At 67.5% G+C, this 57,671-nt stretch carries 42 protein-coding genes, 1 pseudogene and 2 CRISPR repeat arrays; of the genes and pseudogenes, 13 read left to right on the top strand and 30 right to left on the bottom strand.

Annotated elements, in window-relative coordinates:
• The coding region (locus tag NBW77_RS06510) for a carboxylate--amine ligase/circularly permuted type 2 ATP-grasp protein (protein ID WP_250279422.1) at positions 1-2,526 on the bottom strand (2,526 nt) is incomplete at its 3' end.
• Between the two features lie 584 nt (positions 2,527-3,110).
• Here NBW77_RS06510 and NBW77_RS06515 point away from each other — a divergent pair.
• Positions 3,111-4,112 carry a cation diffusion facilitator family transporter gene (locus NBW77_RS06515; RefSeq protein WP_131747284.1) on the top strand — a complete coding sequence of 334 codons (1,002 nt, stop codon included), beginning with the start codon at positions 3,111-3,113 and terminating at the stop codon, positions 4,110-4,112.
• 20 nt (positions 4,113-4,132) lie between these two features.
• Here NBW77_RS06515 and NBW77_RS06520 read toward each other — a convergent pair whose 3' ends face one another.
• A complete protein-coding gene (locus NBW77_RS06520; protein ID WP_250279424.1) occupies positions 4,133-5,062 on the bottom strand; it encodes a hydrogen peroxide-inducible genes activator in 930 nt (309 codons plus the stop codon).
• Between the two features lie 104 nt (positions 5,063-5,166).
• On the opposite strand from NBW77_RS06520, the gene NBW77_RS06525 reads away from it, so the two are divergent.
• From NBW77_RS06525 to NBW77_RS06555, 7 genes are all read left to right on the top strand, one after another.
• Positions 5,167-5,730, top strand: coding sequence for a peroxiredoxin (locus tag NBW77_RS06525; protein WP_131747285.1), 564 nt, complete (start codon positions 5,167-5,169; stop codon positions 5,728-5,730).
• Positions 5,731-5,831: 101 nt separating this feature from the next.
• Entirely contained in the window at positions 5,832-6,365 is a 534-nt protein-coding gene (gene ahpD, locus NBW77_RS06530) for an alkylhydroperoxidase, AhpD family (protein ID WP_131747286.1), read from the top strand.
• 252 nt (positions 6,366-6,617) lie between these two features.
• Positions 6,618-7,484, top strand: a complete 867-nt coding sequence (locus NBW77_RS06535; protein ID WP_131747287.1) for a FadR/GntR family transcriptional regulator — start codon at positions 6,618-6,620, stop codon at positions 7,482-7,484.
• Positions 7,485-7,494: 10 nt separating this feature from the next.
• Complete coding sequence (locus tag NBW77_RS06540; protein ID WP_250279425.1) at positions 7,495-8,367, top strand: acyl-CoA thioesterase; 873 nt, start codon at positions 7,495-7,497, stop codon at positions 8,365-8,367.
• A gap of 485 nt (positions 8,368-8,852) precedes the next feature.
• The gene (locus NBW77_RS06545) at positions 8,853-10,952 is read left to right on the top strand and encodes a hypothetical protein (RefSeq protein WP_250279427.1); all 2,100 of its coding nucleotides are present in this window, start codon (positions 8,853-8,855) and stop codon (positions 10,950-10,952) included.
• Between the two features lie 169 nt (positions 10,953-11,121).
• Complete coding sequence (locus NBW77_RS06550) at positions 11,122-12,072, top strand: S1C family serine protease (protein WP_131747290.1); 951 nt, start codon at positions 11,122-11,124, stop codon at positions 12,070-12,072.
• Between the two features lie 400 nt (positions 12,073-12,472).
• Positions 12,473-13,657 (top strand): ABC transporter substrate-binding protein, encoded by a 1,185-nt coding sequence (locus NBW77_RS06555; protein WP_131747291.1) that lies wholly within the window; start codon positions 12,473-12,475, stop codon positions 13,655-13,657.
• Between the two features lie 139 nt (positions 13,658-13,796).
• Here the strand turns inward: NBW77_RS06555 and NBW77_RS06560 are convergent, their stop codons facing one another.
• Entirely contained in the window at positions 13,797-14,540 is a 744-nt protein-coding gene (locus tag NBW77_RS06560; protein ID WP_131747292.1) for a 3-oxoacyl-ACP reductase family protein, read from the bottom strand.
• 84 nt (positions 14,541-14,624) lie between these two features.
• Here NBW77_RS06560 and NBW77_RS06565 point away from each other — a divergent pair, with 84 nt between their 5' ends.
• Together NBW77_RS06565 and NBW77_RS06570 are read left to right on the top strand one after the other, a co-directional pair.
• Positions 14,625-16,316: an N-acyl-D-amino-acid deacylase family protein gene (locus NBW77_RS06565; RefSeq protein WP_131747293.1), complete on the top strand. Its 1,692-nt coding sequence runs from the start codon at positions 14,625-14,627 to the stop codon at positions 16,314-16,316.
• Between the two features lie 341 nt (positions 16,317-16,657).
• Complete coding sequence (locus NBW77_RS06570; protein WP_250279429.1) at positions 16,658-17,500, top strand: oxidoreductase; 843 nt, start codon at positions 16,658-16,660, stop codon at positions 17,498-17,500.
• Between the two features lie 116 nt (positions 17,501-17,616).
• On the opposite strand, the gene NBW77_RS22035 is transcribed toward NBW77_RS06570, so the two are convergent.
• The 5 genes and pseudogenes from NBW77_RS22035 to NBW77_RS06590 all read right to left on the bottom strand — a co-directional run bounded on the left by NBW77_RS22035 (position 17,617) and on the right by NBW77_RS06590 (position 21,770).
• Positions 17,617-17,820 carry an SDR family oxidoreductase gene (locus tag NBW77_RS22035; RefSeq protein WP_284346893.1) on the bottom strand — a complete coding sequence of 68 codons (204 nt, stop codon included), beginning with the start codon at positions 17,818-17,820 and terminating at the stop codon, positions 17,617-17,619.
• A gap of 11 nt (positions 17,821-17,831) precedes the next feature.
• A pseudogene (locus NBW77_RS22300) lies at positions 17,832-18,233 on the bottom strand (SDR family NAD(P)-dependent oxidoreductase); the annotation flags it as partial.
• Between the two features lie 63 nt (positions 18,234-18,296).
• Positions 18,297-19,430 carry an amidohydrolase family protein gene (locus NBW77_RS06580; protein WP_131747295.1) on the bottom strand — a complete coding sequence of 378 codons (1,134 nt, stop codon included), beginning with the start codon at positions 19,428-19,430 and terminating at the stop codon, positions 18,297-18,299.
• 343 nt (positions 19,431-19,773) lie between these two features.
• Positions 19,774-20,472, bottom strand: a complete 699-nt coding sequence (locus tag NBW77_RS06585) for a hypothetical protein (protein ID WP_131747296.1) — start codon at positions 20,470-20,472, stop codon at positions 19,774-19,776.
• Positions 20,469-21,770, bottom strand: a complete 1,302-nt coding sequence (locus NBW77_RS06590) for a phenylacetate--CoA ligase family protein (RefSeq protein ID WP_207387096.1) — start codon at positions 21,768-21,770, stop codon at positions 20,469-20,471. Before NBW77_RS06590 ends, NBW77_RS06585 begins: the two co-directional genes overlap by 4 nt.
• A 284-nt stretch (positions 21,771-22,054) precedes the next feature.
• Here NBW77_RS06590 and NBW77_RS06595 point away from each other — a divergent pair, with 284 nt between their 5' ends.
• Positions 22,055-23,629, top strand: coding sequence for an AMP-binding protein (locus tag NBW77_RS06595; protein ID WP_131747298.1), 1,575 nt, complete (start codon positions 22,055-22,057; stop codon positions 23,627-23,629).
• 141 nt (positions 23,630-23,770) lie between these two features.
• Here NBW77_RS06595 and nagA read toward each other — a convergent pair whose 3' ends face one another.
• The 10 genes from nagA to NBW77_RS06645 form a co-directional block, all read right to left on the bottom strand.
• Positions 23,771-24,919, bottom strand: coding sequence for an N-acetylglucosamine-6-phosphate deacetylase (gene nagA / locus NBW77_RS06600; RefSeq protein ID WP_131747299.1), 1,149 nt, complete (start codon positions 24,917-24,919; stop codon positions 23,771-23,773).
• Between the two features lie 96 nt (positions 24,920-25,015).
• A complete protein-coding gene (locus NBW77_RS06605; protein WP_242605908.1) occupies positions 25,016-25,975 on the bottom strand; it encodes a DEDDh family exonuclease in 960 nt (319 codons plus the stop codon).
• A gap of 355 nt (positions 25,976-26,330) precedes the next feature.
• Positions 26,331-29,858: a CRISPR direct-repeat array (repeat unit 30 nt; unit sequence GTTGCAATCCCTCGTAGGGGCGATGAGGAC).
• Between the two features lie 100 nt (positions 29,859-29,958).
• Positions 29,959-31,049: a CRISPR direct-repeat array (repeat unit 30 nt; unit sequence GTTGCAATCCCTCGTAGGGGCGATGAGGAC).
• 112 nt (positions 31,050-31,161) lie between these two features.
• On the bottom strand, positions 31,162-31,425 hold the full coding sequence (cas2, locus tag NBW77_RS06610; RefSeq protein ID WP_131744847.1) for a CRISPR-associated endonuclease Cas2: 264 nt from the start codon (positions 31,423-31,425) through the stop codon (positions 31,162-31,164).
• A gap of 3 nt (positions 31,426-31,428) precedes the next feature.
• The gene (cas1b, locus tag NBW77_RS06615; RefSeq protein ID WP_131744846.1) at positions 31,429-32,409 is read right to left on the bottom strand and encodes a type I-B CRISPR-associated endonuclease Cas1b; all 981 of its coding nucleotides are present in this window, start codon (positions 32,407-32,409) and stop codon (positions 31,429-31,431) included.
• 5 nt (positions 32,410-32,414) lie between these two features.
• A complete protein-coding gene (locus NBW77_RS06620; protein WP_131744845.1) occupies positions 32,415-32,909 on the bottom strand; it encodes a CRISPR-associated protein Cas4 in 495 nt (164 codons plus the stop codon).
• On the bottom strand, positions 32,909-35,440 hold the full coding sequence (gene cas3, locus NBW77_RS06625; protein WP_250279432.1) for a CRISPR-associated helicase Cas3': 2,532 nt from the start codon (positions 35,438-35,440) through the stop codon (positions 32,909-32,911). Before cas3 ends, NBW77_RS06620 begins: the two co-directional genes overlap by 1 nt.
• On the bottom strand, positions 35,437-36,159 hold the full coding sequence (gene cas5, locus NBW77_RS06630; RefSeq protein WP_250279434.1) for a CRISPR-associated protein Cas5: 723 nt from the start codon (positions 36,157-36,159) through the stop codon (positions 35,437-35,439). Before cas5 ends, cas3 begins: the two co-directional genes overlap by 4 nt.
• On the bottom strand, positions 36,156-37,187 hold the full coding sequence (gene cas7i / locus NBW77_RS06635) for a type I-B CRISPR-associated protein Cas7/Cst2/DevR (protein ID WP_250279435.1): 1,032 nt from the start codon (positions 37,185-37,187) through the stop codon (positions 36,156-36,158). The genes cas5 and cas7i overlap by 4 nt, the downstream gene beginning before the upstream one ends.
• Positions 37,187-38,620 (bottom strand): hypothetical protein, encoded by a 1,434-nt coding sequence (locus tag NBW77_RS06640; protein WP_250279439.1) that lies wholly within the window; start codon positions 38,618-38,620, stop codon positions 37,187-37,189. Before NBW77_RS06640 ends, cas7i begins: the two co-directional genes overlap by 1 nt.
• Positions 38,617-39,222: a CRISPR-associated endoribonuclease Cas6 gene (locus tag NBW77_RS06645; RefSeq protein ID WP_242605498.1), complete on the bottom strand. Its 606-nt coding sequence runs from the start codon at positions 39,220-39,222 to the stop codon at positions 38,617-38,619. The genes NBW77_RS06640 and NBW77_RS06645 overlap by 4 nt, the downstream gene beginning before the upstream one ends.
• Positions 39,223-39,734: 512 nt before the next feature.
• Between NBW77_RS06645 and NBW77_RS06650 the strand changes: the two genes are divergently transcribed.
• Positions 39,735-40,943 (top strand): NAD(P)/FAD-dependent oxidoreductase, encoded by a 1,209-nt coding sequence (locus NBW77_RS06650; protein WP_131744841.1) that lies wholly within the window; start codon positions 39,735-39,737, stop codon positions 40,941-40,943.
• On the opposite strand, the gene NBW77_RS06655 is transcribed toward NBW77_RS06650, so the two are convergent.
• The 4 genes from NBW77_RS06655 to NBW77_RS06670 all read right to left on the bottom strand — a co-directional run bounded on the left by NBW77_RS06655 (position 40,899) and on the right by NBW77_RS06670 (position 43,429).
• Positions 40,899-41,183 carry a BlaI/MecI/CopY family transcriptional regulator gene (locus NBW77_RS06655; RefSeq protein ID WP_165485762.1) on the bottom strand — a complete coding sequence of 95 codons (285 nt, stop codon included), beginning with the start codon at positions 41,181-41,183 and terminating at the stop codon, positions 40,899-40,901. The genes NBW77_RS06650 and NBW77_RS06655 overlap by 45 nt on opposite strands.
• Positions 41,184-41,352: 169 nt before the next feature.
• Positions 41,353-42,774, bottom strand: coding sequence for a glutamate decarboxylase (gad, locus tag NBW77_RS06660; protein WP_131744839.1), 1,422 nt, complete (start codon positions 42,772-42,774; stop codon positions 41,353-41,355).
• 185 nt (positions 42,775-42,959) lie between these two features.
• Entirely contained in the window at positions 42,960-43,211 is a 252-nt protein-coding gene (locus tag NBW77_RS06665) for a hypothetical protein (protein WP_131744838.1), read from the bottom strand.
• Positions 43,208-43,429 carry a type I restriction-modification system subunit M N-terminal domain-containing protein gene (locus tag NBW77_RS06670; RefSeq protein WP_207386768.1) on the bottom strand — a complete coding sequence of 74 codons (222 nt, stop codon included), beginning with the start codon at positions 43,427-43,429 and terminating at the stop codon, positions 43,208-43,210. Before NBW77_RS06670 ends, NBW77_RS06665 begins: the two co-directional genes overlap by 4 nt.
• Positions 43,430-43,689: 260 nt before the next feature.
• Here NBW77_RS06670 and NBW77_RS06675 point away from each other — a divergent pair, with 260 nt between their 5' ends.
• On the top strand, positions 43,690-43,899 hold the full coding sequence (locus NBW77_RS06675; protein WP_131744837.1) for a BldC family transcriptional regulator: 210 nt from the start codon (positions 43,690-43,692) through the stop codon (positions 43,897-43,899).
• A 182-nt stretch (positions 43,900-44,081) separates the two neighbouring features.
• Here the strand turns inward: NBW77_RS06675 and NBW77_RS06680 are convergent, their stop codons facing one another.
• The 8 genes from NBW77_RS06680 to NBW77_RS06715 all read right to left on the bottom strand — a co-directional run bounded on the left by NBW77_RS06680 (position 44,082) and on the right by NBW77_RS06715 (position 57,369).
• The gene (locus NBW77_RS06680) at positions 44,082-45,479 is read right to left on the bottom strand and encodes a CoA transferase (RefSeq protein ID WP_131744836.1); all 1,398 of its coding nucleotides are present in this window, start codon (positions 45,477-45,479) and stop codon (positions 44,082-44,084) included.
• Between the two features lie 62 nt (positions 45,480-45,541).
• Complete coding sequence (locus NBW77_RS06685) at positions 45,542-47,014, bottom strand: aldehyde dehydrogenase family protein (RefSeq protein WP_131744835.1); 1,473 nt, start codon at positions 47,012-47,014, stop codon at positions 45,542-45,544.
• A gap of 173 nt (positions 47,015-47,187) precedes the next feature.
• On the bottom strand, positions 47,188-48,282 hold the full coding sequence (locus tag NBW77_RS06690; protein ID WP_131744834.1) for a phosphotransferase: 1,095 nt from the start codon (positions 48,280-48,282) through the stop codon (positions 47,188-47,190).
• Positions 48,283-48,345: 63 nt separating this feature from the next.
• Positions 48,346-49,188, bottom strand: coding sequence for an ABC transporter ATP-binding protein (locus NBW77_RS06695; protein ID WP_250279442.1), 843 nt, complete (start codon positions 49,186-49,188; stop codon positions 48,346-48,348).
• Positions 49,185-52,049: a branched-chain amino acid ABC transporter permease/ATP-binding protein gene (locus tag NBW77_RS06700; protein WP_131744832.1), complete on the bottom strand. Its 2,865-nt coding sequence runs from the start codon at positions 52,047-52,049 to the stop codon at positions 49,185-49,187. Before NBW77_RS06700 ends, NBW77_RS06695 begins: the two co-directional genes overlap by 4 nt.
• Before the next feature lie 147 nt (positions 52,050-52,196).
• On the bottom strand, positions 52,197-53,417 hold the full coding sequence (locus NBW77_RS06705; protein WP_165485761.1) for an ABC transporter substrate-binding protein: 1,221 nt from the start codon (positions 53,415-53,417) through the stop codon (positions 52,197-52,199).
• 167 nt (positions 53,418-53,584) lie between these two features.
• The gene (locus NBW77_RS06710; protein WP_131744830.1) at positions 53,585-54,760 is read right to left on the bottom strand and encodes an epoxide hydrolase family protein; all 1,176 of its coding nucleotides are present in this window, start codon (positions 54,758-54,760) and stop codon (positions 53,585-53,587) included.
• A gap of 164 nt (positions 54,761-54,924) precedes the next feature.
• On the bottom strand, positions 54,925-57,369 hold the full coding sequence (locus tag NBW77_RS06715; RefSeq protein WP_131744829.1) for a CaiB/BaiF CoA transferase family protein: 2,445 nt from the start codon (positions 57,367-57,369) through the stop codon (positions 54,925-54,927).
• Positions 57,370-57,671: the final 302 nt, after the last annotated feature.

A 57,671-nucleotide genomic window follows, 5' to 3' on the forward strand; every position in this document is an offset into this window, starting at 1 on the left:
CGAATTGACGATCAGGCTGCCCACGGGTGCGACCCGGGTCAGCGCCGCGGGCGCGACCACGGCCTGCTCGCCGAGGTAGACGAAGGCACGCAGGTCGACCGAGCACGGCTGGAGACGACCGTCATGCCAGGTCGGATGGGTCGACAGCCGTACCAGTTCCTGGCCGATCCAGCGCCGCGGATCGGCCAGGATGCGCGTTCGGGCCGCGGCGAGCTCGGTGGGGTCCGCCCGCGGGCCGATCAGCACGCCGTCCCCGCCGTAGCCGTCCGCCGGTTTGACCACCAGCTCGTCGAGGTGGTCGAGCACGTACGCGCACTGCTCCGGATCGCCGCAGACGTAGGTACGGACGTCGTCGAGCAGCGGCTGCTCGCCCAGGTAGTAGCTGATCAGCTGTGGGACGTAGGCGTAGAGGACCTTGTCGTCGGCGACACCGTTACCGGGCGCGTTGGCGAGGCTCAGGGTCCCCGCCCGCACCGCACCGATGAGCGCGGCTCCCAGGGGCTGACCGTCAGCACCCACGGCGGTCTCAAGATCCTCCTCGTCGAAGCGCCGGTACAGCACGTCGAGGCGACGCCGCCGGCCACGGTCGAGGTGGTGGACGATGCCGTCCTCGACGAGCAGGTCCGACGGCTCGACCAGCGCCACACCCATCTCCTCAGCCAACAGGGCGTGCTCGAAATGAGCGGAGTTGTCCGACCCGTCGGTGAGCACCGCAACCGTTGGCTCCCCGGTCATCCGTGCGGGCGCCGCCGCGACCAACGCCTCGTGCAGCAGGGCGGGCACGCCGTCCATCCCCATGATCTCGCCGGGTGGGGTCAGTTCGGGCAGCACCGAGCAGGTCAGGCGCCGACCTTCCAGTGCGTAGGCGACCCCGGAGGGCACCCGCAGGTTGTCCTCGAGGACGAACCAGCTCCCGTCGGCGTCGCGGACCAGGTCGATGCCGGTGACCGTGGCCCGCACCGCGTCCGCGGACACCGCGTAGCCCGCGGCCCGCATCCCCGGGGCGTCTCGCACCGCCCACGCCGGGACCACGCCGTCGGCGACGGCGGCCTGCTCGCCGTAGGCGTCGTGCAGGAACGCCTCGAGCGCCCGGACCCGCTGCGCGAGACCGGTCTGCAACCGTGCCCAGTCGGTGGCGGAGACGATCCGCGGCACCAGGTCGAACGGGAAGGGACGGGCCGCGTCCTCACCGGACACCCGGAACACCACGCCCCGCAGGACCTGTTCGGCGCCTCGGGCGTCGGCGCGTTCGGCCAGCGCCGCCGGCCCGAGACGGTCCAGGGTCCGCATCAGAGCCCGGTAGGGAGCGCGAACCACCCCGTGGGAGTCCACCACCTCGTCGAAGCCGTCCGGCCGGTAGTCGTCGAGCAGGGTCGGATGACCCGGGCGGACCGGCGGGCGGGTACCGCCGGCCAGGCCTGAGGATGTCGAGGCGTCGCGCGTCTCGGCGAGGATCAGATCAGCGACGTCAGCGAGCCGCTCACGCCGCGCGAAGGCCCGCCGCTGCCGGGCCGCGGCGCTGCCGCGCCCGATCGCCTGCTGAGCGAGAGCGGTCACCAGCTCCCAGTCGCCGGCGTGCTCAAGTTCGGCGCGGACCTCACCCAACAGCCGCCGCAGCAGTTCCTCGGCGGGTACCGGGCCCGCGCCGGCCAGGTCGACGAGATCGCCTTCGATCCCGGAGCGGGCCGCTCGCCAGGTCGCCGCCCGCAACAGTTCGGTACGCGGTGGTGGCGCGGGAACGCCGATCTCGATCGCCAGGGTCGCCCGGCGGACCAGCGCGCGGAACAGGCCGGCGATGAGAATGACGTTGTCGACGTCCGGGCACGCGTCGCAGATGCGCAGCTCGACGGTGGGCAGATGCGCGGACGGGCGGACGTCGAAATAGACCATGCCAGGGTCGCTGATCACCCCGGACTTGATCAGATCCGCGACGAGCTGGTCGTACTCGGCGGCGGTCCTGAACGAACCGGCCACGCCCGCGGTCGGCCACCGCTGCCAGACCAGCGTGCGCATGCTGGCATACCCGCTGTCAACGCCCTTCCAGTAAGGGGAGCTTGCCGACAGGGCGAGCAGCATCGGCAGCCACGGCGCAACCCATGCAACCACCGCCATCGCAAGGTCACGGTCCGCGACGTCCACATGCACCTGGGCGCCACAGATCAGCTGTTCCCGGGCGAGGAGTTGATACTCCTCCAGCATCTGCTCGTAACGGGGATCGCGGCTGATTCCCAGCACGTCCGGGTCGACCAGCGGGACGGTTCCCGCGGACGCGGGGCCGAGACCGAGCAGCTCGGCCGCGGCAGCAAGCTCGCGGCGCAGGTCCAGCAGGTCGACCCGCAGATCCTCCAGGTCGGTACATGGCCGACTGTTGGTTTCCACCACCGACTTCAACAGCTCGGCGGCGAAACGATCCTCGGGAAGACGCTCCAGGACAGCGCCGGCCCGAGGTACGAGCTGTCGCGAGGTGGTGTCGAGGATGTGAAACTCCTCCTCGACACCGACAGTCGCGATTCGCGTATCGTTCATGGACGAAGACGGTACGGCCATTCGGCTACAGAAGCACGACACGGCTTGTCCGATCGTTGATACCCGGCAAAAGCAGGGACGTAGCTTCGCAGGTCAGCGGTTGATCGATTCCGACAATCCCGCCGGATATCGTGTTCGGCCGTGACCGGCGAGACCGGGTAACGCGGTTGGTACCGCGTGGCTGTTTCGCGGGATCACAGTCCCGGGGGCCGGCATCCGCCGGCCCGGTCATCATACAGGCGATATTTCGGGATGTTTCGGATATACCCTGTGGTCCGGGCGTGGACGACGCCCGGCTCGAAGGTCCCATCTGCCGATCCCTCTCCCTCGCGGCGGCACGGGTGTGCCCTCGTCCCGGGTGACGGCAGCCTGCCGGTCGTCACCCCCGTGAGTTATTCCCCACACACCGCCCGTCTACCATCCCGGTCGACTCCGCGCCAGTGCCCACGCCGAGGATCACAAATACCGTGACCGACGTGAGAAAGAATGTAAGAACGCCGATGCGGTTCGATCGGCAGCCACATGTCGGTCACGCGTTCTACGATCGGGTCGTGAGCAGTAATTCCGGCCGAGCTGAATCGGAAATGAATGTCACCGCCACAACGGTGACAGCCACCCCTTCGAAAACCCACCACCATCACCGTCACCATCCGTCGACATCGACCGACGCCCGGTACCTACGTGGCGCGCTCGGCCTGATCCTCGGCTTCATGGTCGCGGAAATCGCGGCCGGGATCGCCGCGTCGTCATTGGTACTGCTGTCCGACGCCGCGCACATGCTGACCGACGCCGGCGCGATAGGCCTGGCCCTGGTGGCGGCACGGCTTGCCGCCCGCCCGGCGTCCGGCCGCCTCACCTACGGCTGGAAGCGGGCGGAGATCCTCTCGGCGCAGGCCAACGGCCTGACCCTGCTCGTTCTCGCCACGCTGTTCGTGGCCGAAGGCATCGGACGACTCGTGCATCCCACCGCCGTCTCCGGCGGTCCGGTCCTGGTCACGGCCATCGCCGGGGTGGTTGTCAACCTGGCGGCGACCTGGCTCCTGGCCCGCGCGGACCGCCGTAGTCTGAACGTCGAAGGTGCCTTCCAGCACATCCTGAGCGACCTGTACGCATTCGGGGCGACCGCGGTCGCGGGGCTGGTGGTGTTCGTCACCGGGTTCGACCGCGCGGATGCGCTTGCCGCCCTGACCGTGGCCGCCCTGATGGGCCGCGCCGGGGTGGTCCTGGTGCGGGCGTCCGGTCGGGTCTTCCTGGAGGCGGCTCCCGCCGGGCTCGACCCGGACGAGATCGGACGCACCCTCGCCCGCTGGACGGATGTCGCGGAAGTGCATGACCTGCACGTCTGGGAGGTCACTTCCGGGATGCCCGCGTTGTCCGCGCACGTGCTGGTGGTCCCCCAGGGAGACTGCCACCAGGTCCAACACGACCTGCGTGACCTGCTGCACGACCGCTGGGAGATCGACCACGTCACGCTGCAGGTCGACCATGTCGGACCCGTGGTGCTGGCCGTCTCGAACCGAGCCGACGACGGACGACGACCCGGTCACTGCGTCGATCCGCACGGCCCCACGCACCACGGACACTGATCCGAGGTGCTCCGGCGCCGTCAGACGGGGGTGAGTGCGAGTCCGGTACCCGGCAGCGCGGCCCGGATCTCACCGGCGAGCAGCATCCAGTCCTCGACCCGGGCCGACGTGGACCGGTAGGCCAGCCCGATCCGCCGGTGCGGAGGCGGGCTGCGGAACGTCGCGACCGCGAGACCACGACCCTGGCCCACCTCGACGCCGACGGCGGCGACGGGCAGCAGTGTGAGCCCGAGGCCCCCGGCGACCATCTGCACGATCGTCGACAGGCTGGCGGCGCGCAACGCCGAACGCTCGCGGGCACCGGCCTCGCGGCAGACCTCCAGCGCCTGTGCCCGGAAGCAGTGCCCGTCCTCCAGCAGCAGGAGTTCCTGGCCGGCGAGGGCCACCACGGGTAGGGCGACTCCACCGGCAAGCGGATGGTCGGCCGGGGTGACCAGGACGAAGTCCTCATCGTAGAGGGGCAGTTCGGCAACGCCGGGCTCGTCGGCGGGAAGCGCGATCAGCGCGAGATCGAGCAGTCCGCCCCGTAGTTCGGCCAGGATGGACGTGGTCTGTGACTCCCGCAGGCTCAACCGTATCTGCGGATGGGTCCCGCGCAGGGACAGCAGCAGCCGCGGCAGCAGGTAGGGCGCGACGGTGGGGATCACGCCGAGCCGGATGTCACCCGACAGCGGTTCCCGCGCCCGGATGGCCGCCTCGCCGATGTCGTCGATGGCGCCGAGCACACCACGCGCCCGGCGCACCACGTCCTCACCGACCCCGGTGATCAGAACGCTGCGGGTTGTCCGCTCGACCAGCTGGACGCCGAGGGTGCGTTCGAGCGAGGCGACTGCGCTCGACAGCGTGGGCTGGCTCACGTGCAGCGCGGCCGCGGCCCGGCCGAAGTGGCCGCTGTCCGCCACCGCCACCAGGGCACGCAGCTGGGCGACTGTGGGGCTGGGTCGAGCCATAGCAAAACACTATCAGTCTTGCTGAATCTTCTGATTTCTCTTCTCAGTCGTGAGCGGCGAAAGTCGTACCAGAGAAAGCAAGCCCCAGAGAGGAGCAGGCAAGCGTGCTTACCATCGGCGACACCTTTCCCGAGTACGGCCTGGTCGGCGTGGTCTCCAGCGACCCGGACACGGCCTTCGTGCAGGAGACGTCCGCCAGCCGTCCGGGCCAGTGGCGGATCGTGTTCTTCTGGCCGAAGGACTTCACCTTCGTGTGTCCGACCGAGATCGCCGCGTTCGGGCGTCTGGCGGCCGAGTTCGCCGACCGGGACGCCCAGGTCCTCGGCGTCTCCGTGGACAGCGAATACGTCCACCTGGCATGGAAGCAGAACCACCCCGACCTGACCGACCTGCCGTTCCCGATGCTCGCCGACGTCAAGCGGGAACTCACCCGCGCGGTGGGGGCACTCAACGCCGACGGTGTCGCGGACCGCGTGACATTCATCATCGACCCGGACGGCGCCATCCAGTTCGCAATGGTCACCGCGGGCAGTGTGGGCCGCAACCCCGAGGAGGTCCTGCGGGTTCTCGACGCCCTGCAGACCGACGAGCTCTGCCCGTGTAACTGGACGAAGGGCGACGCTACCCTCAGTAACGGCGGGCCGACACCGGTCACGGTGGCGGCATGATGAGCGGCGTGCCGAACGTGGCAGGCGGTGTGGCAGGTGCGGCGAGTGCGGCGAGTGCGGCGAGTGCGGCGAGTGCGGCGAGTGCGGCGAGTGCGGCGGGTGTGGCCACGCTGCGGGCGGACCTGCCGGACTTCGCCAGGGACATCCGTCTCAACCTCGGCTCGGTGACCGGCCGGTCACACCTGTCCGAGCAGCAGCTGTGGGGAACGGTACTGGCATCGGCGATCGCCAGCCGCAACCGCACCGTCGTCGCGGAACTGACCGCGGAGGCGCGTACGCACCTCACGCCCGAGGCACACACGGCGGCGAGGACCGCGGCGGCACTGATGGCGATGAACAACGTGTACTACCGCACCCTTCACCTGCTGGCGGATGACGAGTACTCGCGGTTGCCGGCCGGGCTGCGCATGAACGCCATCACCAACCCCGGCGTCGACAAGGTCGACTTCGAACTGTGGTCGCTGGCCGTTTCGGCGATCAACGGCTGTGGACGCTGCCTGCAGGCACACGAACACGAGCTGCGCCGGCACGGGATGACCCGGGAGGCCATCCAGGACGCGATCCGGGTCGCCTCGGTCGTCCACGCCGTGGCGGTCACGCTCGAGAGCGAGGAGAAGTTCCCCGCCACCCTCTGACCGAGCGCCCTACCTCGGATGCCCTTAGTAATAATCGATGACAATTAGCCACCAGATTTCGCCGCTTCGCAGTCGTCATGCCACCCCTCACGCACACCATCGACTTGTGGTGTCACAATGCAACCTCGCCGGCACTTCTGGTGACATCGCCAGCGCCGACGGCATGATCGTCCGATCGAAGGGTGCTGACTTGCGACCACGGGATCACCCCTGGTCCGCCTGCAGCCGGATGTCTCTGGGGGGCCGACCGTCATGGCGTTACTGAACGCAGCCGACATCGCAACGAACGGTCCGGTCGGCGTCAGGGAGCCCGGCGGCGGGCCGAGCGGGCCGAGCGGGCCACTGATCGGCGAGGGCCGCATCGGCCGGCAGGTACGGGTTCCCAAAACCGCCGAGCTGGTCGCCGCGCACCTTCGGCGCCAGATCGTGCGCGGCGAACTCACCGAAGGCGACGCGCTTCCCCCGGAAGCCGTCCTGATGGAACAGTTCGGCGTCTCACGCCCGACCCTGCGCGAGGCGTTCCGCGTCCTGGAATCCGAAGCGTTGATCAGCGTCCGCCGAGGGGCCCACGGTGGTGCCCGCGTGCACACACCCAACGGTGACGTGGCCGCCCGTTACGCCGCGCTCGTCCTGGAACACCGCGGCACGACCCTCGCCGACATCCACCAGGCCCGAGCTCTGCTTGAGCCGCCCTGCGTCCGCCAGCTCGCGCAGAGCCGCACGGACGACGATCTCGCCAGTCTGGCGGCTGCGCTCGGTGCGGTCGAGGCCGCCGGCAACGATCCCAGTCGGCTACGAGCCGCGCAGGCGAACTTCCAGAGCCTCCTGGTCGAACTCGCCGGCAACAAAACCCTCATCGTGCTCGCGGGGATGCTGCGCCACATCATCAACCTGGCCCATGACAGCGGACTGGTCACCGACACCGGCCCGGCGGTCCCGGATGACGGCATCGAGCGGCACCACCCCCATCGGCGGGTCGTCGCGCTGATCGAGGCCGGCGCGGCGACGGAGGCCGAGGACCTGTGGCGGGCGCACCTGCTGGCGACGAACCGGGAAACCGGCTACGACCAGGCCACAGTCCTCGACCTCCTGGGGGGAGTGACGGCGCAGGGTAGGTAACGTCGATCAGGTGACACGTGCGGAGACCGACTCGCTGGCCGAGGTCCTCAACCTCGACCGCATTGAAACCAACATCTTCCGTGGCTGGTCGTGGCACACGGCGCCGACCAGGGTATTCGGTGGCCATGTGGCGGCGCAGGCACTGATCGCCGCCGGTCGGACCGTCGCTCCCGACCGTCCGGTGCACTCGCTGCACGCCTACTTCCTGCTACCGGGGGATCCCGCGGCGCCGATTGTCTACGAGGTCGACCCGATTCGTGACGGGCGGTCGTTCACGACCCGGCGGGTGGTCGCGATCCAGCACGGCAAAGCGATCTTCAACATGTCCGCGTCGTTCCACCGGGCCGCCGACGGCTTCGAGCACCAGTCACCGATGCCGCAGTCGCCCCCGCCCGATGACGCACCCGCACCGGCCGAGGAGATCTTCTCGGACGGTGGAGCGATCGAGCCGTTTTTCCGACGGTATCTAGATGTTCGACCGATAGCGACGCAGGGACCGGACGGATCCGTCCTGCCACCGGTCATGTCCCATCTCGGAGATCCGCACGCCCCGTACCAGCGACGGTGGTTCCGCGCGCGGGGGACGCTGCCCGACGACCCGCTCTACCACGCCTGCGCGGTGGCATACGCCTCCGACCTCCACCTGATCGCGACGACCGTGCTCCCACACCGGTCGGCGGACGGCCCGAGGATCTCGCTGGCAAGTCTCGACCACGCCATGTGGTTCCACCGTCCGTTCCGTGCCGACGAATGGCTGCTCTACGTGCAGGACAGCCCATCGGCCTTCGGCGAGCGTGGCTTCGCTCGCGGCGAGATCTACACCGAGGACGGCCGCCTCGTCGTCTCCGTCGCGCAGGAAGGCCTGCTGCGCCGCCACCCCTGAGCCCCGATCCTCGTGCCACCTGCCCCCGCCGGCTGTAGGTGGAAACCGTTGCTATCACGATGGTTTCCACCTACAGCCGGCGGGGGTTCGCCGATATCCGTAGGTGGTTTCCGTTGCTATCGCGATGGTTTCCACCTACGCATAGCGGGAAGGTCGGACGCATGCGGTGTGTGGTGTTCGGCGCGACCGGTTACATCGGTGGCCGCGGCCTGACCATCGACGTCCCGGCCACACGGACCCTCGGGTGAGGCCGTCGTGGCGTTCATCGAGGCGCCGCGGGACGGCGCTGATCACTCAGAGAGCGGCGGTTCGAGGACGCCTTCGGCCCTGATCACCTGCTCACCGCCTGGCACCCCTGAACCGCGCACCGATCCGGGCAGCACCGACCGGGATGCGGGCCCAGCCGGACGGGCCGGATGTGTTCGCTTGCCCTCCGACCGTTAGCCTTGCAGGCAGGACATCGACAGAAAAGGCGTCGACTGGGCATGCGTATGCACTTCGAACCTGAGCAGAACAACGAGTTCGAGGCCGGGAAGGATCTGCTGATCCGCCGGTGCACGGCTTGGGCGCGGGAGCAGGACATGGCCGCGGACCCGTTCATCCTGTCGGCCACGCTGGATTTCCGGCACCACAGCATCGACGGACGCCTCGGGTTCTGGACCGTCGACCTCGTCCGGGAGTTCCTGCTGACCTGGATCCCGCAGAGGCTGTCCGTCACCGCGGACGACGCCGCGGATACTCCCGACACGCTGCGCACCCTCCTGCGTTATCTCCGCCATACCGACCTGGACGATCCGACCGGCGACACCCTGCCCGACCTCGAGGCCGCGGTCAGCACCGCCAGTGGCGAGTTCCGGCAGGCGATGTCCGACGAACGGAACTTCGGCATCGCGAAGTTCTGGGTGATGCAGGCAACCGCATCCGGTATCGATCCCACCGACGCGGTGGCGATGCAACGCTTCACCGAGGACGCCCAGGCCGGCCGGATCGAACATGACGATGCGGCACTCGGTCACATCGTCACCCAGCATCTTCTGCGCGCCGGCAGCCGACAGGAACGCGCCTACCCGCAGCTGCCGGTGTCGCTCCCACCGAGAAGCGACCTTGCCGCCATGGCGGAGGAGACCCGACTCGTAGGGCAGTTGCGGGCGCTCACCGACTGGGTGGGCCGTGACGGTCGCGTATTGACCGCCACCGGCCAGCTCAAACTCGCCGACGCCCGTGAACTGGTCGCGTTGCTCGGTACCCGCGATGTCATCGACCCCGTCATCGGCGACCGGGTATATCGCACCAAGAGCAGCGCGGAACTGACCGAGCTCACCCTGGTCCTCGACTGGGCCAGGAAGATCCGGCTGATCCGGGTGGTGAAGAACAGGCTGGTGCAGATCGCGAAATCCCAACCGCTGCTGCGCGACGGCCTGGCGTTGTGGACCAGGGCCTTCGACACGTTCGTTGAGCTGGCCGACACGGTTGTGCGGCCGGTATGGCAGGGCCAGCCCCACGGGATGCTTCACGAACTTTTCGAGGACGTGGTCCCCGACGTCCTCAACGCCGTCTACGGCATGCCCGAACCCATCCCGGTGGTGCGCCTGGAGGAAAGCGTCTGGCTGTCCTGCCAGGCCGCCTTCGAGATCGACAGTGCCGGCCGGTCACAGCAGGCGGTCTGGCGTCGCACGGTCAGCAGCGACCTCGGGCGGATACTGCACGTCCTGGCCGATGTCGGCGGGCTGGTATTGAGCACCGGGTCCGCCGATCCGATGTTCCACACCGACCTCGACGACGACGGCGACCTCGACGACGGCGACGGCGTCAACAGCGGCTTCGGCGTCAACAGCGGTGCAACCGTCCTGCCCCAGGACACCCGGGAACGGCTCCGCGCGGCTCTCGCGCCCGACGCCGGGCCCGTCGAGATCGTGACGCTCAGCCCACTGGGCACCCATGCGGTCCGTGCCCGGCTGCTCGCGCAGGGGCGCAACGCGCCGCTGGTCGGTGAACTGTCCGACGCCACCCCCGCGCAACTGCTCGGCATGATCGCCGAGCAGCACACCCCGAAAACCGGTCAGGAGGAGATCGCCGGCTGGTTGGCGGGCCACGGCGGCGAGGAGGAGGTCGGCCTGGACCGGCTGCTCGACGCGGTGCGCCACTGTCCCTTCCGTAGCCGGACCGCCGCGATGCTCGACGCGCTGACCGCCGCCCGACCCGACCGGGCCGCGCTGCTCCGGCGGCTGCGCTCCGACACCACGCTCGGACCGATCGCCGTCCAGTTCCTCGTCCTCGACGGGCAGCTCGGCGAGGACGACCTCACCGACCGGGAACAGCTGCTGGCCATCACCGAACAACTGCTCCAGCTACTGGAGATCGCCGGCCCGGACGTGGTGCGCGAAACACTCACCGCAGAGGCACCCGCCGCCGAGGTGCGTAATCTGTTCGGCGCCCTGACACACTCGGGCCATCCTGATACCACCGGGCTGGACGAGCTGCGCACGCTGGTGATCGAACCGCTCCAGCGCCACAGCTCCGGCCGCCGCATCCGCACCCCGGGCGAGGTCCGCCGTTCCACCCGACGGCCCAAGCGCACTCGCTGACCCCTCGAGGTGGACACGGTCTCTCCCCCGCCCGCGTCTCTCCCCCGCCCGCGTCTCGGTGTCCGCCCAGGGCGGACGGTGATGCGGGAAGCCTGGCCGGTGCTTCTACGCTGTTACTCGTGTAACCCTGTAATCAGTGCGGGTGCCGGGAGTCGGTCGGGAGGTCGGGATGTCGGATCCGATGGACGCCTACTCGCAGGTGGTGACCCATGTCGCCGCCACCGTCTCCCCCGCCGTCGCGAGCCTGCGGGTACGGACCGTCCGCGGCGAGGGGGCCGGGTCGGCCGTGGTCTTCACCGATGACGGCTTCCTCCTCACCTCCGCGCACGTCGTCGACAGCGGTCGCGGGAACGCGGGAATCCGCGGTGTGACGGGAATGGCCGAGTTCGCCGACGGTACCGAAAGCCAGGTGGACGTGATCGGCGCCGATCCGCTCTCCGACCTCGCGGTGCTGCGTGCCCGGGGTACGACCCCGCCGCCGGCTACTCTCGGCGACGCAAGCATGCTCACTGTCGGCCAGCTCGTCGTCGCGGTCGGCAATCCACTGGGCCTGACCGGCAGTGTGACGGCCGGGGTCGTCAGCGCCCTCGGCCGGTCGCTTCCCACCCGGGCAGGCGCGACCGTCCGCGTCATCGACGAAGTGATCCAGACCGACGCGGCGCTCAACCCGGGCAATTCGGGAGGCGCCCTGGCTGACGCGAACGCCCATGTCATCGGGGTGAACACGGCGGTGGCCGGGATCGGCCTCGGGCTCGCCGTCCCGGTGAACGCCACCACCCGGCGCATCCTCGCCGCGCTCATACGCGACGGCCGGGTGCGGCGCGCCTATCTGGGAGTGGCAAGTGCCAGGGCGCCGCTCCCACCGCATCTGGCGGACCGGTTCGGCCGCCGGCACGGCGTTCGGCTGGCCGAGGTCGTCGTGGACAGCCCGGCCGGTCGCGCCGGTCTGTTCGCCGACGATCTGGTGCTCTCCGTCGCGGGGCAACCGGTCGCAGCCCCTGGGGACCTGCAACGACTGATGACCGAGGAGACCATCGGGCGCCCGCTCGAACTCACTGTGTGGCGGCGCGGCGCACTCGTCGATGTCATCGTCGTCCCCCGGGAACTGGCACTCACCTGACCGGCCCACCCTGACAAACCCTGGACCGGCCCGCCGGGCACCACCCGCGAGATCACAGTCAACGCACTCTCCGCGATCAGCCGACCGATATCCGCGATTCCGTGGAATGGCTCGGATCATGCCCGAGACCGGCTACCCCCACGGCGACTCGACGCTCCCACACTCACGGAACACAGCCACAACGATCGCGACAAAATCAGGGCGGCCGAAACAGGAGACAGCGGACAGGCAACCCCTGCGCAAAAACGCGATCGCCTGCTGCCAGCTCGACCGCTACGGAATCACCAGCTAGCATGCCTTCGGAAACACCGGCAACACCCCGAATCGGCAAAGCTGAATGATATCAGGCTCACGGAGGCTCGTCTTGCAATACCGTTCTACGTTTCAGCGGCGGCATGTAATGGCCGTCGTTGCTGTTGTTCTCGTAGCCGGCTGCGGCACCGGCAACGCACGGAACAGCTTAGCGAACGCTGGTTGCCAGACGCCCGGAGTCAGTCCGACGACGGTCAAGGCCGGGCTGCTCTTCCCCAACTCAGGCCCGGCCGCACCGCAGTTCGCAGACTTCCGGGCCGGTGTCGACGCACGTTTCGGGCTGGCGAACAGCCATGGCGGAGTGAACGGACGTACGCTCGCCTACGACTGGGCGGACGACACGTCCAACCCGGCCACGAATCTCTCCGCCGCGACATCGCTCGTCGAGAATTCCCAGGACTTCGCCGTCATCGAGTCCAGCAACGTCTCATCCGGTTCAGCAGCCTATCTGCACAACAACGGAATACCGGTGGTCGGCAGCGGCGCGGAAGCCGCCTGGAGCCAGAACGACAACATGTTCACCTGGTCGAAATATCTCACGGACGGCCCAGCATTGTCGACCTGGGGAAGCTTCGCGCGAAACCGGGGTGGCCGGAAAGCGGCCGTGCTCCGCATCGCTTTCAGTGAGTCGTCGGCCATCTTCGCCCAGAAGATGACAGAAAGCCTGAAGGCCGCAGGGATCGACGTAGTCTACACCGACCAGATCTCCGTGACCGGCACGGACCCGGCCGCCATCGCCACAAAGATCAAAAACTCTGGTGCCGACGTCCTTACCGGTGGTCTCACGGTCGACGCCTTCGCCAGAATCGCCTCTGCCGCCAGTCAAGCACGGGTTCCCCTGAAGGTCACCATGTCCCCCAGCGGATACGACCAGAACATACTCAACATGTACGGCCCCCAACTCGCCGGGACCTACCTGTTCGTGAACGTGGCCCCCTTCGAACAGCACCTGCCCACCCACCAGACGTTCATCGACGCGATGGCCGCCTACGCCCCTCAAACCCAACCACCCACCCGGCAGATCGCCCTCACCGGCTGGATCTCCGCCGACATGTTCCTACGCGGACTCCAGGAGGCCGGCCCCTGCCCCACCCGCCAATCGTTCATCACCAAGCTGCACGATGTCCACGACTACACCGCCGACGGCCTGGTAGCACCACCGGTAGATCTATCGAAATACCGCGACGTCGCCCGGTGCTTCACCTTCCTACAGATCAACTCCACCGGTACCGCCTTCGAGGTGCAACAACCAGCCCCCTACTGCGGCGGTTAGAGCCTGACCAGAAACCCGACCGAAGGCGGCGCGAATCACTTTCCGCGCCGCCTTCGGTCCCGGCCCCGCCTTCGGCCCCGGCCCCGAGACGGTCGGGGCCTACTCAGTAGATCCTCGGTGAAGTCGGCCGGGTGGATTCCTACGCGCCCATGCTCAGGCCGCCGTCAACCGTGACCACCGACCCGGTGACATAAGCCGCCTTTTCGTCCAGGAGGAAGCGGACCGCGTGGGCGAGCTCGAAGGGGTCACCGCGCCGTCCCAACGGGATCATCGCGCGGATGGCCTCCTGCGCGGCGGGAGCCATCGCGTTGGTCATGTCCGTCTCGAAGACGCCGGGCACGACGAGGTTCACGGTGACGCCCTTACGCGCCACCGCCCGGGCGAGCGAACGCGTCATGCCCAGCAGGCCCGCCTTGGCTGCCCCGTAGCCGACCTCGACCGGGCTACCCATGGCCGCGGTCACCGACCCCACGTTCACGATGCGTCCGAAGCGGCGTTCCACCATCGGCGCGAGCACGGCCCGGGCCAGGTACCACGGGCCCGACAGGTTCACGCGCAGGGCGAGGTCCCAGTCCTCGTCGGTCATCCGCAAGGCACTGTTCTCGACCAGGAGTCCGGCGTTGTTCACCAGGTGGTCGACGCGGCCGTGCTCGGCCAGCACGTCGTCGACGAGTTTTCGGCAGAAATCCGGGTCGCCGACGTCCCCGGCGTGCACGCTGACCGAACCGCCCCGGCCGGCCAGACGCCCACGCAACGCGTCGGCGCCCGCATGGTTACCGGCGTAGACGGCCGCCACATGGGCACCGTCGGTGGCGAGAACCTCCGTGATCGCGGCACCGATGCCACGGGTACCACCGGTGACGATCGCGACCCTGCGTTCCAAGGTTCCTCCCTCGCATCGTTCGACTTATGCCGTCAGATTGATTATTTTAATAATATTATTATTATACTCAATAGGAGGTGTCTCGTGGGAGACCTGCTCATACGTGGCGGCAACGTCGTAGACGGCACCGGGTCCCCGGCCCGCACCGGGGACGTCCGGATACGGGACGGCATCGTCACGGAGATCGGGGTAGGGCTACAGCCGGACGGTGAGCGTGTCATCGACGCGTCCGGCGCCTACGTGGCACCCGGCTTCATCGACGTGCACACCCACTTCGACCCCACGCTGTTCTGGGACCCGCTGTGCGACCCGATGCCCCAGCACGGTGTGACGACCGCGCTGGTCGGCAACTGCTCGCTGTCGCTGGCACCTGTCCGGCCCGCCGACAGAGCAAAGCTCGCGGCCCTGTTCTGCTACATCGAGGACCTCCCCCGTGAGGTGCTCGACGTCGCCCTGCCCTGGAACTGGGAGTCCTACGGCGACTACCTGGACGCCGCCGGGGAACGCGGCGGCTACGGTCTCAACGTCGCCGGGCTCGTCGGTCACAACATGCTGCGCCAGTACGCCATGGGGGATCAGGCGTGGGAGCGGGCGGCCACGGCCGAGGAGCGGGCACGGATCGCGGCCCTGCTGGCCGACTCCCTCGACGCGGGCGCGTTCGGCATGTCGACCTCGCTCGGATTCGACGAGGACCGCGACGGCCGGCCGGTGCCGAGTCGGATCGCCGACGACGCCGAGTTCGCCGCACTGGTCGACGTCCTGGCCGACCGGGCCCGGTTCACGACCTTCATCCCGGGCCAGTCGAGCCGTCAGATGCGGATCGACGTACAACGGATGGCCGACCTGTGCGGGAGGCGTGACCTGGTGCACTCCTGGATCGGTATCTTCCACGCCTCCGACAAGCCCGACTGGGCCCGGGACATGCTCGACTTCGCCGGGGAGCTACAGGACCGCGGAATCCGCTCCTACCCGCAGGTCAGCCCCAGAACGCTGGACATCCACGTGAACTGGAACGGCGGGATGTCCTGGATGGGCCTGCAGGAGACCTGGCACCAGATGGTGCAGGCGCCACCGGAGGACAAGCAGCGGATGCTGACCGACCCGCAGTGGCGGGTCCGGGCACGCGAGGAGTGGGACCGGGTTCCCCGGACGATGATCCCGCACCGCCACCCCGAACGGATCCGGTTCGTCTCCGTCACCCGCCCCGAGAACGAGAAGTGGGTCGGCTCCACCCTGGCCGACCTCGTCGCCGCCCGCGGCGAGCACCCGTCCGACGTACTCGCCGACTGGCTCCTGGACAACGATCTGAGGCCGGGCATCGTCGGCATCGGGGTGTCGAACGCCGACGCGGCCGGCGTCGCGCAGACCCTCGCGCACCCCGCGTCCATCATCGCCAACAGCGACGCGGGAGCACACCTCGCCATGATGTGCGCGATCGGCGACACGACCCTGACCCTGGCCCGCCACGTCCGGGATCGCGGCGATCTCTCGCTCGAACGGGCCGTGCACGAGATGACCGGACGGCTCGCCGGCCTGTTCGGTTTCACCGACCGCGGCGTTCTGCGCGAGGGCGCGGCCGGCGACATCGTCGTGTTCGCACTTGACGAGCTCGAGTGGGGGCGGGACGTGTTCGCCTCGGACCTGCCGACAGGTGCCGCGAGGCTGCGCCGTCCCGCCGGGGGCTACCGGGCCACCGCGGTCGCGGGGACGGTCGTGCAGGAGGCCGGCGAGCTCACCGGTGCCCGCCCGGGACGCTTCCTGCGCGCGGCCCACTGACCACAGGCTGGTCAATCCGAACCGATCGACCAAGACAAATGCCTTAAATCAGCGTCATCGATCGGCGCAGCGCCGTCAGCCTGACTGACGGCGCACCGGACACGACATTTTCGGGTCCGCGGGCAGGCCGCCTTGGAGGTAGCCGATGAGCACGGCACGACAACAGATCCTGGATCCAGTGGACGCCCATGAGCCGTTCGACCTGTCCGCGGACGATGTACGCCCGCCGCATCGCTTCGTGCGCCGGGTGAACAACGAAGACTGATCGATATTAACTGACATTAACTTATATTGACCGACCTGACCGGCAGATCACTACCGAGAACGGACTACCTGTGGACATGGACCGGACACGTACCTGGCTGATCACTGGTGTTTCCGGCGGGCTGGGCCGGGCCCTCGCCGAGGCCGCACTCGCCCACGGGGACACCGTGATCGGAACCCTTCGCCGGGCCGACCAGTTCGCGGACTTCGAGGCCCTTGCCCCGGGTCGAAGCATCGCGGCACAACTCGACGTGACCGAGCCCGCCGACCAGGTCGGGATCGCGATCAGGTCGGCTGCCACCCACACCGGCCGCCTCGACGTCGTCGTGAACAACGCCGGCTACGGCCTGGTCGGCGCCGTCGAGGAGGTCAGCGAGGACGAGGCCCGATCGGCCATGGAGACCAACTTCTTCGGTCCGCTGAAGGTCATCAAGGCGGCCCTGCCGTTCCTACGCGCTCAGGGCGGTGGTCACATCGTGAACATCTCCTCGGCTGCGGGCATCCTGGGCAGTCCGGGCCTGGGTCTGTACAACGCGGCGAAGTTCGCACTCGAAGGTCTTTCCGAAGCCCTTGCGGGAGAGCTCCGACCGCTCGGGATCCACGTAACCATCGTCGGTCCAGGAGCCTTCCGCACAGACTGGGCCGGTGGCGGTCTGCGGCACGCGACCGCACTCGTCGAGGACTATCGCGAGATCACCGCCCAGACGCGCAAACGGTTGGATGCCATGGACGGCGCCCAACCCGGAGATCCCGCGAAAGCGGCCGAGGCCATTCTTGCCGTCCTCGACACCGATCGGCCGCCGACCCGCCTCGCCCTCGGCAGCGACGCCATCCAGGCAGTCGAGCGCAAGATGGCCACGGTCCGCGCCGATCTGGAAACCTGGCGCGAGACATCCCTGTCAACAGCCTTTGCGCCCTGAGGATCACCCACCGGTTGGCCGGGAACCTGCTCACAGGGCAGCCTCCCGTTCCCTGAATCGGCGCCGGCTCCGAGTCGTGATCCGACGGGTACGGGCGGGCCGGGCGGGCCGGGATCTCAGGCCTTGTTCTGGCTGCCCTGGTCGACCGGCACGATGATCCCGGTAACGTAACGTGCCGCGTCCGACGCAAGCCACCCAAGGGCGTTCGACACGTCGACCGGATCGACCCACGGCCGGCCCATCGGGGCATGATGCTGGTGAACACGGGCTTGGCGTCCTCCAGCGTCGGCGCTTCGAGATCGGGGCGCAAGAGCTTCCACGTCCCTGCGTTCGCGGTGACCATCGGCGTCTGCACGGTGCCTGGGCAGATCACGTTGACGCGGATGCCTCGCGAAGCCAGTTCGTTGGCCGCGGTCAGCGCTACACCGATCGCACCGTGTTTGGAGGCGTTGTAGTCGCAGAGACCCGGCGGGTTCCGCGGAGCAGCGCCCGAACTCGTCACGACGATGGAGCCGCCGTTACCGGCCGCGAGCATAACGGGAACGCTGACGGCCAGGGTGTTGAAGACGCCCGTGAGATTGACACCGATGACGTCGTCCCATTCCCGGGAACTCAAGCTCCCACAGCGGGTCGCCCGCGGGTGAGATACCCGCGTTGGCTGCGACGATGTCGAGCCGACCACCGAGGTCCCGGACGCAGTCCTCCACCGCGGTCTGCAGAGCCGACCGGTCACGAACGTCGACCTGGCGTGCGACGATTCGGGGGTTTGTCGCAGGCGAGTAGGAACGCGACGTTCTCAGGCGCCGCCGGTTTCGGCCGGGACGGTCAACGGGAACCGGAACAGCCGTTCGGCGTTGCCATGGGTGATTGCCTCGACCTCGTCGCGCGAAACACCGGAGAAAAGCTCCTTGCACGCGGCCTGGGTATGCGGCCACGGCGTGTCGGCATGGGGGTAATCCGACTCGAACAGGATCCGATCGCTGCCGAAGACGTCCCGGGTGGTCAGGCCCCATGGTTCTTCGATCATGCAGAACCACATGTTCCGTTTCGCGATCTCCGACGGCTTCGTGGCGTCGAGATGTGACCAGAAGCCGTGGCGCTCCCACTGACGGTCCGCCCGTTCCAGCGCGGCCGGCAGCCATCCGATGCCGCCCTCGCTCCATACCAGCCTGATGTCGGGGAACCTGCGGGGCATGGGCGAACACATGACATTGACCGCGCAGCGAGCGGCCTGGGTGAAGGCCGCGGCGATCTCGACGATGGGCGTCGTTCCCGGATCCAGCGTGGACGATCCGGCGGACCCGATGTGCATACAGATCGGCGTCCCGGACTCCTCGCACAACCTCAACAGCGGATCCCAGGTCTCGCTGTGCCACGAACCGAGACCAAGCGGGGCCGGGTCCTCCACAAAACACAGCGCCTTGGACCCCTTTGCCAGGGTCCGCTCCATCTCCCGCACGGCCAGCTCGACATCCCACAACGGGACGATGGTCATCGGCACGAACATCTCGGGAGCGGCGGCACACCACTCGTCCAGGACGAAGTCGTTCCACGCCTCGACACAGACCTTCGCCAGGTCCTTGTCCGTGAAGGTGACGAACTTACGCCCACCGAAACCCGGTAACGTCGGGAAGTTCACGCTTGCGAAGATCCCGTCAGCACGCATGTCCCGCGTTCTGGCCACCGGGTCGTAACAGCCGGGAATCATGTCCGCGAAACGCAGCGGTTCCAGACCCCACTGCTCCCGGGGCTTCCCCGCGACAGCATTGAGGCCCATCGTGGCCTGCCGCTCGCCCTCGTAGACCCAGAACTCCCTACCGTCGGCCTCGACGACATGCGGGGCCACATCGCGGTATCTGGCCGGCACCCGATCGGACCAGACATGTGCCGGCTCAACGATATGATCGTCAACGCTGAACAGCGTGTACACAGACCCTCCCCTGTGACCCCCATCACTACTAAAACATCTGATTTAATACCCCGTTAACGGAGCCATGTCCATCCCCAGGGCAGCCGCAACCCACCGGGGACGACAGTGGCGTCACGACAACAAACGCGGCTCACGGCCGTACGCGGTAAGCGTGAGATCAAGGACGAACGAGAGCCGGCTCGCCAGTAGCGGGCCGGGTAGCCGAGTAGCCTGGCGAAGCGGCATCCGAGAGATCGGAACTTGACGTGTGCACGCAATTACGGCAGCTCTCCACCGCCGACCTCTCGCGCGGCGGAGAGCTGCCGTGAGCGCGCTCCGGACCTGGTCGATATGCCCGGTGACGTCAGGTCAGTACCACCCGTGGGTCGTCACTGCCGCAGGCGCACCGGCCGGTCCGTACCGTTGCGCTCACGCCGAGGGGAACGTCGGACAGACCGTCCGGACGGCCGTCCGCGAAGGACAGCCGAAGTTGCCCGTCCACGGCCCGTAGCGACCAGAGTTCCGCGTCGACATGTCCACCCTGACGCTGCGGGCACTCGACCGCCACGGCCGGCCCGAACGACGCGAACAGCACCGGGTCCAGGTCCGCGCCACGCAGGATCGGGAAGGCATCCGGTCGGGCGAACAGGTGACGTACCGAGGCGAGAGCGTCGAGACTTGCGGTGGCCTGTAGCCCTTCGGCGGTTTCCCGGCCGAGCCCGAACACGGCGGCCAGCGGCAGACGCCGGGCGAAGGTCCCCACCCGGCGGGCGTCCCAGGTGTAGGACTCGGCCGGCGAGTAGATCACCCCGAGATCGCGCAGTGCCTGTAAGAACCCGCCGGCCCAGGACCCATCGCAGGCCACAGACGTGATCAGGACGGCGTCCCCGGGCGCGAACCCCCAGGCGGTGAGCGCACCGCGGTGCCACGCCCCGGCACGCGCAAGATCATCCCAGGTGATCGAGAAGTCGTGGTGCCGACCGTCCACGGTGAAACGGCCGATACCGGCCAGCTCGGCGCGTGGCAGCGACTGCGCCCTCGCCAGGATCGACGCGCGGCTCATGCCTTCACCAGCCGGGGGAACTTCGCGACGCTGGAGGACCTGCGCAGGATCTCGTCCGCGGGCACCAGTTCCACCTCCGGGGTAACCCCCACCTTGGCTGTCACCACATCCGTCACCCGTACCAGCAGATCAGCGAGGTCACCGGTGAGCTCCGGCGTATAGCCGACACGCAGTCGCAGCAGCTCGACGACCCGCGTCGGTCGGATGATCTGGAAGATCCCGTCCGCTGTCTCCGGCAGGTTCTCCAGGGCGTCCCAGACATCCTGGACGCCGACCAGCGTGTCACCCACGGCGGTCTCGTCGCCCTTGCGACCGACGGGCCACTGCCGCGCGTGGGTGCGTCCGCACCCGCAGGTTGCGCGGGTCAGCCGCACCAGGTCGCCCGACCGGAAGCGGATGAACGGCGCGACAACGTTGTCGAGATCCGTCGCGACCAGCTCCCCGACCGTGCCGTCGGCCACCGCGGCGGCGCCGGACGGGTCGAGATGCTCGGCGAGCACCATGTCCTCCCACAGGTGATACCCGTCGCGCTCGGAGCACTCCCACGCCGTGCCGGTGTCCCCGGCGCTCGTGTACAGGTAGAGGTTCACGCCCCACTCGTCGCGGACCTTGGCGGTGAGCGCACGACCAAGGGGCATCCCGGCGAAGCTGGCCGCCTTCAGCGGTGCCAGCGCGGCCCGCACGTCCCTGGAGTCCGCAAGCCGCTCGAGCTCGACGACCATCGGATACAGCAACTGGACATATGCCGGCTGGTACTGCTCGATGGCGTCCAGCACGTGGCCCCACTGGCCGATCCAGGTGTCGATGTAGATCGGCACGATACCGAGCAGCTGGAACAGCGTGTCCCAGAAACCGCGGAACGTACCGGGAGGCACCATGACCCTGTCCCCCGGCCGGAGCCCGAGCTCCCACAGGTCGCGTGCCGTGCCCGTCACGAGGGGATGGGCGCCGTCCCACTTCTCCGGGAAGAACTCGGGCTCGGATGTCGTCCCGGACGTCGACGTGACCGAGGTGAGTTCCTTGCGGTCGACGCAGAGCAGTCCGGCGAACGGGTCACCCGTGCGCTCGCGGAAATCCTGGACGTCCTGCTTGTCGATGAACGGGATGCGCGCACGGAAGTCGTCCAGCGAGCGGATCTGACGCGGGTGGACACCAGCCGCGTCCCAGTGCTCACGGTAGAAGGAGGAGCGCTCATAGGCGTACTCCACGAGTTCGACGACCCGCTGCTCCTGTAAGCGTTCGATCTCCGCCCGCGGCATCGTCTCCGCCGCGGGCTGGTAGTAGCGATCCTCGGGCACCGCCGTACCTCCCCCTCCGCCAACCAGAGGCGAAGATAGCATAAAACACGCAATAAGAAAGACGATTCATCGGCTCGGTCGCAGCCCTCGGCCCGGTCGCAGCCCGCGACCCGGCCCGCCGGACCCGGGCCGCGCCGGGACCATGGACCGAAACAGCGATATCAGCTCTATGATTAGACCATATCTGCCATTTCGGCCGCGAGGATGGAGAGCAGTATCGTGAACGAGACGAGCAGCGACAGGAGCCGGGCCCACCCGGTGTGCCCGCACGGGGTGGACGTCTGATGTCGCCGGCATCGGTCGGCACCTGGCCGACACTCGCGGAACTCCTCGCCGAACACGCCCGCGCCCGCCCCGGCCGCACCGCAACGGTGTGCGGCGACACCCGCGTGACCTACGCCGAGCTGGACGAACGGGTCACCCGGCTCGCCGGAGCGCTGCGGGCCGCGGGTGTCACCAGCGGCTCTCGGGTGCTGTGGCTCGGGCAGACCTGCCATCGGGTACTCGAACTGCTCCTGGCGGGTTCACGACTCGGCGCCATGGTCTGCCCGGCGAACTGGCGGTATTCCGCCGAGGAGATGGCCTTCGTCGTCGACGACCTGCGGCCCACCGTCGTCGTCTGGCAGGACGCCGAAATCGGGCCGACCGTCCGTGAAGCGGAGAAGCGCGCGACGCACCCCGCGCTCTGGCTGCGCCACGACACCGACGGACCCGACACCGACAGACCCGACACCTACGAGAGTTTCCTGGCCACAGGCGCGGTGGACGCACCGTCCGCGGATCCTGATCCCCACGCGCCCGTGCTCGTCATCTACACGGCCGCGCACGGCGGCCGGCCCGCCGGGTCGATGCTCACCTCGGCGAACCTGGTCGCGCAGGGCAGCGTCATCGGTGCCCTCTTCCACGCGGACGGCGACCAGATCTTCCTCAATTCCGGTCCGCTGTTCCACATCGGCACCTTCCAGCACACCGCGACAACGTTCATGTGGGGCGGCACCAACATCTTCGTCCGCCGCAGCGACCCCGAGGAACTGTGCCGACTCATCGCGGACGAGCGGTGTACCTCGGCGTTCCTGATGCCGCCGCAGGTCGCACAGCTCATCGAGACCAACCGCGACCAGCGTTTCGACCTGCGCTCGCTGCGCAGCCCGCTGACGGTCATCCCCGGCTGGAAGGACATGGTGACCCCCGATGTCAGCCCCTGGGGCCGACACATGGGCGGGTTCGGCCAGACCGAGGTCACCGGATTCTGCCTCTACGCCGCCCTCGGACACGAGGAGTGGAGCCCGACCGTCGGACGCCCGGTCCCCTTCGCCCGGGTCACGATCGTCGGGCCGGACGGCACCGAGGTGCCCGACGGCGAGGTCGGTGAGATCGTCGTACGCGGCGCGCTCGTCCACGCGGGCTACTGGGACAGGCCGGCGGACAACGCCCATCGGACCCGAACCGGCGGCTGGCACACCACCGACCTGGGGCGGCGGCTGCCCGACGGGCGAATCTCCTTCGTCGGCACCGCGACACGAATGATCAAGTCGGCGGCGGAGAACATCTACCCGGCCGAGGTCGAAGCCTGCCTCGAGCGCCACCCCGCCGTCCGGGATGCGGCGGTCATCGGCGTCCCCGACGATCGATGGGTGCAGTCGGTGAAGGCGGTCGTCGTCCTGCGGGACGGCACGACCGCGACCGACACCGAACTGATCGAACACTGCCGGACTCAGATCGCGTCGTTCAAGAAGCCACGGACCGTGATCTTCGTTGACGCGCTGCCGCGTGTCAACGGGGCGAAGGACTACGACTCGATCGACGAAACCCACGGCGGCGGCAACTATCCGGGCGGGACGACGTCCCACGGGCACTGACCGCGCACCGACGGGCCGGTCGAAGCAGGAACAAATCTCGGGTGCCCCGGACCGATCCCGCGTCCGGGGCACCCGAGATACCGGGTCGGAGCACAGAGCACAGCGTCGACGGGAGCCGATATCCCGACGTCGCCGGGCCGGTCACGACCACACGCCACGGGCCATGACCCGGACGAGGCAAAGATCGACGTCGAGGACCACCAAGTCCGCGTCCAAGCCGACGGCGATCGCTCCGCACCTCCCGGACAGGCCGAGCACGCGGGCCGGGTTTGTCGCCGCCGCGACCGCGGCCACCTCGATCGGTAGGCCGGCGTCGACGACAGCGCGGCGCAACGCCTCGTCCATCGTGAGGGTGCTGCCCGCAAGCACACCCGAACCTGCCAGCCGTGCCTGGCCGTCGTGCACCCGCACAGCCCGGCCGCCGAGGACGTAGGCGCCGTCACCGGCGCCGGCGGCATCGATCGCATCGGTGACCAGGACGAGCCGGCGGGGATCGCGCGCGACCATTCGAATGATCGACGGGTGTACATGCACGCCGTCATTGATCAGTTCGCAGGCGACTGCGGCGTCGAGCGCGGCTCCGACCGGACCCGGCTCTCGATGGTGCAGTGGCCGCATGCAGTTGAACAGGTGCGTGGTCAGGGTCGCGCCAGCCGCAAAGGCCGCGGCGGTCTGGTCGTAGGTGGCATCGGTATGCCCGATCGCCACCACGACGCCGGCATCCACGGCATCGGCGATGACGTCGAGGGCGCCAGGCAGTTCGGGGGCGACGGTGATGCAGCGGATCGTGCCCCGTGCCGCGCGCACCAGCCCGGCGAACGCCGCCCGGTCAGGGTCAAGCAGATGTTGCGGTGGCTGGGCGCCGCACCGGGCATGGGAGAGAAAGGGCCCCTCCAGGTGGGCGCCGACCACGTGACCGTCGGGACGCGGGGCGTGCTCGACCAGGTCCGCGACCCACGAAAGCTGCTCGGCGAGCATGTCGAGGGGCGCGGTCACCAGCGACACGAGCGTGCGGGTGGTGCCGTGCGCGCGGTGGAACGCGACCGCCGCGGCCATGTCACCGGGTGATGCCGTGACATCGTGACCGCCTCCGCCGTGCACATGCAGGTCGACGAAACCCGGCAACAGCCACGTACCGTCGAGATCCGTGACAGCCTTCTCCGCCCGTCCGTTCCGTCCGGCCGGCATGCCGACGCCGACCGCGGCGATGCGGCCCTCGTGGACCTCCACCCAACCGGGGTCCAGGACACCGCCGGGGGTCACTACCCGGCATCCGGCCAGCACAGTCATCGAGCGCTCCGCGTCTCAAGGAACGACGAGACTACCCAGGCCCTCATCGCCTCCCACGGCCAGCTAGTTGTGTGCTAGTTGTGTGCTAGCTGTGTGCTAGCCCCGGCGCAGCCCAGGGCTGACCGTGGCCAGCAGCCGCAGGAACGTCCCCTCGTCCACCACGGTCGTGCCGTACTGGCGCGCGGCACGCGTCTTGGTGGTTGCGCTCCCGATTTCGTTGGCGACCAGGAGGCTGGTCCGGCGGCTGACCGCGCCGGTGACGGCCAGCCCGGCGGCGGTCGACTTCTCGACAAGCTCCTCGCGTGGCGTCACCGTGTCGCCGGTGAAAGTCACCCGCATGCCCTGGACAAGCGGTCCACCGGCGGTGAGCGGACCCGGATTGACGTAGGGGCAACGCGGCTTCGTCGTGGCAGGCCCGCCCGCCACGGGCAAAAGGGGCGCTTCGGTCAATTGGGGCGCTTCGTCCGGTGGGGGCGCGCAGTGGGTGAGCGGCAGGTCCAGGTGTTGGGCAGCGGCGAGTTCCAGGACCCGGGGCAGCACAGCGGCGAGCACCTCGGCATCGTCGACGGCGTCGTGCGCCTTACGTTGCACGACGCCCCAATGGTCCGCGAGCGTCGCCAGTTTGAGGTTCGGGAGATCAAGGCCAAGCCGGCGGGACAGGACCCGGGTGCACAACCGCCACTCGACCGGGAGCCGCACGCCCGTGCGCATTGCCTCCGCGGCGAGCATCTGCCAGTCGAAGACGGCGTGGTGCGCGACAAAAACCCGGCCGTCGAGCAGCCTCGACAGCGAGTCGAATACCAGGTCAAAGGTAGGACTGCCGGCCAACCTGTCCCGGGTCAGCCCGTGGATGTGGACCGGGCCGGGGTCACAGCCCGGGTTGAGCAGGGTGGACCAACGCCGCTCCACCGTCCCGTTCGCCGCGACGTGCACCACGGCCAGGGACAGCACCCGGTCCCGGCGGGGTGCCAGTCCGGACGTCTCGACGTCCACGACCGCGTACGGGTGCGGAAACGCTGTCGCGAAGCTCGGCGACTCGAACACAGTGGCAGTCACAGACCGGATCATGCCGTATTCGCCCGGAAGAACCGCATCCACCTCCACTGATCAGTTTCCGTAGCAACATCCCGATGCGACGCCAACGACTTCGATAAGATGATCTCGGAAGCGTCGACAGACCGGACGGCGGACGACCAGACCGTCGCTGCTGGTCACACCTGAACCACCCACCGGTACCGACGATCCCCGGCATGCGCGAGGCACCACCCCACCGCGGGTGTCGAGCAACCACACCTATGATCTTGCCCTGAAGACGTGGAAGATGATCCGCTCCCTGCGCTCGGACACCGTCGCGTTCACCATGCCTACCAGACCCATCAAAACCTAAAACCAAGATCGTAGCAAAACTTTCGCTGCAATCCCTCGTAGGGGCGATGAGGACTCGCGCGTTGCGTTCTTTGGGTCACCCGGTCTCATGTTGCAATCCCTCGTAGGGGCGATGAGGACTGCTGATCGTCCGCGGACCGCGTCCAGAGCGGTTCAGTTGCAATCCCTCGTAGGGGCGATGAGGACATGCGTTGCTTGCGTCAGCATCTCCACGGGAATCATGTTGCAATCCCTCGTAGGGGCGATGAGGACTATCCGTGGGCGGGCGCATCCCGTGGGCCAGGCCCCTGTTGCAATCCCTCGTAGGGGCGATGAGGACCCCTTCTTCCTCGTCAAAGGAGAAGTGAAATTAATGTTGCAATCCCTCGTAGGGGCGATGAGGACTACGGCTGGTCTTTCAGAAGATCCTGATTTTGTAGTTGCAATCCCTCGTAGGGGCGATGAGGACTTGGAAAAATTTCATCACATATGAGGTCTGATATGGTTGCAATCCCTCGTAGGGGCGATGAGGACTCGCCGAGCACGGCTGGCACCAGCACGACCTGGTCTCGTTGCAATCCCTCGTAGGGGCGATGAGGACGACACGCTAGATGCTGCACGACGCCGTGCACGCCAGGTTGCAATCCCTCGTAGGGGCGATGAGGACCTTCGGATGATCACACAGGAGACGGGTCGGTTGCCGTTGCAATCCCTCGTAGGGGCGATGAGGACGAGGAGGTCCGGGACCTTCATCGGTGGTATATCGAGTTGCAATCCCTCGTAGGGGCGATGAGGACTCGAGAATAAGGAGGGAAGCCATCGCACAGATGGTACAGTTGCAATCCCTCGTAGGGGCGATGAGGACACATCTCGGCAGCCTTCCTGAGCGCGATCAGTTCCCGGGTTGCAATCCCTCGTAGGGGCGATGAGGACGCCCAGATAGGCGCGGCACAGGCCGCCGGGATCGTCGCGTTGCAATCCCTCGTAGGGGCGATGAGGACCATGGCCACGCAGAAAGGCGGGACCAAAGCGACGCGGTTGCAATCCCTCGTAGGGGCGATGAGGACGGTGGCGTGATGGCCCGCCGGGTGTTTTGGGATCGTTGCAATCCCTCGTAGGGGCGATGAGGACACCGTCGTGGGCACGTTCCTCCGCAGCGTCGTCCTGTCGTTGCAATCCCTCGTAGGGGCGATGAGGACTGGAACACATGTAAACAAGATTGGGGAGGCGGTTGTTGCAATCCCTCGTAGGGGCGATGAGGACGACGCGGGATGAATAACAACAGTGGTCACCAACGCCAGTTGCAATCCCTCGTAGGGGCGATGAGGACTATTCAGTACAAGAGCGTTGGTATCATCAACTCGAGTTGCAATCCCTCGTAGGGGCGATGAGGACTGCTCAAAGTAGCATTGCAAAACCTACCCGAAGTCGTTGCAATCCCTCGTAGGGGCGATGAGGACACTCGAAGTCGAAGCGGAAATGTTCCGCCGGATAGAGTTGCAATCCCTCGTAGGGGCGATGAGGACCTGCTCGATATGAAGCCGGACACGCTGGACGCGGCGGTTGCAATCCCTCGTAGGGGCGATGAGGACGCGCGAAGAAGGCCTCGTCGATCCGCTACTACACGTTGCAATCCCTCGTAGGGGCGATGAGGACTAAAGAAATACCCGTCCGGACATGACGGTGCCCCGTTGCAATCCCTCGTAGGGGCGATGAGGACAGTAGACGTCCGGGGCATCTCTCCCGTCCTCAACCTGTTGCAATCCCTCGTAGGGGCGATGAGGACCACGTCCGCTGCGCGGCCTGCGCAGTGGGAACGGAAAGTTGCAATCCCTCGTAGGGGCGATGAGGACGCCCAGGCGGCGCTCGACCAGGCGCCCGACCCAGGTCGTTGCAATCCCTCGTAGGGGCGATGAGGACCGCTGAACGCCATAGATGTAGGTGCCCAGGTCCTCGTTGCAATCCCTCGTAGGGGCGATGAGGACACGTCCACGTGAGTCCCGTAGAAATGCTCGCAACCGCTGGTTGCAATCCCTCGTAGGGGCGATGAGGACTGCACGATGAATTCGATAAAAGCATCGAATTCATGTTGTTGCAATCCCTCGTAGGGGCGATGAGGACGCGGACGCCGCGTATTACGTGACGGACTCCCCGGACGGTTGCAATCCCTCGTAGGGGCGATGAGGACATCGTCGTCTTCGTCCAGTCGCTCGTGGAGCTCTTGTTGCAATCCCTCGTAGGGGCGATGAGGACTACTCGTCCCCGATCACGAACGGGTCCACGAGGAAGTTGCAATCCCTCGTAGGGGCGATGAGGACGACACATCATGTCCCGGATGTCCCGGTGATGACCCCGGTTGCAATCCCTCGTAGGGGCGATGAGGACATCACGCAGGAGACGGGCCGGTTGCCCGACGCTCCCGGTTGCAATCCCTCGTAGGGGCGATGAGGACGCCGCTCGGGGTTCGGGTGCTCCTTGCCGTCGTCGCGTTGCAATCCCTCGTAGGGGCGATGAGGACCTCAGGGATGGCCGCGGATCAGGACTGCTTAACGCTGTTGCAATCCCTCGTAGGGGCGATGAGGACTCGTCATTTTCGGTTTCGTCTGGCGGTCCGTGAGCGGTTGCAATCCCTCGTAGGGGCGATGAGGACTAATGCGCAGACGCAAGCCCCGCCTGCCAACGGCAGTTGCAATCCCTCGTAGGGGCGATGAGGACTGGAGGCCCGGATCGGAACCGGCCGCGGCACAGGCATGTTGCAATCCCTCGTAGGGGCGATGAGGACCGCAATTCCAACATCAGGATGCGGCATGATTCCACCCACGTTGCAATCCCTCGTAGGGGCGATGAGGACCCTGTCGGACGTTGTGGACACCATCGGAGTCTCGGGTTGCAATCCCTCGTAGGGGCGATGAGGACCGTGGCCAACCAGGCGCGCGCACTGGACAAGGTTGTTGCAATCCCTCGTAGGGGCGATGAGGACCGTACGGCACGGCCGCGCCAGCAAGGCGAGATACATGTTGCAATCCCTCGTAGGGGCGATGAGGACCTGGCTCCGATCCATGGCAGTCCTGACCGGATTCCGGTTGCAATCCCTCGTAGGGGCGATGAGGACCGCCCGCCACGACTACCCCGGCCCCGACCTGGCGATGTTGCAATCCCTCGTAGGGGCGATGAGGACACGTGCACCACCACCGGCCAACTCAACCCACCCCGGTTGCAATCCCTCGTAGGGGCGATGAGGACGCCTGTGGGCGCCCGTCGCACTCGCCGTCGCGCTGTTGCAATCCCTCGTAGGGGCGATGAGGACCCGTCAGCAGTGCGGAGGGAAGACCGGGCCGAAGAGCCGTTGCAATCCCTCGTAGGGGCGATGAGGACTGCCGGCCTGGGTCGTCGGCCAGCTTGCGTCCGTCTAGTTGCAATCCCTCGTAGGGGCGATGAGGACGGTGGGCGCGCATCCGGGCAACGGCGGCGATCGCGGTTGCAATCCCTCGTAGGGGCGATGAGGACCTGCGGGCGGGCGCGTAGCCGCTCCCGTGTCGCAGGGTTGCAATCCCTCGTAGGGGCGATGAGGACGCGGGCGGCGGCTATGTTGCCCACCACGTCGTCGTGTTGCAATCCCTGTAGGGGCGATGAGGACATCCTACGAATCGGAACTGCTCCTCCAACGCGGCCTAGTTGCAATCCCTCGTAGGGGCGATGAGGACCGCGCGGTGCCGGTGCCAATGGGACTGCGATCTTCCGTTGCAATCCCTCGTAGGGGCGATGAGGACGATCCGTTCCGAGGAACGTCCCGGAGCCGGGATCTTGTTGCAATCCCTCGTAGGGGCGATGAGGACCATAGCGTGAACGAAGAACTACCGCAACTAGCCGCAGTTGCAATCCCTCGTAGGGGCGATGAGGACCACGGTCACCGCGGACGTAGCCCGCAAAGGGCGGAGTTGCAATCCCTCGTAGGGGCGATGAGGACCACGGCCACGTAACCCGCGTCCGGGCATTCGCGCCGTTGCAATCCCTCGTAGGGGCGATGAGGACGTCTCGCCGCGCAGAACCTCGCCGGTCTGCGCACCGTGTTGCAATCCCTCGTAGGGGCGATGAGGACACGTCATCCCGGCCCGCACCGGGACATGCCTGGACTGGTTGCAATCCCTCGTAGGGGCGATGAGGACGGCCACGCCGACGCCGTCCGTGCCGCCGCAGACCACCACGTTGCAATCCCTCGTAGGGGCGATGAGGACCCGCTACGGGTTCCACGGTGATACCCCCGGCGGGGATGTGTTGCAATCCCTCGTAGGGGCGATGAGGACCGCCATCGCGGGGATCACCCCGTGGACTCTCGCATAGTTGCAATCCCTCGTAGGGGCGATGAGGACCGGAAATCGTCGTCCAACACAAACCGTTCTACAAGTTGCAATCCCTCGTAGGGGCGATGAGGACGCCGGGTGGACGGGTAGGTCTTCGCGGTGCAGGTAGGGTTGCAATCCCTCGTAGGGGCGATGAGGACCGCGCATCCCGCTGGATGCACTCTTCTGGCGGACCGTTGCAATCCCTCGTAGGGGCGATGAGGACTCACCCTCCTCGGGACCCTGTGGTCCGCGAAAGCCCGGTTGCAATCCCTCGTAGGGGCGATGAGGACCGCGAGGACGTCACTCGTGCGGGTTATCCGGTAGATGTTGCAATCCCTCGTAGGGGCGATGAGGACCGCTGCACCTGACCAGCCCCGGCGCCGTCTCGGCAGGTTGCAATCCCTCGTAGGGGCGATGAGGACCCGAACATCAACGCCCAGGTCGGACGGCGTGTCGAAGTGACGGTGGGGGGTCTGATTGCAGCGAACCTCCGGTCGTACATCACCACGCTGGGGTCCACTGCAGCTTACATGATCAAAGTATGTCGGTCGGGGCGGCCCATCCGGCGCCCAGGCTCTTGCGGACGACGTCGGCGCCAGGCGGGAGCGTGTAGACGAGCACGTGGTCGTACGAATGGTCGATCACGGCGTCGATGCGCCGCTGGAAACGTAGGAGCTGCGCCGGGCTGAGGTTGCCTTCGAACACGCTCCGTTGCACATGATGAAGGTACTGACGGCAGGCCTTGAGGACCTTGCTGTTGCGCTCCGCGGCGGTGTCGTAGACAACGATCACATACATGACTCACCACCAGATCCGGAACGGCTGGTAGCGCTCGCTCTCAAGACACGTGCGGGTGATTTTCAGTGCCTCCAGGTAGAGCAGTTCGTCGTAGGCCACCGGACGTCCGAGCGTCCGGTGCTGCACCGTCGTCGCCAGCTCGTCCCGGACGGTCTGGATGACGAAGCGCCGCCCGGATTCGGTGAGCATGGTGTTCCCGACGTCCGCGTCGAAATGCGCGGGCTTCAACTGGCCTCGGCCGGCGAGACGCAACAGCAGGCGCTCGGCGAACAGCGGTTTGAACACCTCGGCGAGGTCGAGGGCGAGGGAGTGGCGCTGGCGTTCCATGGAGCTGTGCAGGAACGCGATCCCGCTGTGGAGCGGGGTGAGGCGGATGGCGGTGAGGACCCGGGAGTAGACGATGCCGTTGACGTAGCTGATGAACGCGTTCCCGGCGTTAGCGGGTGGGCGGCGGCTGCGGCCGTCGAGTTGAAGCCAGTCCGGCAGCTTGGTGTCGATGACACCCCACGCGGTCCGGCGGAAGTTGCCTTCGGCGGCCATCAACTGAGCGGTGGACTCGGCCGCGGCGGCTCCGGCTTCCAGCGTCTCGAGCGGCTTTTTCAACACGGTCCGGTCGACGATGCGGCGGACGTTGAAGGCCGTCGCGCACACCAGCGACCGGGCGATGGCCATGGAAGTCTGGGGGGTCGTGGCCGTACGCGCCTGGGCGAGAACGGTCTGGCCGGATGTATGCGCCTCGGCGGGAAGCACCGATCCGGCGTAGTCCCCGTAGTAGCTGAGCAGATGCACAGCGATGCGATGCTGGTTGAGCAGCGTCATCACCGCGGTGTTGATGTCCACCGGGGAACAGGCCACGATATCGCGCACATCGGTGACGGGTACGTGGACCTTTGTCTCATCGTCGCGTTCGATGACGAGGGTCGAGTCCTTCCGGCGGATCCGGCAGGGGGTTGTCAGCCAGTAGGTGCGGGCTGCTTCGGGCATGGGGGTCAGTCCGTCCAGCAGTAGTCGGTGTAGCTGCATCCGGTGCAGCGCGGCCGGTCGAGCCGCTCCGGCGGGTCGGGTCGGTCGACCACTTCAAGCACGGCGTCGATGTCACCTGTCGCGCGTGCCCGCTGTTCGTCGTCGAACGGAAGACGGACGGTGCGACGGGTCGGCCGGTAGTGCAGGACAGCGCCCCGAGCCTCGACGCCGACGTCGGTGAGCCGCAGGCAGTAGTGCAGGGCTTGGGCCTCGTCCGCGACGCTGGGCTGGCGTGATGATTTGACCTCGTGCACCCACAGGTCGCCGTCGAGATGATCAAGTTTGGCCGCGCCGAGGTCGACGGGCCGGAACCGGCCGTAGGAGACCTCGTGCACCGCCTCCCCGAGACGGACCCGTTCACTGAGATGCTCCGGCCGGACCCCGCGGGCGAACAGCCAGAGCTGCCGGCGGCAGTGATGGAGGTATTTGACGTGAACGCCCCCGACGTCGGCCCGCTCCATCAGATCAGCTCACCGGGCTGGTAGCGGTTCGCGACCTGACCGCGGATGGCGGTCAGCCCCCGCTCCGGGTCGTAGTCGCCGTCGACAACCGCGACGCCGAGCCGGCGGTCCCATCTCGCGAGCTTCGAGCCGAAGTACGGCAGCGGGATGAGCAGGTCCGCGGCGAGTAGGCGGCCTTGCGCCGTGGTGGCGGTGTTCAGCAGGCCGGCGTATTCGTCCATGTCGGTTGCCAGAATCCCCTCGGTGCCCTCAAACATTTCATCGAAGGAGTCCGCGAGTGCGGACCGGTCATCGAACGGATCGCTGAAGGTCAGGAAGCTGCCGGTGAATGCGTCGCGGTAATAGGTGACGTCCTGTACCCATCGCCGGCCCCAGTCGGAATCGTAAACATCGTCCAGCCAGCCGACGAGCGACGCTTCGCTCACGACCTCGCCGTCGTGTCCGGTCAGCACCCGCCAGGCGGCTTCGGTCGGTGCCTGCTCGTAGACGCCGTCCGCGAACAGCTCGGTCGGGCTGTTCCGCCGCTTGTTGCGCCGCGGACGCATCTCGGCCTGGCAGACGATGACGTCGGCCGGTGGGCGGGCGCCGGTCCGGTTCACCCGGCCGAATCGCTGCGCCAGCGCGTCCAACGGAGCACACGATGTGAAGATCACGTCGAAGTCGACGTCCAACGAAACCTCGACCACCTGGGTGGCGACTACCAGACCCGGCTGCCGGTCCTGCGCGGGCAGGCCGGACCGGTACCGGCTGTTGACCACTTCCTCGATCGCGGCGCGGTCACACCGCTTGAACCGGGAATGCAGCAGACACGCCGCGGGCTGCCCGTCAGACAGTCGCGGTGCATGCGGCGACAACGCCTCGTACAAGGTCTGGGCGTCGGCGACGTTGTTCGCGACCACGAGGACGGACTCCCCCGCGGCCAGCCGGGAAACCATCGCCTCCTGGACGGCCGGGTCGGTGAGATGGGAGTCCACCGTCCGAAGACGGTGGCGGACCGGAGCGTCGGTGTGAGCGGCCTCCACGACGGTGACCGACGGTGCGGCGCTGTCCGAGCTGTGCAGGCTGGTCCGGACGAGATCGACCAGCGGCGTCGGGAGCGTCGCGGACAGCACCCCGACCCGGCTACCGAGCCGCCTCCACATCCCGAAGATCGCCAGGATGAAACCGAGCCGGCGCGCGTCATAGGCGTGCAGTTCGTCCAGAATAAACACCGAGTTGGCGCTGTCGAGCAGGATGCTGCTGTGCGTCGGGCCGGCGAGCGCGCCGCGCAGCAGCTGGTACGGCGTGCCGACGCGGACCGTCTCGCGGAACAGCCTTGTCGCGCCCGCGCGGGCGAGCGCCTTCGCCGCCGCCGCGGTGGCGTCGCCGGGATCGCCTGGATCGTCGTCCTCCCCGCACAACGATCGGGACAGGTAGTAGGACGCGGCCCGCGAGTGGCTGACCCCGATCAGGGTCTCGTCCCCGACATCCCTGGCCGCCAGGCGTACCGTCATCGCGTTGATCGAGGCCAGGTACGGCAGCGTGTAGAAGACCCGCGGTACCCCCCCACACGTTCCGCTGATCACCGTGACCTGCCGGGATGCCCACAGCAACCCGGCTTCGGTCTTCCCGCTGCCCGTCCACGCCCTCATGATCAGATGCCCGTCGACCTGCGCCGCTGCCGTCTGATGCCGATGGAGCATCTGCCCGGCGCTGGCCAGCCGGGCGGCAAGCCGCTCGGGGTATGTCGCGTCCAGCGGCTGGCGGGTGTGCAGGCAGCCGTGCCCGCTCGACAGGTGGTCGGCCATGGTCACCGCCCCCTGTAGCAGGACAGCAGCCAGGCCCTGGCCGGGATCGACCGGTTCGTCCCACTGGTCGAGCAGGTCGAACAGCAACCGGTGCGCAGCCGTGAGGATCACCGCTCCGTCGACCGACCCCATTGCGTCCGGTGTCCCGGTCGCCACCGTGTCGACGGTGTCGGATGTATCGGATGTGGCGGATGTGTCGGATGTATCGGATGTGGCGACGCCGTGCTCGCGGGCGTGACTGGCCAACCAGCCCGCCAGCGCCCGGGCCCGGTCTCGGTCGACGCTGCCGATCTTCCTGGCGAGCTCATCCGCCGATGGCCTGCAGTCGCGGTAGAGCCCCCGCAGGGATTCCTTTCCCCCTCCAGAGTCGTTCCGCAGCCCCCGGTGATGGGTGGCGACACCGAGCGCCACCCAGGCGAGGTCGGGCCGGGTGTCGAAGAGCATGGGCAGGAACCCCAGTGAGACGACCTCGTGGCGCTGGCCCCAGCCGCGGGAACGTCCCTGGATCATCTCCTGGAATCCGCTGGCGACCTTCCCGGCATCGTGGGTGAGAGCGGCGGCTGCGGCCGTGTCCCAGAAGGTCCGTCCGAGGTGTGCCGGCAGCCCACGCAGGCAACCGACCCGCTGCGCGATCTCGCGAGAAGCGCGCAGGGTAGCCGCCGAATGTTCGGTGAGCAGTTCTCCCCGACCGCCGCGGCCGGATCGGTTGCTCTTGGCCAGCAGCGTGTGCAATGGGTCGGTCACGCGGTCTGCGGTGTCTCGGCATGCCGCGGGTGGCTGGGAGGCAGGAGCACGACGGCCTGGCCGGCGGTTGTCGAGAGCCCCTCGGACAGCAGCGGGCCGGCCAGCATGGCCCGGTCCGCCCGAAACGGCCGGAACCGGTATCTTCCCCACCTGGTACGGGACCGGTCACCGCTGATCGCGGTCGGGAGCTGCAGCAGCGAACCGAACGTGCTCATGGCCGCCGGCACAACCGCCGCCCGCTGCCATCCGGGTACGGCTCGCAGCTGCGTCACCGCGATCTGGATCCCGACCTGATCCTGGCTGCGGCCCAGGCGCAGCGGCCACACCGGACGCCGCAGCCGCGACCGCCACAGCTCGATGTCGTCGAGGATCCACACCGTCAGCCTGACGTCGCTGAGGAACTCGCGCTCCCGGGGAATCGGGTCGGTTGCCCTGCCTCGAGCGTCCAGCGGATGGTAGGTCTCCAGATCGGTCCCGTCACCCGCGGCGGTGAACGCCATGGCGAAACGCATCGAGGGATCGACCGCGTCCCATCCGCCGGCGGTCGCGCCGAGCAGACCACCGACGGTGGACGGCGGAGGGCACGGAAGGCAGATCTGCGCCGTGGCGTAGAGCGGGTTGCGAAACGACGCCACCCGAGTTGTCACCGACACTTGCAGGGCCGTGACCGTACTGTCCCGGCCGGTTCTCGCATCAGCCGGGACAGACTGCGCGGTCATGCCTTCAGATCCTCGAACCAGGCGTCGTGCACACCGTTTTCGATCTCGTCCGCGAGCCGGCCGAACAACACGCGGGGGTGGTCGAGGCGGACCGTGCCGTCCGCGATCTCGCCGGCAAGATCGACAAGGACCGTCTCCCGCTGGCTGCCGAGGAAACCCGGTGACCAGCCGAGATGGACCGGCCCCTCCAGCTCGTCACGCCAGGCGGCGATCTCCTCCCGGAGAACGGCGGCGTTGAACGAGGTGCGGCCGTCCCGGACCGCAAGCACCCGCGTGAACGGGTTGACGCCGCCGCGGAGCGCACCGAGCAGCATCAGCGCCGGCGTGCGGTCCCCGTAGTGCAGCGCCTGCTTCGCGCCGCCGCGCACGGCGGTGAGGGTCCGCAGCAGGACCGCGGCACGGCGGCGGCGTTCGGCAAGGGGGAGCCGGAGCGCGCTGAACCCGCGGAAGGAAATCCGTTCCGCGCCGGCCGAGGCCGCTTCCTTCGCCGCGTCCGCGGTGAGCGCTATCCGCAACCCCGACCCGTCGGTCTCGAAGGTGCCGATGCGGGGCAGGTCCAGAAGAACATCACCGGCCAGTTCCGCGCTGTAGAGCTCATGTTCGTGGATGACCGGGTTCTCCCCGGCGTCGAAACCGCGGCTCATCGTCCCGAAGTCCCGGGTCACGCTCTGCTGAGGGACGACGGCGACGAGAGTTCCGGTGGCGAACACGGTGTCGCGCTGGCAGGTGCCGCCGCCCTTGACCGCGACCATGTAGCCGAACAGGTCGTCGTCGAGGTAACGGTCGGGACGGCCCTCGGTATACGCCTGCTGCTTGACACCGCTGCCCTTGCGGGTGACGACCGAACGCTCCTCAGCCGCCGGCATCGAGTCACGCACCCACCGCCGGAACGCCTGCGCGGACACATACGGATGGATGTCACGTCCCACCCTGAGTTTCTTCACGACCCCGACGTTGTCGTCGCCGCGGCCGTTGTTCGGCGCCCCGGCATCCACATCCAGGGCCACCTTCCCGACCAGAAACGTCATCAGTTGTCTCCCCCGCCTTCGTTCTCGTTACTGTCGGCGGCCATCGGCTCACCGCTGTCCCTGATTTCCCGGGCCGCCGTGGCCCCGTCGGCCGGACGCCATCCCCGGCCGTCCAGCTCCTCCAGCACGGCGATGAGCAGCAGCCGCTGGTAGTCCCAACCCTGGCCGTCGCGGTCGAACAGCAACCTGAACTGGGCGGTACCGACCATGGGTCCGGACGTGTCGGCGGGAGGCTTCAACGCCCAGGCCACCGCCTCCCGCTCCAACCAGCCCCGCAGATCAGCGGACCGGCGATGCGCGACCTGGTACTTCTTCAACGCCGAGGCGGTCGGCTCGGCGCCCACCACCGTGGCGACGTTGCGGGCAAGCCGCCGTATCGACTCGACATCCTCGTCGTTCATCCCCATCACCTCGCTCGCAAAAGAGAAACACAGCCCGATCAGGCGCCGGCACCGCTCGTCCAGCGCCGCCATCGGACGTTCACGTATGAACGCCGTGAGAACCTGCAGGATCCGCGTCGGGTCCCGGAAAGCGTCCCGGGCCAGCAGGGGTCGGCCGGGAATACCCGGCCGGGAATACGCCGCTTCCACCGCGTGGAGATCCGCAGCCCTTCCGAGACGCCGCCGCAGCCACTCGGCAAGCGGCTGCTCCATCCCGTGGACCTGCAGCGGGTTCGGGCTGGGCACGTTGTAGTTCGTGAAGACGAACAGCTCGATGTCCTCAAGCACGTCGTCCTCATAACCGCGGAGACGGTCGAGCGCCTCGACCTCCGCGGCATATCCGCCGCTCTTGCCGACCGGCTGGCCCAAGGTGATATGTCGGTGGTTGGTGCCCACCTGACGTGCGGTCACCCTCCCCAGGAACCGGTCGTCCCAGCTGTGCACGGCGGAACTCTGCCCACCGGTCAACCGGCAGCCGTAGGGCAGGGCGTGAAAACAGCACACGCACGGCCAGCACAGGGCCAGGCCGGCGTGCCCGCGGGGAGTGCTGTTACGTGTCTGCTCGCTTTCGGCCAGCGGCACGTCCACCTTGGCGAAGTAACCGACCGCGTCCCGGCCGCACAGGACGCAGCATCGGCCAGGCCAGCATTCCCGGGCGGGCATGGTCCGCCAGGCAAGGACCAGATCGATGTTCTCCTGTCTGCTGCGACGCACCCGCGACGGGTGGTTCATCTTGGAGTTCGGGAAGAAGGAACCGCTCGCCTTCAGCCAGAAAGCTCCCTCGGCCGTGGTGGACGGCAGTAAAGCCGCACGGACCGCGTCCTCGGCCATCCGGCGCACAGCGGTGGCGAACCCATCGGCGGTCATCTGGCCCGGTTCGGAGCAGCCGGCGATCGCGGTGAGAGCGAACGCGCCGACCCGTTGTAGTGGATGCGCGGTGAGCACGATCCGTGCCTGGGCCGCGGTCACATCCACGTCGACCGGCGTCGTCACGGCGCCACCCAGCCGAAACCGGCGGACGTCGCCTGCCCCAGGCCCCATGACCACAAGGCGCCCAGCGTCTCGGGCGCCCCACGCAACCGGACCTCGACCGGTGCGCCGGTCTTCTTCCCGTCTCCGACGTCGAAGCTGCGCTTCGCCCCGATCCAGGTGATCTGTTCGAGAGTCACATCCGGGTCGACACCGATCGTCTGCGCCTTACGCTGCAGACTCTGCGCGAGGTAACCGGCGAACTCCGGCTCCCCCGGCAGGACAAAGGCCTGCCGGGTCGTCCGAGCCCCGTTCGGGCCACGACCGGAACCCTTCATCACCACCGGCGTGACCGTCCGCAGAACGCCCACGCCATCGCCGAAGGCCGGCGGGTCGACGAGCTCGACGCTCTCGACGTGCAGGGCGACACCACCCCAATCGATCATCGGGGTCGTGGTGAGGACCTTCGCCCAGGCCTCCACCACCGCGTACAGCGGGCTACCGAGTTCCAGGTAGCCTCGCCCGCCCACGGCGTAACGGCCTTTCACCCGCCTGGCCTGCGGGAATGTCGGTGGACCGAAGCCGAACGGCGCCATCCGGTGGACGCCCCACCCCTGCTCATGCATATCCTCTGCTACTTTTGGTTCCACATTTCGCAGCAGTGAGTAACACAGCCCGCGTCCGGGGAGCTGGACGTTCCTCCACGCAAGCTCGCGCGCTGTTGTTCTGATGGACACCCGCAGCCGCACGATCCACCCCCACCTCGATACATCTCGTCAAGTACGGCAACCAGCACACTGCGCACAGGTCAACTCCGGAGCGCATCCTGCACCGTCTCCCGTACAGCTCTGACGGACGGGTCAGGCCACCAAACACAACAGGAAGATCATGCAGGTGATGCACATTGATCAACTCGAATTGACAAGACCCATAAACAAGATCTTCAAGAGTCTCCCAGGCCTTGAGGACGGGAACTTCGTACCTGTGGCTATCGGTATCTCGGGTTACCCGAGTCAGGTCCTCGCACCGCGCCTGCGCCACCAGCATCCGCAGGCCGGAACACCGCCACGGCGATGATCTATAGTGACGAGATGGGGACGGGGATCTGAACCATCCACCGGCGCCGAGGGAGACCGTCATGGCCAGGACCGTCCACCACACGACGCTCATCATCGGCGGTGGCAACGCCGGGATCAGCGTCGCGGCCCGGCTCCGCCGCGCCGGCATCACCGACATCGCCATCCTCGACCCCGCCAACACCCACTACTACCAGCCGCTGTGGACCCTCGTCGGTGGCGGACGCGCCCCCATCACGAGCAGCGCACGCCCACAGGCCGGCGTCATACCCGCCGGCGTCACCTGGATCCGCGACCGCGCCGAGACGGTCGACCCCGACAACCAGACCGTCACCATCGCCGACGGCTCGCAGGTCAGCTACGACCATCTCGTCGTCTGCCCGGGAATCCAACTCGACTGGACGGCGATCCCCGGCATGCGCGAGGCGATCGCCACACCGCGGGTGTCGAGCAACTACACCTACGACCTCGCGCCGAAGACCTGGGAGAGGATCCGTTCCCTGCGCTCGGGCACCGCCGTGTTCACCATGCCCGCCGGGCCCATCAAATGCGCCGGCGCACCCCAGAAGATCGCCTACCTGGCCTGCGACTACTGGCGCGGGCAGGGTGTCCTCGACGACATCCGCGTCGTGCTCGTCCTGCCCACCCCGGCCATATTCGGGGTGCAGGAGTTCGCCGACGTCCTGGACAAGGTTGTGGCCCGATACGGCATCGAGCTCCGCACCAACAGCGAACTCATCGAGGTCGACCCCGACTCCCGCCACGCCGTCGTCGTCAACCACACCACCGGGATCAGGGACGACATCGGCTATGACCTGATGCACCTCGTGCCCCCACAGAGCGCCCCAGACTGGATCAAGAAAAGTCCGCTGGCGGACCCCGCCAACCCGGCCGGGTACGTCCAGGTCGACAAGTACACGCTGCAACACACCCGCTACCCCAACGTGTTCTCCCTCGGTGACGCCGGCAACTCCCCGAACTCCAAGACCGGCGCCGCGATCCGCAAACAGGCCCCCGTCGTCGTCGCGAACCTCCTGGCCACCATGGCCGGTCAGCCCGCCGCACAGCAGTACGACGGCTACGCCTCCTGCCCGTTGACCACCGCGCGGAACAAGATGCTGCTCGCCGAATTCGACTACACCATGCGCCCGCACCCCACCTTCCCCCCGCGGCTGATCAACACCCGGAAAGAACGCCGTGACATGTGGTACCTCAAGCGCCACGGCCTACCGTTGCTGTACTGGAACCTCATCCTCAAAGGCCGCGCCTGACCAGCAGGCGACCGCGCTCAGCCCGGCCATCACGACCACCGACGGGGACATCCGCGCGGCCACGTCCTCGGCGGCCTTGGCCGTCGGGCTGTAGGAGAACGTCCGGCCGTTCGCCACCCGTTCGGCCAGGCCCTTCGCCTGCAGCCTCGTCAAGGTGGTGGTGACGCTGGTACATGCGGTCGTCGTCCTCGTCCCGCTCGCAGCACTGCTACCGGTCCTGTCCGCGCTGAGCGCTGTCACGGCTGTGGGTTCGATCGTGCAAGCTCTACCGCATCGGTGACAGCGGGGCGAAAGCCGTCTGGCACGACATGTTTCAGCCAGACACCCCGCAACGGCGAGGGCTGAACGCCGTAGCGGTCCCCGACCGATGAATAGCTGGATGACCACCTGACTCACGGTGAAACCTTCGTCAATGGTGAAAACCCGCGCCGCGGGTATCGGGGGGGATGATCGGCAAGGCCGGTCGGCCGGCGGTGAGCCGTTCGTTGATTTTCTGAAGATCGGCGAGGAACAACCCGGCGAGGTCCCGGCTGAAGCCGTTGCGGACGACGACCCGCAGCACCGCAAGATCGGTCAGATCGGCCGGGAACCGGTAGGCGGGTACCAGCCAACCGCGCATGCGCAGCAGGTCGGAGACATCGAACACGCTGGGCCCGGCAGAGTCGGCGGCCAGGCCTGCCATCCCGCCGGCCATCCGGAACGCGAACGCGGGAATGCCGCTTCCGTCGGAGACCAGGTCGAACGCGTCGAGTTCGCCGATCTGGTCGGCCAGCCAACGAGCCGTGTCCCGGGAGGCCTGCTGCACCTGCCGGAAGCCGTCCCTGCCCAGCCGGAGAAAGGTGTAGTACTGCGCGACGACCTGGGCGCCGGGACGGGAGAAGTTCAACGAGAACGTCGGCATGCTGCCGCCAAGGTAATCGACGTGGAAGACCAGATCGTCCGGCAACGCGTGGCTGTCACGCCAGAGCACCCAGCCCACGCCCGGGTAGACCAGCCCGTACTTGTGACCGGAGGCGTTGATGGACTGCACCCGGGGCAGCCGGAAGTCCCACACCAGGTCGGGGTCCAGGAACGGCGCGATGAATCCTCCGGAGGCGGCGTCGACGTGCATCGGGATGTCCGGTCCGCCTGAGGCGGTGAGGTGGTCCAGTGCGGCGGCGATGTCGCCGACCGGTTCATAGGTGCCGTCGAAGGTGGAACCGAGAATCGCCACGACACCGATCGTGTTGTCATCACAATGGCGGACGGCCTGGTCCGCGGTGAGATGGGTGCGGCCCGGGGCGAGGGGCACCAACCGCGGCTCGACGTCCCAGTACCGGCAGAACTTCTCCCAGCACACCTGGACGTTCACGCCCATCACCAGGTTGGGACGGTCCGCGGGCCGGCCGGCGGACCGTCGCCGGACACGCCACTGCCGGGTCAACGCCATCCCTGCGAGCATGCACGCCTCCGACGAACCGGTGGTCGAGCAGCCCACCGCTTGGCCCGGCGCGTTCCACAGATCCGCGAGGATGTTGACGCAGCGCAGCTCCAACTCGGCCGTCTGCGGATATTCGTCCTTGTCAACCATGTTTTTCGCGGCACATTCGGCCATCAGCCGGTCCGCCTGGGGCTCCATCCAGGTGGTGACGAACGTCGCGAGGTTCAACCGTGCATTACCGTCAAGCATCAGCTCATCGTGCACGATCTGGTAGGCCTGCTCCGTCGTCATCCCGGTCTCGGCCAGTTTGAACCGGGATACCTCTCCAGACTCGCCAGGACCGACGAACTGCGGCCGAATACCGACAGTTTCCTCGAGACGGTCCCATACGGCCTTGCCATGAAGCGGCACAGTTATTCCTCTCGACCGGTCCCGGCCGTCGGCATGCGGTATGACCCCGAGCCGACCCCGACGACAGATCCTGCTTGGTTATCGGCAGTCCTCGCCGTGAACAGGCTCGGGTACTCCGAACCATCATGGCGGACATCTCCCGGCCGACAAAGCCGAAAGGTGCCGCGCCTTCGCCTGCGGCCGGATCAATCTGCGGGGCTGACGGACTCGATGTTGGCAATCGAGAAGTCGCGCTGCCCGTTGCGCAGATCGTTGAGACGGGTGTTCAACCGTGCCAGCGGCTCAACCGTGCCCGACTCCGGCACGATGTCGTTACGGGGATCCGCCGGGTCCGCGGCCAGTCCGCGGCCAGTCCGCGGGCGGGTGCGGCCGGGAGAGCCGGGGCCGTGCCCTGCCGGAGCCCACACGACGGCGGTCAGGTCCGACTGCAAGATCACGCCGAGCAGCTCCGCCTCCCGCACGGCGGCGACGATCTTGTCCGCTTCTCCTCCAGCACCGCGTCCCTGGTAGGCGCGAGGACGCAGTCGAGCCGGCGCAGCACGGTGAACGGCAGGACGACCTTGCCGTACTCGGACTGCTTGTAGTCACCGCGGAGCAGGTCCGCCACCGACCAGATGAAAGACACCAGCTCCTGGTGCTTGCTGCTGTCCGACACGGTCCCTTCGGCAAATACCGCTGCGGGTGCGGGTACGCATGAGCCAGTCTGCCGCCCTGCCCGCGTACGCATCCAGCGGGCATCTGATCGTCGTGACACACTGGCGCACCCCGGCGCGCGGCCCGCCACCGACCGTGTTGCCGCCCACGTGGACGTGCCATGACTAGTCAGCACATGACCCTGACGTGCCATGCCCGAATTGCCCCCGAAGGAAGAACCATCTGTATATTGGTTATCAACACTCTGTGACGGGAGGCTGTGTGACAACGACACGAGCACTACAAGCCGCTCCTCTGCTGACCCCTGCCGAGGTGGCCACCATGTTCCGGGTCGACCCGAAGACGGTGACCCGCTGGGCCAAGGCCGGGAAACTGACCTCGATCCGCACCCTCGGCGGCCACCGCCGCTACCAGGAGGCGGAGGTCCGCGCGCTCCTCACGGGCATCCCAGCCGGGGATCACCCGACCTGACCCGATGTGAACATCTCGCATGCGTGAAGGCTTCGTGACCCCTCCAGCAGGGGTCACGAAGCCTTCACCTGACACACGACAATCATCATCCGGACATACCCCGGTCCGGCCCGATCCGACGCGTTGAGGACGCTACTGATGGCGCCTCAGCGTGCCGAATGTCCTCCGGACAAAGCCCACCCTCAGCCCGCGTCGCCTGCACCGGTGAACGCAGGTGGGTCGGTGCCGAGGTCGGTGGTGAACACCCACTCGGGCGCCAGGTCACCGGCCCGTCCCGGGGGACCGACCACGCGCACCGGCCGCGCGGCGCCGGGCAGGGTCACCAGATAAGCCTCCGGGCGGATCTCACGCGGCGCCCGGCGTTCACCGGTCCCCGCCGTCGTCAGCCAGTGCGCGGTCTGCGCGAGTGACAGCCGTACCGACCGGGGCGGCTCACCACGCTCCACAGCCACCCGCGCCAGCAACGCCGCCGCGGCCGCCAGATAGCCGGTAGCATGATCGAGTACCTGTGCCGGCAACACACCAGGCGTTCCCGTGCCACCGTCGCCTTCAACGCTCGCGATGCCGGTGGGGCACTGGACCACCGAGTCGAAACCGCGCCGCGCAGCCCACGGCCCAGTCACACCCCACGCCGACAGCGTCACCACCGACAGATGCGGATGCCGCTCGGCCAGCGCATCGGGACCCAGGCCGTAGCGGGCGAACGCCCCCGGCCGATAGCCCGCCACCAGCACGTCCGCGGTGGCAAGCAGCTCCTCCAACCGTTCTCTGCCCGGTGGCTGGGAGAAGTCGAGCTGCGCGCTGCGCTTGCCCGACAGCGTGTCCAGCGCCTGTGCCGGGATCTCCGGCAGCCGCGGGCTGTCCAGCCGGAGCACCTGCGCCCCCCACGCCGCCAACGTCCGGGTCGCAACCGGGCCGGCAATCACCCGGGTCAGGTCCAGGACCCGCAGGCCTTCGGCACCGCTGCCCGCACCGGCCCTGCGGCCCGACCCCGGCATCGCCACGCTGTCGAGCAGCGGCAACCCCGCGACCGCCCGGCCCTGCGGGTGCGCCCGCCACTCCCGCGGGCTGCGGACGGCATACCCGATCGCGCCCGCCGCGGCCAGAGCATCCTCAAGCTCCTCCCCACGCCAGCCCTCGACGGCCTCCGCGACAGCCTCGGGGCGATCCCCGCAGGCGAGCACTCCCAGCGCGCGACTGCGATGCCAGGCGTAGTTGGCATGCAGGCGAAGCCAACCGTCAGCCGTACGCCACAACCGCGACAGCGGGGCGAACAGGTCCGGCTCCGGTACCCCCTCCGCCCGCGCATACCGCTCGCTGCGCGCGGCCACCGCGACATGCTCCACATCAACCCGGACCAGTGCCGGGCGGCCCCCACACCGGGCGGAGTCGAGCACCGACGCGGCCAGCGTGGACGCCGAGACCGCGGCGACCATGGCCGGCAGTACCGCCAACCTCGACGGCAGCAGACCCGCCCCGTCCCCCGTCACCGTCACCAGATCCAGCAGATCCGCCTCACCGCCGAGCGCCGACCACGCCTCGCCCAGCAACACCCTGGTCGTCTCCGCCACTGACGTCATGACCGGAATCCTAGGAGAACGATCCCCATGAAACGGCGTGTCCGCTTCTGAGAAACCGACCCTTACAGCGCGATCCAGACGTTCTTCGGCCGGGTGAACTCCCGGATGCCGGCAATGCCACCGAGCCGGCCGGTACCGCTCTGCTTGACACCACCGAACGGCACCGCCTCATGGATGCCGACGAACCCGTTGACCCATACGTTGCCGGCATCCAGAGCGGCGGACACCCGGTGCACCCGGCGCAGGTCTTTGGTCTGTACGTAGGCAGCCAGCCCGAACCGGGTGTCGTTGGCGAGCCGGACGGCCTCCTCCTCATCGGTGAACCTGATGACGGCGAGGACCGGGCCGAAAATCTCCTCCTGGGCCAGCCGGCTGGAGTTGTCCACGTCGACGAAGACGGTCGGCTGAATGTAGTACCCGTGGGCGAAGTCGCCGGTGCCACGCTCGCCGCCGGTCAGCAACCGCCCCTCGCCGAGGTCCTTCGTCCGTTCGATGACCCCCATGATCCGGTTGCAGGCGGCCTCGTTGATGACCGGGCCCATCGCCGGTGGAGCCAACGCGGTCACCGGATCACCGAGCGGGATGTGCTCGACCGCTGCCCGGATGATTTCGATGACCTGGTCGTAGACCGATGCCTGAACGAGCACTCGAGTGCCGTTGATGCAGCCCTGGCCGGACAGATTGATGATCGCCGCGAGGGACTGGCTCGCCGCCTGCACCAGATCGGCGTCAGAGAAGATGATGTTCGCCGACTTGCCGCCGAGCTCGAGCCCGACCGGCTTGAGCGTGTGCAGCGCCCCCGCGAGGACCTTCTTCCCGATGGCGTCACTGCCCGTGAAGTGGACCTTGTCCACTCCGGGATGGGTGACCAGGGCCTTCCCGGCGGCCGGTCCACCCGGGACGATCTGTAGGACGCCCGGTGGCAGGCCGGCGTCCAGGGCGAGTCGACCCATGCGCAGTGCCGCGAACGGAGTGAGTTCCGGCGGTTTCACGATGACACAGTTACCCGCGGCGAGTGCCGGTGCGCACGTCATCCCGATGGCATGTATCGGCCCGTTCCACGGGATGACCACTCCGACAACGCCGTACGGTTCGTCGAGTGTGTAGTCGAACGACGGCACCGGATGGGTGTTCACGACGTCTCCGCCGATCTTGTCGACCCAGCCGGCGTTGTAGGCGAACAGTTCCGCCGCCGCGAACGGCGCATGCATGTGTACATAGGCGGGGGCGCCATTATCTGCGATAGCCAGCCGGCCCAGCTCCTCGTGGTGGTCACGGAGCAGCTGCGCCAGCCGCAGCAGAACGTCGCGCCGCACGCCCGCTGGCATCGCCCGCCAGCCGACCAACGCTTTTCGTGCGGTCTCGACGGCCAGGTCGATCTCCTTCGGACCTGCCAACGGGACCTCAACCGTCGGTTTACCGGTCGGCGCGTAGACATGTAGGTGCACCCCGCCGGACGTGGACCGGAGCACCTTCTCGCCGATGAGCAGGCCGGGCTCGGGGAGAAGGTCCAAAGGCGCTTCCTGGACGGGCATGCGGTCCTCCTGTTTTCTTGAAGATCATGGCTCGGTGTGCCGGGCGGCAGGGCCAACCATGCGGTTCAACGGCGATGCCGGCGGTCGGGGGGCGCCGCTGCCGCGAGCCGGTCCCCGGCGGAGTCCATTCATGTCCGAATGAATATGCATTCAGGTTTCCTCGCGCTGCCCGGTCACACTCCGAGTGCACCCAAAGTGTCCAGGTCATCCGCCGCGTTCACGGCACGCGACGTCCACGCAATATTGATCTCCGCGGGTTTGAAGGAATCCGGGTTGACGATCGAAGTGAGCAATGCATATGCGTTGTACTGCCGATACGCCAGCCATGCCGCGTCGAACGACGGAGGAGAACTCACGCCATGCCTCGACAACCGATCAAGATAGTACTTGAGGAGATCGACCTCGGAACGGCGCCGTTCCTCCACCGTCATGGATTTCACCATGAAGTAGCTGGCATCCCATGCCCAGCTCGACACGTACAACGCCTGGAAGTCAAGGAAACCCGGAACCCCGGTATCGAAGTAGATGTTGTCGATGTGCGCGTCGGAATGGATGAGACACAGCGGTGGCAAGCTCGACAGCTCGGCCAGGCGCCAAAACGCTCTGACAATGCGTTCCGGGTTGTTGACGGCTGCCGGGACCGGCACAACTCCGCTCCGTCGTCCGATCCACTCGGCGACGACCTCGGGCGTCTGCGCCTTGAAGTAGTGCGCGCCGTCCTCCTCGTACGAAATTCCTTTCCGAACGAACGGTAACTCACCGTACGGTGCACCACCCCAGGTGGCTGCATGGAGGCGGGCGAGTCCGTCGAGTACGAGCGCCGCCGTATCCGCATCGACCGGCTCGGTCGCCTTCCCAAACGTCACCTGCCTCGCGGCCAGGTCCTCCAGCAGGACGATACCCTGGCGACTGTCCGGATCGGTCCCGGCGTAATAACACGTCGGCGTCCTGAACGGGAGTATCGATGCGAGGCGCTGATAGAACAACGCCTCCGACTCGTACGTCCCGTACATCGCGGTCTGCGCAGAGTGCTCCTCGAACCCCGCCTTCAGCCACATCGTGGCGGGAAGCGGGAGGACCCCCGACCGATGCGGGGCATACTCCAAGGTGAGCTGCGCGTTCGTGGAGGTCCCATGGATGGGCTCGCTCGCATCCACCGATATGACCCGCGTTCCCGGCGCATACTCGGACAGGGCATCCGTCAGCCACTCCGGCGTGACCTCTTCCAACGCCATCGGCAACGAATGCCGGGCGGTGAACTTTTCCATTATTTAACCTCCTCAGCGGCCGTTGCCGCGAATCGGGCAGCAGGGATAATGCCGAGACCCCTCTCATACATTCGCAGCGTCTGCGTCTGCATCATCTGTGGCGGCAGCGTCGGCACTGCCAGCAGCGGTGCGGTCGGCGTCCGCGTGGTCGGCGTCCGCGTGGCCGGCGTCCGGAGACGAGATGTCCGCTCCGAGGTAGCCGTGTACGACTGCGTCCTCGTCCAGTTCTCCTGCCATTCCGGAGAAGACCACGCGTCCCTGGCCGAGCAGGTGGACCTGGTCGGCCATACCGAGGGCGAGGGTGACGTACTGCTCGACCAGCAGAAGAGCAACACCTTCGGCGCGGAGTCGGTCGAGTGAGGCGAAGATCTGCTCGACGACGATCGGGGCGAGCCCCATGGACACTTCGTCGAGCAGGACGATCGTGGCGCCCGAAAGGAAGGCGCGGGCGAGCGCCAGCATCTGCTGCTGCCCGCCGGACATCCGTCCGGCGGGTTGCCCGAGTCGTTTCCGCAGGATCGGGAAGACCTCGAGGGCCTGCTCCACACTCCTTTCCTTCGCCCACGGCGGCACCTGTAGCCGGAGGTTCTCCCGGACGGTGAGGGTGCGGAATATGCCCCGGCCTTCCGGGACGAGGCACAGCCCCGCATGGGCACGTTGGTGCGAGCTGCTCCTGGTCATGTCGCGGCCGGCTATGACCACCCGGCCGGCGCGGGGCCGGATCACTCCGGCCGCGGTGTGCAGAAGGGTGGTCTTGCCGGCACCGTTCGGCCCAAGCAGTGCGGTGACCGAACCGGGTGCGACCGCCAGCGTGACGTCCCGAAGGACCGTCGTACGGCCGTAACCGGCGGTGACACCACACAGCTCGAGCACGGCACCCGCATGCGCCTTCGCGGTTCCACTCATGCGTCGCTCCTGATGGGCGAGATGGCTGAGCCCTTGCTGGCCGGGTCAGCCACGGGGACCGGGCCGGCAGCGGCACCGAGCACCGCCGGGTTTTCACCGGGCGCAGCTCGGCCGAGGTCGTCCCCGAGGTATGCGGCCCTGACGACGGGTGCCGCAAGGACGGCGGCGGGTGCGCCTTCGAAGATGGACTTCCCGAAGTCGAGGACGTAGATGTAGTCGCAGATCTGGCGTACGAGGGCCATGTCATGTTCCACGAGCAGGATGCCGACGCCCCGGTCGGCGACGATCCGCAGCAGGATGTCCCCGAAGCGTCTGGTCTCGTCGTGGTCGAGGCCGGACGAAGGCTCGTCGAGCAACAGAACGCGGAACGGACCGGCGAGGCAGCGGGCGAGCTCGACAAGACGACGTTGCCCGGTCGACAGCGAGCTGACCGGGGTGTCAGCAAGGTCGGTCAGGTCGCACAGTGCCAGCGCATCGGCGGTGGCGCCGCGGATGCGGCTTGTTTCGCCGGGGGTCGCGGCGAGGTGGGTCAGCGCGTTCAGTCCGGCCAGTCCGCCCTCGGCACCCAGATCGACATTGTGCCGGACGGACAGCGAGTCGAACAGCTCCATCTGCTGGAAGGTGCGGCCAAGCCCGAGCCGTGCCCGCGAGGCCGGGCCGCGGTGGCTGATGTCGCGCCCGTCGAGCAGCACCCGTCCGGCGGTGGGGCGGTTGAGGCCGGAGCACGCGTTGAAAGTCGTGGTCTTGCCCGCACCGTTCGGCCCGATCAGACCGGTGATCCGGCCGGTGGACGCAGCGAGGCCCACACCATCCACGGCGACGAGGCCACCGAACTGGACGCGCAGCCCCAGGACCTCCAGGGTGCACGCGGCAACCTTGGCGGAGATCCGCTCCGCCGGCCGCTGTTGCGGCTTGGACTCATGGGTGTCCCTGCCGGTAGCTACCGTTGCCGCGGCTGCCGCCGACCCGACAGCAGCGGCCGGAGCAGGTGGCGCAGGTGATGGCGCGGGCCGGCGGCGGAAGATCCGGTCAAGCGCGTTCGCCAGGGCCAGCGGTGTCCCGCGGGCGGAGTCGGGCGTCACCGCGTAGAGGACGGCACCAACACCGAACAGGATCTGCAGCCAGTTCGTGGTGTCGCTGTTGGTGACGTAGGAGGGCACCAGGGCGAGGCCGCCGGCGGCGAGGATGGCGTACCAGGGTTCACCGCCCACGGTGATGATGATCAGGGTGAGGTAGACCAGCGATGTCAGCGGCTGGTAGTTGTCGCCGGTGACGGTGGTCTGTGCCATCCCGCCGAGTGCACCGGCGACGGCGGCGAGGAACGCGGACAGGCAGAACACCAGCACCCGGGTGACATTGATGGAGTTTCCGCTGGTGGCAAGCGCGGTGGGAGAGTCGGCCATGGCGCGCAGCAGCCGTCCCAACCTGCCTCGGTCGAGGGCCACGACGCCAAGTGCGGTGATCGTTACAAGGGCGAGGGTGAGGTAGTAGAAGCCCTTGTCACTGTCGAGCGTCAATCCGGGCAGGTGCGGACGGGGCATGGTCAGGCCGAGGCCGAGTGACCCGAACATGAAGTCGGCGGTGTAGAACATCTGAGCGACCAGGATGGCGAACCCCAGCGTCGCAAGCGCCAGGTAGAGCCCGGTCAGCCGGATCGCCGGGATGGCCAGGATCGCGCCGATCGGGACGGCGATGAGGCCGGCGACGAGCAGGGCCGGCGCCCACGGCCAGTGGTGGTCGACCGCGAGATGGGAGAAGCCCGCGACACCGATCGCCGCGAAGCTCACGTGGGCGAGCGACACCTGGCCGGAGGTGCGCACCAGCAGGCCCAGCGACAGGAAGAGCATCACCAACGACAGGAAGATCGTCCAATCGGTGAGGTGGATGTCCGCGAATGACGGTGCCAGCGCAAGCACGGTGAGCAGCGCCACGCCGCCGGTGACCTGCACCTGCCAGGGCGTCGTCCAGCTGGCGCGGGTTCGGGGGACCACTCGGGAACGCTCGGCGAGCCAGCGTTTGGGGAAGACGAGCAGGATGACGAACAGGATGATGAACGGCAGGCTCGCGGGTACGCCCGACAGCACGCCCGTGGTGAAGTACTTCGTCGCGATCGAGCCGACCACGCCGATGACGAGACCGCCGACGAACGTCAGCGGCAGGCTGGTGAACGCGCCGATCGCGGCGGCGCCGAACGCCTGGACGACGAGCAGGGTCAGCGTCGTCCCCGTCAGGGAGACCAGCGGAGACAGCAGCACGCCGCACGCGGCGGCGAAGGTGACGCCGATGCACCAGGCCCAGCGCCGCGCGCGGGTCGGGTTGGTCCCGGCCAGCCCGAGCAGGGTGGGGCTCTCCACCACCGCGCGCATCGCGACGCCGAGGCGGGACAGGCGGAAGAACACGTACAGCGCCACGGTCGCCGCCAGCGCGATCGCGAAGGTGATGATCTGGGCGTAGGTGACGTTGGTGCCGCCGATCCGCACGATATCGGTCGGCAGGAACTGCGGCACCCGCCGGTCCTGCGCGGTTCCGTAGATCAGCACTGCGGCGGTCTGGACGATGAGCAGGATCCCGATGGTGCTCGCCACCCGCAGCGCCAGGCTGGCACCGTCGATCGCCCTGGCCAACCGCTCGAACAGCAGCCCCGTCACCGGGCCCGACACGAACACCGCGATCAGCGCGGCCACCGGCCAGGCCACCCCGTGTTGCACGTTCAAGGTGTAGAAGACGTAGGCCGCAACGGTTGCCAGCGCGCCGTGGGCGAAGTTGAACAACCCCGATGTCTTATAGGTCAGGACCAGCCCGACACCGGCGAGTCCGTAGACGGCGCCGGTGGTCAACCCGGCGATGATGAAGGGCAGCATGGGCGGGTGCTCCTACAGACTGGCGGACACCTTCGGGATTGTCTGGACAGCGGGTGCGGGGGTCCGCCGGCCGAGCCGGAACCTGTGCCGGTCGGCAGGTGCGGCCACGGGAAGAACATCCCGCGGCCGCACCTTGATCACCGACTGTCAGCCGCCCAGTCCTTTCAGGACCGGTTCGAGCTTGTCCATCGGCGCGCACTGGGTCCTGAGACCGTCGGGTGTGGTGAACTTCCCGTTCTGAATGCCCACTGTGAAGTAGCAGTTGACGAAGGTCGGCTTGCCTTCGATGAAGGTCAGGGGCGGAGCGAGCCCGTCCAGGGTCTCGTCCTTGAGCTGGTACAGCCCCTGCTTGACCTGCGCGGGGGTGGAGTTCGGCCCGATATCGGCCTTCTTCGCCGCAGCCTCGAAAAGTTTTCCGGAAACCCATGCGTAGGAGACGTTCGCTCCGAACAGCGGGCCGTTGTAGACGTCGGGGGCGTACTTCTTCATCGCGTCGTGGAACGCCTTCGTTGCCGGAATCGACTGGTCGAAGAACGGCGCGTCGACCTCGACCGCCACTGCTCCGTCGACGTTCGGGTCGTTCAGCCAGGCGGTGGTGACGGTGCCGTCCACACCGCTGGTCAGCGGCTTGAAACCCTGTTGGGCGCACGAATCCAGGACCCTCAGCACGATGGTCGCGCTGGAGCCGACCTGCAAGGCGTCCACCCCCGCGGCCTTCGCGGCCAGACACGGCGCGGTGTAGTCAGGGGCTGCGCCGGCGACCTTCGCGGTATACCCGATCCTGATGCCGGCCACGGCGCCCAGCGCCTGGATCAACGGCACGGCCTGAGCGCACTGTGGAGCCTCAGCGCAGTACATGAAGCCATAGTTGGTCTTCCCCGCGGCCTTGGCCGAGGCCAGCGCCCCGTAGACGAAGGCGATCTGCGATGTGCCGCTCGGGAAGAAGTCGGGGTTGGTGAGGAACGGCGCGTTCGCCATCAGGCCGCCGACGACCGGTATCCCCTTGCTCTGGATGTAGCTGGCCCAGGTCGCGTCGACGTTGCTCTCGTCGTTGACGATCGCGATGACATGGTCCTGCTCGACGAGCTGCTTGACCAGGTCCAGCGACGTGGTCGGGTTACCGCCGTCGTCCTTGACGATCAACCGGACCCGATGGCCGTTGATCCCCCCACTGTCGTTGACCGAGGATGCCCACGCCTGAATCGCCTTGCAGACTCCGCCCTCGGACCCTGCCTGCGCACCGCTGCAACTGGCGATGCTGCCGACGACGATCTCGCCGCCGGATGTGGCTGCCGACGACCCACCGGAGTTCGCGCCGCTACCGCTGCTACCGCAGGCGGACGCAACAAGCGCACAGGCCGTCAGCAAACCTAATATGGGCCAACGACGTGATCGTTTCATCGTTCTTTCCCCGTTTCCTCTTCGGATGGCGAGGCCATACACCGCTTTCATCCCAAATCAGCCCAATCCCACGAGGAGATATCCTGAGATGTTGGAGCCGCACTGTTTCGACCAGCGCGTGGGTGAGTCTTCGGTCAGGGCCGAGTCCGGTATCCCCGGAAAAATCCGCGTACCTCTTCGACAAACAATTCGGGCACCTGCATCGCGGCGAAGTGGCCGCCCTTGGCCATATTCACGCTGTGTACTAGATTGAAGTTGTCCTTGGCCCAGGCCAGGGGCATCTTGTAGTGCTCCCCGGGGAACATCGCGTAGCCGGTCGGCACTTCTACCTTCGGTGGGTCCACCATCCGTCCCGGACCGGTGTTCTCGTAGTAGTACCGGGCCGACGAGTTGATGGTCTGCGTGATCCAGTAGAGGGTGATGTTGGTAAGCAGCTCGTCCTTGGTGAATGCGCTCTCGATGTCGCCGCCGCAGTCGGTCCACGCCCGGAACTTCTCGACGATCCACCCGGCAAGGCCGGCCGGAGAGTCGTTGAGCCCGTAGGAGACGGTCTGAGGCCGTGTCGCCTGGATGCGCCAATACCCCGTGTCGTGTTCGAGAAAGCCGAACGTCTTCTGAGCAACCTCAAGATCCTCACCCGAAAGGCCCTCGAACGGGTTCATGGGATTGGGAGGTGGGCCGAGCGGGAGCAGGTTGAGGTGAACCGCGGCGACATGCTCGGGATCGATCTCGCCGAGTAGCGCCGAGATCTGCGCTCCGATATCGCCGCCCTGTACCAGGTAACGGCTGTAGCCCAGCCGTGCCATGAGCGCGGCGAATGCCGGTGCGATGGCCCGCCCGTGAACGCCGCGAACGGTGGTGTGCCCGGAGAACGCAAACCCCGGTAAGGACGGAACCACTACGTGGAAGGCGTCGGCGGCGTCGCCGCCGTGGGCGACCGGATCGCTCAGTGGTCCGATCGCCGAGAGGTACTCGACGCACGAGCCCGGCCAGCCGTGCGTGAGGATGAGTGGCATCGCGTCGGGCTCGGGCGAGCGCACATGGTAGAAGTGCACCCGTAGCGCATCGATCGTCGTGAGGAACTGTGGGTAGGTGTTGAGCCGCTTTTCGAAGGCCCGGAAATCGAACTTTGTGCGCCAGTATTCGCACAGCTGATGTAAGTACCCCCGGTCGGTGCCGTAGTCCCACCCCGTTTCGGGCAGCTGATCGGGCCAGCGGGTGCGGGACAGCCGATCGCGCAGATCCTCGATCACGTCGTCGGAGACGGTGACGGTAAACGGGATGATTTCGTCGTTGTTCGGTGTCGACATCGGGTTCTCCAGATCAGTGAACGCGTCGAGGAGTCCGCTGGGAAGAAACGCCGGAGGTGTCCGTCCCCCGTCGACCCGCTGCTGGAGAGTAAGGCTAGACCAACCGGTAAAGTTAAACAAGTCACATTTTTTTCCTTATTATCCAGGCCGGCGGCGGCTCCTCCTCACCATGCGTTACCACCGTTACCCGGGCGCGTCCCGATAACGCCATCACCCTCCAGGGCATCGACCGCGCTGTCGGAGAGGCCGAGCAGACCAGTGAGGATCTCGCGGTTGTGCTGTCCGAGTGTCGGTGCGTGGCGCCGGTTCAGGCGGGCCGGACCGTTCGCCAGCCGCGCGGGGTAGCCGGAGAAGACGTTCGTCCCTGTGATCGGATGCGTCACGGTTTCCCAGAATCCTCTGGCGTGCAGTTGCTGAACCTTGCCCGGCTCGTGCTGCAGCAGCACCCCGGCAGCTGGAACGCCGGATGCGACGAGGGTCTCGACGACCTCGTCGGAGGATCGCGTCTCGCACCACACGGCGAGCTCCGCGTCGATCCGGTCCTGGGCCTGCTGGCGGCCGGCGCACGTCGTGAGCGCGCGGTCACGCGCCCAGTCGGGGTCGCCCAGCACCCTGCGCAGCGCTGCCCACTGCTCGTCCCTCTCGACCGAGATGAACACCCACCGGTCACGCTCCCCGGTCGTCGGGAGCACGTCGGCGGTACGGTAGGCGCCCTGCGGCGCGGCCGAGGGCGAGCGGTTGCCCGACCGGGTCAGAAGCGCGCCGGTGGCCGAGTACTCGATCACCTGTTCAGCTGCGACGTTGAGTGCACCACCGATCATCGGGACCTCGACGAACATGCCCTTGCCCGTCCGGCGGCGGTGTTCGAGGGCGAGCAGCGTCGCCACCACCGCGTGGTTGCCTGCGATAGGGTCCATCGGCCCGTTGGGGATCTCCGGCGGTGCGTCCCCCCACCCGGTCATCCAGGCGAGGCCGGAGGCCATCTCCATGGTCTGCGCGTAGCCGGTGCGGTCTCGCCACGGTCCACTTGTCCCGAAGGCCGGGGCCCGGACCATGATGATGTCGGGCTGGACTTTTCTGATCTCGTCGTAGCCGAGCCCCCAGGCCTCCACGACCCGGGGGCTGAAATTCTCGATCAGGATGTCACAGTGGACGATGAGCCCGCGGGCGAGGTCGCGACCCCGTTCACTGGACATGTCGAGGGTGAGGCCGCGCTTGTTGGTGTTCGGGCCGTGGAAGAGTGGCGACCACTCCCACCACTGGTCGTCCCGGAGCGACCTGATCGTGTTGAACCGCATCGCGTCCGGGCGTGCGACGGACTCGACATGGATCACGTCCGCGCCAAACATCGCCAGGATGTGGCTGGCCACAGGACCAGCCCAGTTCGCGGTGAAGTCGACGACCCGCAGGCCGGCCAGGGGCAGCTCGTCGCCTGTCACGGGGCCGCGAGCGGGACGGGGACGGTTTATCCGAATTGTCCGCTCATGATGGGCGGCGGTGTGTTCTCCGAGTCGGGGCGCCGGCTCGGGCGCGCGCCGGGCCGTACTCCCGTGGAAGGTGTACGGGACGTCTGGCTGGAGGAAACCGTGGCGTGGGTTGCGCACGTACCAGTGGCGCGCGGCGAGCTGCTCGAAATACGGGACGGTGGCCCCGTCGCCGATCTCGGCGACCGGGATCCGCAGCGCGTTCGCGAGTTCGATCACCTCCTGGCTGGTGTGCTCCGCCATCCAGTCGTCCACCGCGGCGACCAGTTCGGCTCGGCGGCTGTTGCGTGTGTCGAAGCGCAGCAGCGAGGGGTCGTCGAGCCACCCCGGCTGCTCCAGCATGACGCAGAAGTCGAGCCACTGCTGGCCGGTGACCACCATGAAACCGACGAAACCGTCCTTCGTGGCGTGGATCGCGGGCAGGTTCATGACCCTGTTCACCCGCATCGGCCGGCCGGCAACGGAGTCGTAGGTGACCGGGTACATAGCCATGGTTGACACCAGCGCCTCGTACTCGGAGACGTCCACCACCTCTCCCGCAGCGGTCCGCAGCGAGCGCCACCGGGAGATCAGCAGTCCGACCGCGGCGGTCATGCCGGCAGCCCAGTCGCCGATGCGACCGCCCATGATGACGGGCGGCCTGCCGGGCTCCCCCCGTGTCATCGGGCCACCGGCCATCGCCTGCATGGTGGCCTCGGTGGCCGGGCGGTCGGCCCACGGGCCGTCCAGGCCGAACGGTGTGATGGCGCAGACCGTGGCGTGCGGCGCGAGGTCGGCGACGGCGGATGGCGACAGCGCGGCATGTCCGGTGAGCCGCGACCCCGAGGACCACACGATCGCGTCAGCGCCGGCGATGAGCCCGCGCACGTTGTCGATGTCGCCGGCCGACTCGGGGTCGGCGACCACACTCCGCTTGGAACAGCCGAGATAACTGAACAGCGCACCGTCGTCGTCATCGGCGACAGCGGTCCCACTTGCTGACCACCGACGCAACGGGTCCCCTTCAGGCGCCTCGATTTTCGTTACCTCGGCCCCGGCGTCGGCAAGGATCTTCGTGCAGTACGCGCCGGCGATCCCCGTTGACAGATCGACGACGAAGTACCCGTCAAGCGGTGCAGGCAGCATTCGTCACTCCCCGGAACACGCCTACCGGTCGAGCAGGCCGGAGGCAATCCTTTTACGGCCGAGGCCTCACATGTCAGGAAGACAATCCTGTATCGGTTTCGTTCCTGTCAACGGGGCAGTCGGCCGGCCGTGGTCAGCCTGTCGGTACAGCAGGTCGAGCCGGGCCTGCCCTCGCCCGCATCGGGAGTCCAGAGCGGCCGAGAAACCGGCATCGATACCAGTCCCTCCGGGGACTGGTATCGATGCCCCAAAGCACCTATCCTATACAGGATTCGGCGAGAAGGCGCACTGGAAAACGAGGT

This window comes from Frankia sp. Cppng1_Ct_nod (assembly GCF_920656135.1).
Classification (GTDB): domain Bacteria; phylum Actinomycetota; class Actinomycetes; order Frankiales; family Frankiaceae; genus Protofrankia; species Protofrankia meridionalis.

Bases quoted from the DNA above. Each gene is read 5' to 3' on its own strand.
- NBW77_RS06515 (WP_131747284.1), top strand. From the start codon at position 3,111: ATGAATGTCACCGCCACAACGGTGACAGCCACCCCTTCGAAAACCCAC.
- NBW77_RS06520 (WP_250279424.1), bottom strand. From the start codon at position 5,062: ATGGCTCGACCCAGCCCCACAGTCGCCCAGCTGCGTGCCCTGGTGGCG.
- NBW77_RS06535 (WP_131747287.1), top strand. From the start codon at position 6,618: ATGGCGTTACTGAACGCAGCCGACATCGCAACGAACGGTCCGGTCGGC.
- NBW77_RS06545 (WP_250279427.1), top strand. From the start codon at position 8,853: ATGCGTATGCACTTCGAACCTGAGCAGAACAACGAGTTCGAGGCCGGG.
- NBW77_RS06550 (WP_131747290.1), top strand. From the start codon at position 11,122: ATGTCGGATCCGATGGACGCCTACTCGCAGGTGGTGACCCATGTCGCC.
- NBW77_RS06555 (WP_131747291.1), top strand. From the start codon at position 12,473: ATGGCCGTCGTTGCTGTTGTTCTCGTAGCCGGCTGCGGCACCGGCAAC.
- NBW77_RS06570 (WP_250279429.1), top strand. From the start codon at position 16,658: ATGGACCGGACACGTACCTGGCTGATCACTGGTGTTTCCGGCGGGCTG.
- NBW77_RS06585 (WP_131747296.1), bottom strand. From the start codon at position 20,472: ATGAGCCGCGCGTCGATCCTGGCGAGGGCGCAGTCGCTGCCACGCGCC.
- NBW77_RS06595 (WP_131747298.1), top strand. From the start codon at position 22,055: ATGTCGCCGGCATCGGTCGGCACCTGGCCGACACTCGCGGAACTCCTC.
- nagA (WP_131747299.1), bottom strand. From the start codon at position 24,919: ATGACTGTGCTGGCCGGATGCCGGGTAGTGACCCCCGGCGGTGTCCTG.
- cas2 (WP_131744847.1), bottom strand. From the start codon at position 31,425: ATGTATGTGATCGTTGTCTACGACACCGCCGCGGAGCGCAACAGCAAG.
- cas1b (WP_131744846.1), bottom strand. From the start codon at position 32,409: ATGCCCGAAGCAGCCCGCACCTACTGGCTGACAACCCCCTGCCGGATC.
- NBW77_RS06620 (WP_131744845.1), bottom strand. From the start codon at position 32,909: ATGGAGCGGGCCGACGTCGGGGGCGTTCACGTCAAATACCTCCATCAC.
- cas5 (WP_250279434.1), bottom strand. From the start codon at position 36,159: ATGACCGCGCAGTCTGTCCCGGCTGATGCGAGAACCGGCCGGGACAGT.
- cas7i (WP_250279435.1), bottom strand. From the start codon at position 37,187: ATGACGTTTCTGGTCGGGAAGGTGGCCCTGGATGTGGATGCCGGGGCG.
- NBW77_RS06645 (WP_242605498.1), bottom strand. From the start codon at position 39,222: ATGCATGAGCAGGGGTGGGGCGTCCACCGGATGGCGCCGTTCGGCTTC.
- NBW77_RS06650 (WP_131744841.1), top strand. From the start codon at position 39,735: ATGGCCAGGACCGTCCACCACACGACGCTCATCATCGGCGGTGGCAAC.
- NBW77_RS06680 (WP_131744836.1), bottom strand. From the start codon at position 45,479: ATGACGTCAGTGGCGGAGACGACCAGGGTGTTGCTGGGCGAGGCGTGG.
- NBW77_RS06685 (WP_131744835.1), bottom strand. From the start codon at position 47,014: ATGCCCGTCCAGGAAGCGCCTTTGGACCTTCTCCCCGAGCCCGGCCTG.
- NBW77_RS06690 (WP_131744834.1), bottom strand. From the start codon at position 48,282: ATGGAAAAGTTCACCGCCCGGCATTCGTTGCCGATGGCGTTGGAAGAG.
- NBW77_RS06695 (WP_250279442.1), bottom strand. From the start codon at position 49,188: ATGAGTGGAACCGCGAAGGCGCATGCGGGTGCCGTGCTCGAGCTGTGT.
- NBW77_RS06700 (WP_131744832.1), bottom strand. From the start codon at position 52,049: ATGCTGCCCTTCATCATCGCCGGGTTGACCACCGGCGCCGTCTACGGA.
- NBW77_RS06710 (WP_131744830.1), bottom strand. From the start codon at position 54,760: ATGTCGACACCGAACAACGACGAAATCATCCCGTTTACCGTCACCGTC.
- NBW77_RS06715 (WP_131744829.1), bottom strand. From the start codon at position 57,369: ATGCTGCCTGCACCGCTTGACGGGTACTTCGTCGTCGATCTGTCAACG.